Origin of the sequence: Flectobacillus roseus (assembly GCF_030056595.1) — a bacterium.
In the GTDB taxonomy this organism is placed as follows: Bacteria; Bacteroidota; Bacteroidia; order Cytophagales; family Spirosomataceae; genus Flectobacillus; species Flectobacillus roseus.
This window is the reverse complement of sequence record NZ_JASHIF010000018.1, coordinates 1-57,671: the sequence shown is the minus strand read 5'-3', so window position 1 is coordinate 57,671 and position 57,671 is coordinate 1. Positions and strand designations below refer to the sequence as shown.

Below are 57,671 nucleotides of genomic sequence, written 5' to 3'. Positions count from 1 at the left end.
TCTTGGTGCTGTTTGCGGGGCTCTTTGCCTATATGGGCGGTCTCAAAGCTATTGCAAAGGTGAATGTTTTTCAAATGATTCTTTTGATTGGAGTCTCTACTACGCTCACTATCTTAGGATTACAAAAAGTTGGAGGTATCTCAAATATGTATCACCAAGTGCCAGCAGATTTCTGGACATTAATTCACCCTGCCAACGATACCAAATACCCTTGGCCTGCTATTTTGTTGGGTTATCCTGTATCAGCTATTGCATTTTTCTGTACTGATCAAGCTATGGTGCAATCAGTTTTAGGAGCAAGAACCCTCGAACAAGGTCAATTGGGTGTAAACTTTATCGCTTGGTTAAAAATCTTATCTCTACCGCTATTTATCCTAACAGGTGTTATTTGCCATATTCTTTTCCCTAACCTTACTAACCCCTCAATGGCATATATGACCATGGTAACCAATTTGTTTCCTGCGGGATTAAATGGGTTGGTCATTGTTGTGTTGATTGCGGTATTGGTCGGAACGATTGGTTCGTCGCTCAACTCACTGAGTACTGTTTTTACGATGGATGTTTATGTCAAAAAAATTAATCCAACGGCCAGCAACGAACAAATTATCAAAGTCGGTCGCTTAACGGTACTAGCAGGTTGCGTATTTGCCGTATTGATGGCATTGGCCATTGATTCCATTAAAGGGCTCAATCTGTTTGATGTATTTCAGTCGGTTTTGGGCTTTATTGCACCGCCACTTTCTGTCGTATTCTTACTAACCGTTTTCTGGAAAGCCATGACACAAAAAGCCGTAAACGCCATTTTATCTTATGGTTCTGCTTTTAGTCTTGGCGTTGGTGTATTGTATTTATGGGTTTTTACGCCTGACAAATACAGTTTTTGGCCGCATTATCTCTTATTATCCTTTTTCATTTTTGCCTTTTTAGCATTTGCTGCCGTGATTATTTCTATCACTGACAAAAATCCTATAATCTATCTTTCTGAAAAAGAAGAATCTAGTCAAGAATTTAAACCAAGCACCAGAGTAATCACCCTTTGGACAGCCTTAGTGGTCGTGATGGTTTCATTATATCTGTTTTTTAGTTAAAACAACCATTTCAAAAGCGAGAATTTTCGCCCCAAACCTCAATACGTACATGAAACGTTTTTTCTACAAAAGCCTTTTACAGTCCCAGCTCATTTTGGGACTTTGGTTGTTTAGTGCAGGGCTAAGTCTTGCGCAACAAGCTACTTGGATTTGGTATCCGGGAGATTTCGAAATTTGGCTGGGTAACAAAATGCAAAACCGCCGTACCGAACGTGGTGTGTTTTTCCCACCTTTCTGGAAATTAGATAGTCATTATAACTTGATTGATTTTCATAAATCATTCACGCTCAATGCCCCAGAAGAAGTCTCGATTTTTGTAGAAGGACAATACAATGTTAAGATTGATGGAAAAGCCATTACTGGTTATCCCAAAAAAATCACAATGCCCGCAGGAAAACACAAGTTGAGCCTGAAAGTATTTTGCCAAGACCGTGTTCCTGCTATTTTTATTCAAGGAAAAAATGTCGTTTCTGACAACTCTTGGCTAGTAACTTTTGAAGACAAGGAATGGATTGACGAAACAGGAAAAGCTTCTGACCAATCTGGTACAACATGGCTCAATGCTGGTTCTTGGAATTTTAATACGCCAGCACAAGCGCCTTCCAAATTTAGCTTGGCTACCAAAACACAAAAACCTGTGAAAGTGGAAACGCTAAAAGAGGGAATGATTATAGATTTTGGCAAAGAAACATTTGGCTTTGTTCAACTCAAAGGATTGAAAGGAATAGGGAAAGTTGAGATTTTCTATGGAGAATCCAAAGAAGAAGCATTGGATACAGAGCACTGTGAAACACTCGACCAACTCACTATCAATCAAGACATTGCAAAAGATTCGACGATGGAGTTGACGAAGGCTTTTCGATATATTTTTATCAAAAAATCGCCAGCCGTATCCTTCAAGGAAGTATCCATGTTGTATGAGTATATGCCTGAGAAAGAGCGTGGTAGCTTTCGCTGTTCAGACGAGCAAATTAATCAGATTTATGACGTAGCCAAATACACGTTTCAGCTCAATACGCGTGAGTTTTTCATAGATGGTATCAAACGTGACCGCTGGATTTGGTCGGGTGATGCCTACCAGAGTTATTTGATGAACTACTATTCATTCTTTGATTCGCCTGCCGTTACGCGTACGCTTTTGGCTTTGCGAGGAAAAGACCCTGTGACTAGCCATATCAACACCATTATGGATTATACATTCTATTGGTTTTTAGGCATTTACGACTACTATCTTTATACAGGAGATAAGACTTTTATCCAGCAGTTTTACCCTCGTATGCAAACCTTGATGGAGTATTGTCTAAGTCGTCGTAACAAAGATGGTATGATGGAAGGGCTTTCGGGTGATTGGGTATTTATCGACTGGGCAGAAGGTTTGAGCAAAAAAGGAGCTGTAAGTTTTGAGCAGCTACTGCTTACTCGTAGTCTCGAAACCATGACTCTCTGCGCCAATATTGCTGATGATACAAAAGGGGCAACTCGCTACAAACAAATAGGCGAAGAGCTAAAAGCGAAGTTTTTTAACACCTATTGGAATGAAAACAAACACGCTTTTGTGCATAGCCAAGTAGATGGAAAACAAACCGATAACGTAACCAGATATAGCAATATGTTTGCGATTTTCTTCAATTATTTGGATGATGCCAAAAAACAAGGAATCAAAAATCATGTTTTGTTAAATGATAACATTCAAAAAATCACCACGCCGTATATGCGTTTTTACGAACTAGAAGCGTTGTGTGCTTTAGGTGAACAAAAATTCGTTTTAGACGAAATGAAATCCTATTGGGGTGGTATGCTCAAACTTGGAGCGACCTCTTTCTGGGAAGAATATAATCCAGCAAAATCAGGAGCTGAGCATTACGCCATGTATGGTCGTCCGTTCGGAAAAAGTCTTTGTCATGCTTGGGGAGCAAGTCCTATTTATTTACTAGGAAAATACTATTTAGGTGTAAAACCAACAAGTCCAGCTTATGAGCAATATGAGATTACTCCTGAGCTAGGTGGTTTGGCTTGGATGGAAGGAAGCGTTCCAACCCCCAAAGGAGATGTCAAATTGTATTGTAGCAAAGAATCTATCAAAATAACTGGTACAAATGATGGCGTTGGAAAACTTAAATTTAAAAGTCAAACTACCCCAACTTGCGCTCAAGGATCGATTCAATCCGTTGGAAATCAATGGTATGAATTAAGTATTCCCAAAGGACAAACCATCGAAGTGAAGTATCAGCAGTAGAAAAGTGACAAAGGGAACAGGCACAAAGGCACATAGTATTTTCAGATTCAATTTACACTTTGCGCCTTTGTGCCTGTTCCCTCTATAACTTCAGATTCAATTTTTATGAAAAACCCTAAATTAAACTACAAAACTCTAAAATTCTTCCTTTTATGCTTACTTCAAATTTTGTGCTTGAGCTTTCGGAGCAATGCACAAAATTTGTCGCTTTATGACTTGCGTTGTGAATATCTCCAAAACCCTATCGGCATTGATATTCGCAAACCACGCTTGAGTTGGAAAATTCAGTCGGGTGGGTATAACGTCAAGCAAACGTCCTATCAAATTTTAGTAGCCGATTCGCCTGAGTTATTACAACCCAACAAAGCCAATATTTGGGATTCTGGCAAAATCTCTTCAGACCAGTCTATCCAAGTTGAATTTGATGGTAAAACGCTGGAAGCTACACAAGTATATTACTGGAAAGTAAAGGTTTGGGATAATCAGGGTCGCTCCTCAGCTTGGAGTGAAGTCGCTACTTGGCAAATGGGACTTTTCACCGCAGGCGATTGGCGAAATGCCCAATGGATTGCCTACGAGCGTTTGGCAGATAGTTTGGTAAATATTTTACCAACCGACGGACAAAAAGATAAGATTCTCAAAAACAATATCTTACCAATGTTTCGTAAAGATTTTACGGTAAAGAAAAAGGTTAAACGAGCAACCATGTTCATCTCAGGATTAGGACATTTTGAGTTGAGTTTAAATGGTAAAAAAGTAGGTGACAACTTTCTGGATGCAGGATGGACCAAGTACGACAAGCAAGTGCTGTATGTAGGATTTGACTTAACAAAATCATTACAAGAAGGGAAAAACACCGTTGGGGTAATGCTCGGAAATGGCTTTTATTATATTCCACCAGTTAAAAGCCGCTATCGCAAACTCAAAGGTATGTTTGGTTTACCAAAAATGATTTGTCGTTTGAAAGTAGAATTTCAGGATGGTTCTGAACAAAATTTGTACACGGATAATTCGTGGAAAACCGCTCCAAGTCCGATCACCTTTTCGAGTATTTACGGAGGCGAAGACTATAATGCCAATCTGGAACAAAAAGGCTGGGATATGCCCAACTTTGATGAGAGTTTATGGCGAAATGCCATTGTGGTAGAAGGTTTGCCAAGGCTAAGTCCACAATTGACCGAACCAGTCAAAATCATGGAATCTTTTCAACCTATTCAACAAAAACAAGTTGGCTCAGGCGATTGGGTATTTGATTTAGGGCAAAATGCTTCTGGTATTATCGAACTAAAAGTCAAAGGGAACAAGGGTGATACAGTTTGGGTACGACCTTCAGAATTACTCAATGCTGATGGCACTGTCAACCAAAAAGCTTCTGGAAGTCCCTATATTTTTAGTTATGTACTTAAAGGCGAAGGCATCGAAACATGGCAACCACGCTTTAGTTATTATGGTTTTCGATATTTGCAAGTAAAAGGTGCAAAGCCAGAATCTAACGCTAAAACACAGGTAATCAGCATAAAAGGATTGCATATTCGTAATTCTGCCTCGACTATCGGGCAGTTTGCTAGCTCAGATACACTTTTCAACCAAACGCATCAGCTTATTGATTGGGCGATTAAAAGCAATATGACGTCGGTATTTACCGATTGTCCACATCGTGAAAAACTGGGTTGGCTAGAACAAGTGCATTTGATGGGTTCTTCGGTTCGCTATCGCTATGATGTAGCTCCGATGTTCAAAAAGGCGGTAAAAGATATGCAGTTATCACAACTTCCGAATGGCTTAATTCCTGAGATTGCACCCGAATATGTCAAGTTTGAATGGGGTGGCGATATGTTCCGTGACTCGCCAGAATGGGGCAGTAGCAGCATTATTGTTCCCTACTATATGTACCTCTGGTATGGCGATACCCGTGTGCTGGACGAAGCGTATCCTATGATACAACGCTATTTGAAATACCTCGCCAGCAAAGCTCAAAATCATATCCTCTCACAAGGCTTGGGCGACTGGTATGATTTGGGGCCAAATCCTCCGGGGGTATCCCAACTCACTCCCATTGGTGTAACAGGTACAGCGATTTACTATTATGATTTACAAATTGCTGAAAAAATTGCTAAAATCTTAGGTCATGGCGACGATGCGCAGGAATATGCAGATATGGCCGAAGAAGTCAAAAAAGCCTTTAATCAAACTTTTTACCAATCAGAAACACAGCAATATGCCTCAGGAAGCCAGACGGCAAATGCCATGGCTTTGTTTATGAATTTGGTTGAGCCGGAAAATCGTAAAGCCGTTTTGCAACATTTGATTGATGACATTCAAACACGTAACTATGCCCTGACAGCTGGTGATATTGGCTACCGATATGTTTTGCGAGTATTAGAATCAGAAGGACGCTCCGACATTATTTATGCCATGAATAATCGCTCTGATGTGCCAGGCTATGGCTATCAGCTCAAAAAAGGGGCTACCGCCCTTACAGAATCTTGGCAAGCTGGTGGTAATTCTCATAACCATTTTATGCTTGGGCATTTGATGGAATGGTTGTATAGTGGTTTGGCTGGTATTCGTCAAAGCGAAAGAGATGTTGCCTTCAAAGAAACAATTATCGCCCCAGAAGTCGTAGGAGAGCTCACACAAGCAGAAGGAAGTTATGAATCACCTTATGGAAAAATAAGTACCCTTTGGAAAAAAACCAGCAAACGCTTTACTCTAAACGTAAGCGTTCCTGTCAACACAAATGCTAAAATTTTAGTAGATCAACATTTAGGAAAAACCATTAAACAAAATGGTAAAATCATCCCAGCCGAAAAGCAAGGCAATAAATATTTGATATCAGTAGGTTCAGGAAATTACCTTTTTGAATTGTATTAGTCCTTTTTATCCGTAGAGATGCTAGGCTTGTATCTTTTGTAAAGAATGTTTTAGCCGTAAAATATTACATCTGATTCATGTCAAATACAGGAGACGCAAGCATTGCGTCTCTACAGAATATTATCTTTTTATTTTTGAAAAACATGAAAAAAAATATCAGTCTTACACTTCTCTTGTTGGCGCTAGGTATCAGCGTGCAAGCGCAGGTATATTTGAATGTATTGAAATTTGGCGTCAAAAATGATAGCTCCAAACTCGCTACAGAAGGAATCAAAAAAGCCATTGCTTCTGCTGTCAAGCAAGGGGGAGGAACCATCTATTTCCCCGCTGGCAAATATAAAACAGGTCCTATCGAACTCAAAAGTAATATTACCATCTTCATCGATGCTGGTGCAGAGCTACATTTTACTGATAATTTTGACGCCTATCTTCCAATGGTTCCTTCTCGCTGGGAAGGGACAGATGTCGTTAATTTTTCACCGCTATTTTATGCCTACAAAGCCGAAAATATTGCCATTAAGGGAAGAGGCTTGGTTGACGGGCATGGCAAAAAATGGTGGGCTTACTCAGAAGTTCATGTCAAAAACATTCCCACTTCTAAATGGCAAGAGGAGTTCAAACGACTCAACAAAGATGTATTGGCACCAGACCTTCCAGGTTGGATAGAGAAAGGTTTTTTGCGTCCTCCTTTTATTCAACCCATGTTTTGTAAAAATGTACAAATTGAAGGAATCACGATAAAAAATTCTCCTTTCTGGACAGTCAACCCTGAGTTTTGTGACAATGTAACCATTCATGGTGTGACCATCGAAAACCCACATTCTCCCAATACAGACGGCATCAACCCCGAATCTTGTAGCAACGTGCATATTTCCAACTGCCATATTAGCGTTGGAGATGACTGCATTACCATCAAATCTGGAAAAGATCGTTCGGGGCGCAAAAGAAATATTCCTGCCGAAAATTATACCATTACTAACTGTACGATGCTGTCGGGACATGGAGGTGTTGTAATTGGCAGTGAAATGTCGGGTGGTGTGAAAAAGATTGTGATTTCGAACTGCATTTTCGATGGTACAGACAGAGGAATTCGTATCAAAACTGCACGCGGTCGTGGTGGCGTGGTTGAGGATATTCGTGTAGACAATATCGTGATGAAAAACATCAAAGAACAGGCTATTGTACTCGATATGCAATATGCCAAAACGACGGTTGAGCCCATTTCTGAACGCACTCCTATTTTCCGCAATATTCATTTTAGCAATATCACCGCACAAGGAAATCAAGCAGGCTATCTAAATGGACTTGAAGAACTGCCTATTGAAGACATCAGTTTTCAAGACCTCAATTTTGATACTCAATCAGGTTTTGTCATTAAAAACTCCAAAAATATCCAGTTCGACAACGTGCGTGTCAATACCGAAAGAGGGGCTGTCATCAAAGCCGAAAACAGTCAGCTAATCAGCATCAAACAAGTATTGACGAATAAGCCACATGTGGGAGTTCCTATCTTGGATTTCAACAACTTACAACAAGTTTCTATCCAAGGAAATATCCCTTTAGTATCGTCTGATATATATTTGAAAGTCTCAGGAGAAAAGTCATCGAATTATTTGATGGGAGATAACAATTTCAAAAATGTCAAAACACCCATACAAACAAGCCCAGAAGTTCCTGCGGGGTTTAATCAGTAAAAATTCGCTAGCTGGTGCTGGATTCCTATCCAGCACCCATTTTTTCCAAGGATTCCAATCCTTGCCGTAGAGACGTAACTTGTTACGTCTACAAATGATTATCTACATAGAAACATAATAGATTAGACTTAGCAGTGCTACGTCTCTACGATATTTTCTGGTGCTGGATTCACACCCAGCACCTATTTTTTCCAAGGATTCCAATCCTTGCTGTAGAGACGTAACATCTTACGTCTCCAGATGATTGTCAAAATAGAAACCTGATTGATAGACGTAGCGGTGCTACGTCTCTACGATACTGGTGCTGGCAGCACTTGAAACTGAATATTAGCCAATCGTTTTTCAATGCTGGGATGTGTCATACTCCCTTGGTCTACAATATGTTCTGTCAGTTCAGAGAGTTTTAGAAGAGCATTTCCCATCGCCTGATTTGAAGTATGCTGTGCTCCATATTGATCAGCCTGATATTCTGCATAATGACTTATTTTGGAGAATATAATTGCATAAACCAAGCCTATTAAACCTCCGTACCAAAAGACAAGATTTCCATCATTGAATGAAGGATAAAATTGATGCACTAAATCGAAGAAAGGTTGTCTGAAACATCCCAAAAGAATACATTGTAAAACCACCAAAAAATAAAACTTTATTAAATCGTAGTGTTTATGATGCCCTACCTCATGATACAAGATTGCCTCTCGTTCTTCTTGTGTCAGCTTTTCCATCAAACCTCGTCCCATCACTATCACTCTATTTTGTGACAAAAAGCCTGTAGCAAAGGCATTGATAGTATCATTATTGGTGATATATACCGAGACTTTTTTCTGTAAATTCTCAGATAACGTTGCTGAATATTCGGGGCTAAATGTTAGCCTACGCTTATCGTATTTAAGAACGAATGGATGAACTAGAAAAAAGTACCCATTAATAATAAGTAAGCCAATGATAAATAGAGGCGCATTTTGAATAGTCCAATCTCCCTCAAACCAGTCAAATAGTTTTGCTAAATAAGTGAATACAAATAGATAAATTGTTGCAAATAAATAATCTCGAAAAGTAAAAAATAGCAATTTTCGAATAATGTTTAATTGCTTCTTGCGATAGAAAAGATAAGGAAATAGGAGAACAAACAACTGAATGAGGGATAAACCAAGTGTGAGCTCTAGGGCAGAAAGTAGTGTTTTCATTTGTAATAAGTGTTTAAATAATTTTGTCTGGAAATGTATAAATTATTTCTGAAAACCCTTCTATTTAATCTCCAATAAATTTTATTTCTCGCTGGTGCTGGATTCCAATCCCTACCGTAGAGACGTAACATGTTACGTCTACAAATGATTGTCAAGGTATAAACTTACTTAGTAGACGTAGCGGTGCTACGTCTCTACGATGGATATATAGATAATTATCTTATTTTTAGGAACAAAGAAACTTTTTACTATAGCATATTTGTTGTACATTAGTAATAAATATGTTATAACTATGGAAAAGTCAAGCATAAAAACAGGACGTTTTGACCCAAAACTCAGCATTAAACGTGCTCGTGAACGGAAAAAAGTCACCCTTGGGTCAACATTGGTAACCCCCACGCATACCTACACATGGAGTTCAAGCATGGAACGCTTAAACATTCTTCGTGAAGGAATTCCTTATGAGTCAATCGAAGTATTGAGTCAGCGCATCAATACCTCTGTCAAAGATATTTTGCAGTTGATTGATATGCCTCAAACTACCTACAATAAGAAAAAACGAGAGCAAGCGCTCCTAACAGGTCGCGATAGCGAAATTGTTTTGTTATCTATCGAACTGCTCGATTATGGTATTGAAGTATTTAATCAAGAAGAGGACAAGTTTCAGCGTTGGCTTAAAAAAAGTAACATTGCGCTTGGCGGTGTTACCCCCGAAAGTTTACTAGACTCTACCACAGGTATTCAAGAAGTGATGAATTGCCTCAACCGACTTGAATACGGAAATTTAGCTTAATGAAAGTTTATAGAATCGAACGAGAAAAGTATCTGTCCACCACGCTACAGGGAATTGGGGCAGCGCTTAGTAAAGGTTTTCGTTGGAATAGTCAAAATACCTATTTGGTTTATACCGCCGCTACTCGCGCATTGGCAATGCTCGAAGTAGCCGTTCACCTCGATTTGAGTGAGGATTTACCCAATGATCGGTATTATGTAGAAATAGACATTCCTGACGATATAACTATTTTAGAATTAGCCAATGAAGATTTACCCGAACAATGGGATGCAAAACCTCCATTGTTAGAAACCCAGTACATAGGCGACGATTTTGTTAGAAGCAATAGTGCCGCTGTACTCAAAGTACCAAGTAGCATTGTGCCACCAGAATATAATTACCTTATCAATCCCAATCATCCTGAAGCTGCCAAAATCAAAGTAATGTCAACGCAGAAACTCGCTTTTGATAAACGACTTAGAGGAATGTAGAAGGTGCAACTATTGGGGGTTTGGGATTTCTGATTTCGGAGTTCCTGAAAAACGCCTTAATTTTTTATAAAATATGATTCAACAATAGGCTATCCTTCCTATATCCTATGAGCTTTATCATTAAAATACAATTGGTGTAGGGGCAACCCTTGCGGTTGCCACATTCCGAATGTCAACCGCAAGGGTTGCCCCTACACTCAAAAATGCGAATAATGAGAACACTTTTGAACAAAATACAATCCTTCGTACAGTACTATTTAAAAATTCACAATTCATCACAATATCAAATCACCTCCCAAAACTCCGTAACCCACCATCATCCACCCATCTCGCCAGTCATCATTTTCTTTGTTATTGCTGGATAAAAATCGAACAATTTACCTACCTCAATCATTTATTAATCCCTCTTTAAAAATGAAAAAAATCTTTTTTTACCTATTTATTCTTGTAAGTAATACCTCCATCGCACAAGTCAGTCGAGATACTGAACTTTACAAAAGCATTATGAAACAAGACAGTCTATTGTTTAATGTAGGCTTTAATACTTGCGATATTTCACAATTTGAGCGTTTGTTGAGTGACAAATTTGAGTTTTTCCATGATGTCGACAGTATTTCGTATAAGCCTCAATTTTTACAAAATATCAAAAAAGGATTATGCAAAACTCCCGATACCTATCAATCTCGTCGAGCATTGGTAGAAGAAAGTACTGAGGTTTACCCATTGTATAAAAACAAAGTTTTGTATGGCGCTATCCAACATGGTGTGCATAAGTTTTATGAAAAAATAGCTGGAAAAGAAGAGCGATTTGCCAGTACTGCCAAGTTTACGCATGTTTGGCTACTCGAAAATGGCGCATGGAAATTAGCTCGTGGACTCAGCTTTGACCATCAGCAAAAAGATATTCCTTTTCAATCTGCATCTACTTTTGACAATATTCCTGATATAGAAAAATGGTTACAAGAAAACAACGTTCCCACGCTGGGAATCGGCGTGATAAATGCTGGCAAAATTCAAGATATTAAAGTTTATGGAACTCTGAAAAAAGGCGTTACAGCTCCCTACAATACCATTTTCAATGTTGCCTCTTTGACTAAACCTGTCACAGCAATGGTAACGCTCAAACTCGTAAGCCAAGGAAAATGGAATTTGGACGAACCCATTTATAAATACTGGACAGACCCCGATGTTGCCAAAGACCCTAATAGCAAAATTTTGACCACAAGACATTTACTGAGTCATCAAAGCGGATTTAAAAATTGGCGTTTTATTAATCCTGACAACAAACTTCATTTTGATTTTACGCCTGGAACCAAATATCATTATTCGGGTGAAGGATTTGAGTACTTGAAAAAAGCCTTGGAACATAAATTTCATAAAAGCTTAGAACAACTAGCGCAAGAACTCATTTTTACGCCTTTACAAATGACCCAAACCCAACTAGTTTGGAATAACAAAATTGATATTTCAAGATATGCAATCGGCTACAACAAAGAAGGCGAAGCTTATCCCATTGAAAAAAATACTAAAGCCAGTGCTGCCGATAACCTGCTTACGACGATTGAAGACTATAGCAAATTTATGCTAAGTATCATGAAAGGAGAGGGGCTGAGTCAGACCGTATTCGAGGATATGATTAAAACGCAGGTAGTCACCAAAAAAGGAAAACATTTTGGTTTGGGCATGGAAATCTATGAACTCGATAAGGGAGAATACGCCATTTCGCACGGAGGAGCCGACAAAGGTTGTCAAACGATTATGTTTATTCTTCCCAAAACCCAACAAGGTCTAGTCATTTTTACGAATGTAGATGATGGCTATAAAGTTTATGAGAAAATTCTTTTTCACTATTTAGGAGAAAAAGGTAGAAAAATCTTCGAGATAGAAACGAAATAAACCTTCACCTCGTAGAGATACTAAAACAGGTATCTCTACGAGGATAAAATCATATTTTTCTGTAAAAATCAGGAATATCCCACCTATAGCCCCAAAGCTAAAAGCCCCCAAAACAACACCTGAGCACTTTTGTACAAAGTTGACCAAACATTTCAAATAAGTAAATAAAAGCACCTATATCTACGGCAAAATTGTATAATACATTGAGAAAATGATACAAATAAGACCCTACACTGTAGGCTATCTTTGTGATTCAATCATTCTCATTTTTTCAATTACCTCAGCGTACTAATTGCCAATGAAAAATAGCACTGGTAAGATATTTTTGCTCCTTTGTTGTACTTTTTTTGTACTTTGTTCAAATTGTTTTGGACAAATATCCGAAGTATGGGTATCTTCCACGGGTTCGGACAGTAACATTGGTACCAAAGAACAGCCCCTTGCTAGCCCTTCAATGGCACTAAGAAAGGTGCGTGAGCTGAGAAGATTGCATCAAACCGACCCTTCAAAATCTGTACATATTTATCTTAGCTCAGGTAAATACTTTTTGGAAGAACCTATCAATATTAGACCCGAAGATTCAGGTATATCTAATAACCCCACCATCCTCGAAGCAGCACCACAAGCACAAGTTTCTATTAGCGGTGGCAAAGCTATTATCAACTGGAAATTGCTAAAAGAGAATCTTCTTTTTTTACCACAAAAAGCAAAAGGAAAAATTTGGGTGGCCGATCTGCCTGAAGGCATGCAATTGGGCGTCCGTCAACTGTGGGTCAACGGGAAAAAGGCGACTCGTGCCAAAAATACAACTGGCATTGAGATGCACCGTATCCTTTCTTGGAATAAAAAAGAACAAACTTGTTGGATTCCTGCACCCAAAGAAGCGCATTTGGAACAAGCAAAAGGATTGGAATTCTTTATCCATCAGTGGTGGGAAATTGCACAATTGCGAGTAAAAAAAATAGATGTGCAAGGAGATAGCGCCAAACTTACTTTCTTCCATCCCGAAAGTCGTATTCAATCAGAACACCCTTGGCCAGCGCCTTGGATTTCGAAAGAGACAGGCAATTCTGCTTTTTATTTATGCAATGCTTTACAGTTTTTGGATGAGGCTGGCGAGTATTATTGTGATCCTGTTGCACAGAGAATCTACTATTTCCCTTTCGCCAATGAGAATATGCTTCAATCAGAAGTAATTGCTTCTCATTTGGAAACTTTAGTTCGTATAGAAGGAACACCCGAAAAACCTGTACAACATTTTCATATTCAAAATATTAACTTCGAGCATACCGCCTACTGGCGACCAGCTACGCACGGACACGTGGCGCACCAAACGGGTATGCCTATGACCGATGCTTACAAATTAAAAATTGCAGGAACGCCAGAAAAGCAAACGCTCGAAAATCAGGCTTGGATTATTCGTCCGATGGCAGCGGTTAGTATCAACCATAGTCAAAATATTCATATTCAAAACTGTCAATTTACCCATACTGCCTCTACAGGCTTGGATTTGTACAAAGGAGTTAGCCAAAGTTCAGTGACTGGTAATGTGTTCAAAGACCTTGGGGGCAATGGTATTTTGGTGGGCAATTTTTCTGATGAAGCTACCGAAATACATTTACCTTATAATCCTACAGACCTACGAGAAGTTAGTCATCATATCCAAATTTCAAATAATCTTATTACCGATGCTACCAACGAAGATTGGGGAAGCGTTGGAATAGGTGTGGGCTTTGCGCATGATATCCAAATTACACATAATGACATTTCAAATGTACACTATTCTGGTATCAGTGTAGGTTGGGGATGGACACGTCATGTTACTGTTTTAAAAAATAATCTTGTAAAGGCTAATAAAATTCGCCTTTATGGTAAAAATATGTACGATGTCGCTGGTATCTATACGCTTTCGGCACAGCCCAACACGCAAATCATTGAGAATGTAATAGATAGCATTTATCGTGCTCCGTATGCGCATATTCCTAGTCACTGGTTTTACCTCTATACCGACGAAGGTTCCTCATTTATGACTATTCGAGAAAACTGGACGGCTTCGACCAAATACTTACAAAATGCGAATGGTCCAGCCAATACATGGGAAAATAACGGTCCTAGCGTAGCAGATAGTATTTATCAAAAAGCTGGTTTAGAGCCACAATTCCAATCTCTTTTACGTTTCGCCAATCCCTATGATGCTCGCTACGACATCAATATCGAAAAGCCTGTGATAGTCGAATTGGTCTCAGCTCAAGGAAAAACGCTTGACAGAGAAAAACTAAAAATCATTCTGGGGAAAAGTAAAATCAGTACTTCGTCCGTCTATCAATGGCAAAATCATACGGTCATTTTTGATAAAGTGCAAGATGTGTATTTACTCCAAGATCGCCTCAAAAATGCTTTTCCTGAGGTAAAAATCAAGACCTATCATGATTTATTCTATGAGTTTAATCGTGAAAAATGTGGAGAAAAGAAAAAAGAAGGAGCTTGGAAACATATTTTGCTAACTGCTAATATGGTGGCTGACCCAAGCAAACAAAAAGCGTATTTAGACGCTCACGCTACACAGTTCGAAAAGTGGCCTGAAGTGTCAAAAGGCTTTTGTAAGGCTGATTTTCAACAACTTTTATTATTCAAAAATGGTCGCCAGCTCATGCTTGTAATTAGCATTCCTGCTGAAGCTGATTTTGAAAAACTCAATCCACGCACTACCCTCGACAATCCAAGGGTAAATGATTGGAACAAAGCCATGAAAGATTATCAAGAAGGTTTGGAAGATGCACCCAAAGACGATACTTGGGAGTTTTTGAAACCTCTCGAATTTTAAGAAATAAAGTCATTTAACAATATTTAGTCAAAACCATGTTAAGAATCGGCATTTTAGGACTGGGAGAAGGACGAAGCACTATGTCTGCTGCGCTTGCGAGTTCAAAGTTAGAATTAGTAAAAATATGTGATTTACGCTTAGAGCTTTGCCAGCAACGTGCCAAAGAGTTTGATTTTCAGTCTTATACGACCAATTTTCAAGAATTACTCGACGACGAAAGTATCGATATTATTGCCATTTATACCCCTGACAAATGGCATGCTACGCACGTAAAGCAAGCGCTCTTACACGGCAAGCATGTAGTATGTACAAAGCCATTTATCGACAATTTGGCCGATGCCAAAGAGCTTATAGAATTATCCGAAAAAACAGGGAAAAAGGTATTTGTTGGTCAAAGTTCACGCTTTTTTGAACCTATGAAAAAGCAAAGAGCAGACTACGAAAAAGGTCTGATCGGTGACCTTATTACCATCGAAGGCTATTATCATGCTGATCACCGTTGGTTTTTAGAAAAAGGCTGGTCATTGGAATCTGCATTCAAATGGTTATATGGCGGTTTGAGTCACCCTGTAGATTTTATTCGTTGGTATTTGCCAAATATCGAAGAGGTGATGGGTTATGGTATGTTGAGTGCTAATGGCTTGAAAGGCGGACTCAAAAACCCTGATACTATGCACTTTATTTTTAAAGCGACCGACGGACGTATTGCTCGGGTAAGTGGCTGTTATACAGGTCCTGTGCAACCAGTAGTGCGCGATAGCGAAATGAGTTGTATTCTGCGTGGAACAGAAGGCTGTAGCCAAGCCGATTACATGGATTTGAGATATGCTGTGACGACCAATACAGGCGAAGAAATCGTACAAACTTGGGAACATAAACTAAAGCATTATTTCAGATTTGAAGGTAAAAGTCACCACGCTGGCGAATATCAAAACTATCTAGAATACTTTGTTGATTGCCTAGAAAACGGACAAATAGCCTATCCAGATGTGAGAGAAGGTATCGGCACAGTAGCGCTATTACAAGCAATGGATCGTTCATTATCGACTGGTCAGCCCGTAAAAGTTGCTGACCTTTTGGCAGAATTTAACTTGTAGGGTACCAGCCGTTATTAGTTAATAGTGTATCTGTTAATGGATATGATCCTCAATTGGAAGGAAGCTATCAACATATCTCACAGGTATCTTATCTATCTAATATTTCCTCTACTGATGTTTGATAAAATAGTAAAACCATGAAACACTATTTCTTACTACTGGCTTTATTGGGATTGCTTTTTTCTAGCTTTAGAAAAGACGAAAAGGTGATTACTGTTGAAAAAGTCCGTTGTGAATTTTTACAAAATCCTGAAGGTATCGATGTCGTACAACCACGTTTGAGTTGGCAAATCAATACCAACCAAAGAGCAGTCAATCAGACAGCTTATCAAATCTTGGTGGCTTCTAGTCAAGAGTTATTGGCGCAAAACCAAGGTGATTTATGGGATTCTGGAAAAATCAATTCAGACGAAACGATTCAGGTACGCTATGCAGGAAAAGCCCTCAAAAGTCGTAGTAAGTGTTTTTGGAAAGTAAAAGTTTGGACCAATAAAGGAGAGTCAAATTGGTCTGAAACAGCATCTTTTAGTATTGGTTTAATCAATTATGTAGATTGGAAAGGACGTTGGATTGGCTTAGACCGCTCATTCGCATGGGATAACGAAGGGCAGTTTTCACGCTTGTCGGCTCGCTATTTCAGAAAAGATTTTACAGTAAAGAAAAAACTTAAAAGTGCTACTGTCTATATCATCGGCTTGGGTCTTTATGAGTTATATCTCAATGGTCAAAAAGTTGGTAATCAGGTATTAGCACCTGTTCCGACGGATTACAACAAAGGAGTCAAATACAATACTTTTGATGTAACAAATTTGTTGCAACAAGGTGCCAATGCAGTGGGGTCAATTTTGGGAAATGGTCGTTATTACACGATGCGCCAAGATTACAAACCTTATAAAATCAAAACATTCGGTTATCCTAAAATGCTTTTCAACCTCGACTTGGTTTATGAAGATGGCAGTCGCGAAACTATCGTCAGCGATGATACGTGGAAAGTAACTGCCGATGGACCAATTCGTTGCAATAATGAATATGACGGAGAAGAATACGATGCTACCAAAGAGTTAGGCAAATGGAGCCAATCTGGCTACGTAGATACTTCATGGCTCAAGGCGCAATTGGTACAAGAACCAGGCGGCGACCACGAAGCACAAATGACTGCAAACATGAAGGTTATGCAGACCATCAAACCTGTTTCACTCAAAAAACTCAATGCTCAAACCTATATTTTGGATATGGGTCAAAACATGGCAGGCTGGTTACGCCTAAGTGTTCAGGGAAAAAAAGGTCAAAAAGTTACCCTTCGTTTTGCCGAAAGTCTGCAAGCAGATGGAAGTTTATATGTGCGAAATCTTCGTGATGCCAAAGTAACCGATATCTACACGCTCAAAGGAGAAGGTACAGAAACTTGGGAGCCTCGTTTTGTCTATCATGGTTTTAGATATGTTGAGATTACAGGTTTTCCAACAGAACCAAAGCTTGAGCAATTTGATGGAAGAGTGGTATACGACGACATGAGTGATGCGGGTAAATTCCAAAGTTCGAATACTACGCTCAATCAAATCTTTACCAACGCTTATTGGGGAATTCGTAGCAATTACAAAGGTATGCCAGTGGATTGCCCACAACGCAACGAGCGCCAGCCATGGCTGGGAGACCGTACAACAGGGGCTTATGGAGAAAGCTATTTGTTTGATAATCATACCCTTTATGCCAAATGGCTAGATGATATAGAGCAAAGCCAAAAAGCCGATGGAAGTATCCCCGACGTAGCCCCTAGTTTTTGGAGATACTATGGCGACAATGTTACGTGGCCAGCTACCTATATCACGATTGCAGATATGCTCTACCAGCAATTTGGAGATGCTGAACCTATCAAAAAGCATTACCCATCTATGAAAAAATGGGCAATGTATATGGCTGAAAAGTATACCGAAAACGGACTAATCACCAAAGATAAATACGGAGATTGGTGTGTGCCACCCGAATCAAAAGAGTTGATTCATGCCAAAGATGAAAGTAGATTGACTGATGGCAAATTGTTAGCTACAGCCACTTACATTCGTGTGTTGCAACTCATGCAAAAATTTGCTCAAACTACTGATAATCTGAAAGATGTAGCATCTTTTTCAAAGATGGAAACAGATTATAAAAATGCCTTTAACCAAGCATTTTTGAAGGCCTCAAACTACAGCAATGGAACTGTAACTGCCAATTTGTTGCCCTTGGTTTACGACATAGTTTCAGCGGAAGAAAAAACTAAGGTTGCAGAGAATTTAATCCAAACTATTGTACAAAAAAACAACAGCCATATCAGCACAGGCGTCATTGGTACACAATGGCTCATGCGAGGATTAAGTAATCTCGAAAAAGGAGATTTGGCATATACGATAGCGACGCAAAAAGATTACCCAAGTTGGGGTTATATGGTCGAAAATGGCGCCACAACGATTTGGGAATTATGGAATGGCAATACCGCCAACCCCGAAATGAACTCAGCCAATCATGTGATGTTATTAGGTGATTTGTTGATTTGGTATTACCAGCATTTGGCAGGTATTAAATCTAGAGAAACCGCATACAAATACATTGAGTTAAAATCAGATTTTCCAAAAGGATTGAATCAAGTACAAGCAAGTTATCAGTCAATACGAGGAACGATTGAATCCCAATGGAAAAAAGAAGGTAACACCACCACTTGGCAAGTCAGAGTACCTGCCAATAGCAAAGCCATTATTTATATTCCTTCCCCTGATTATCAAAACATTACAGAGGGAGGGAAGGCAATTTCTCAATATAAAGAAATCAAAATTATGGGATTGAGCCGAGCATATACGATACTAGAAATTGGTTCTGGCTCTTACTCATTCGAATTTAAAATATAGGAATAGAGTACAAGGCCAGAGACTCAGTTTTATACTTTTCACTTTGTGCCTATGTGCCTTGGTCACTGTTTCAAAGTAAAAAAGCATTTATGAAAAAATTACTCATAGGATTTATCTCATGCACACTGGCATTGCCCTTCACATCGGAAGCTCAAGTTTGGAAAAAGGGGCTTCTTGTGGATGAATTTGTAGTGGAAAATCCACCTTTCCCAGAAAGTCATGCCGCTACACTTGCTGAAACACCCACAGGATTAGTTTCGGCATGGTTTGGTGGTACCAAAGAACGCAATCCAGATGTTTGTATTTGGGTAAGTCGCCAAGAGAATGGCAAATGGCAAGCACCACAAAATGTTGCTAATGGCATCGTCAACGACACTTTGCGTTATGCTTGTTGGAATCCAGTTTTGTACCAAATTCCTAATGGTGAACTTTTACTGTTTTATAAAATAGGCCCTAGTCCTGCCAAATGGAAAGGTTGGTTAAAAACCTCTGCCGATGGCGGAAAAACTTGGTCAGAGGCAAGAGCTTTACCAGAAGGATATATCGGTCCTGTGAAAAACAAGCCTGTATTACTATCCAATGGCAACTTATTTTGCCCAAGTAGTACCGAAGGTTCATTAGGCTGGCGCTTGCATTTTGAAGTGACCAAAGACGGTGGCAAAACATGGAGACAAGTAGGACCTATCCAAGGAGATAAAGATACGCAAGGAATCCAACCAAGCATTTTAGATCATGGAAAAGGCAAATTGCAAATTTTAGCACGAAGCAGAAATAGAGCCATTTTGACCTCTTGGTCGTATGACAATGGAGAAACTTGGACTCCTTTAGCAAAAAGTAATTTGCCCAATAACAACTCAGGTACAGATGCCCTAACAGCCTCAAATGGAAAACATTATTTGATTTATAATCACGTATTGCCTCCTGGAGATTTGGCAAAAGGGCCAAGAACTCCCCTGAATTTATCGATTTCAAATGATGGGATCAATTGGTCTGCCGCTTTGATTGTAGAAGATTCTCCTATTAGTCAATATTCCTATCCATCTATTATTCAAACCAAAGATGGATTGTTGCATGTGATTTACACATGGCGTAGACAAAAAATTAAACATGCTGTTATAAACCCCAAAAAACTTAAAATCGTAAAAATTACTGATGGAAAATGGCCTTTTGTAAAAGGTTATACTGCTCCGCAAGGAGGCGAAATTACCAAAGACTAATCCTCAGAAATACCTTAATTAATATGAATACGCTTCAAAATGTAAGTATTTATTTTCCGAATAAATTGGTATTTGGTAGCGGTGTTATCAACCAAATCGCCGAAGAATTAAGCGGATATAATGCCCAAAAAGTTTTATTAGTTACAATAGAACCTATCCTAAAAGCCTTAGAACCGCTTTTAGCAGATATAAAAGCTCGACAAATCGAAGTACAGATTGATACCAGTATTGTTCAAGAACCTTCTTTCGAAGATTTTTTTACATTGATGAAAAAAGTAGAGCCATTCAATCCCGACGTAGTACTTGGTATTGGCGGTGGAAGTGTGCTCGATATAGCCAAATTGGTAGCAGCTCAGCTTGGCAATCCTCAAGAACTAAGAGAATATGTTGGCATTGGGTTGTTAAAACAAAGAGCCAAAAAGTTGATTTGTGCACCAGCCACCGCAGGAACAGGAAGTGAGGTTTCACCTAATGCTATTTTGGTAGATAATCTTGACAATCAGAAAAAAGGCATTATTAGTCCTTATCTAGTTCCAGATGCCGTATATGCCGACCCTTTGTTAACGGTAAGTGTGCCAGCAAGTATCACAGCAGCCACAGGGCTTGACGCCCTTACCCATTGTTTGGAAGCCTACACCAACAAGTTTGCCAATTTGTTTATCGATATGTATGCTTATGAAGGAATGAAGTTGATTGGAGCGCATATTGTCGAAGCGGTACAAAATGGCAATAACGAGCACGCCAGAGTACAGGTAGCTATGGGCAGTTTACTTGGAGGTTTTTGTTTAGGACCTGTCAACACGGCTGGGGTACATGCCTTGTCTTATCCTTTGGGAAGTTTATATCACTTACCACATGGTTTGTCAAATGCACTTTTGCTACCCTATATAATGGAATACAATCTTGTGGCAGCACCCGAACGATATGCCAAAGTAGCGGAAGCACTTGGTTGCGAACCCGTGGCGAATTCGCTCGAAATGGCAAAGTCTGGCGTAGCCAAAGTGCGAGAACTTATCAAGGCTTGTGGTATTCCTGCTACTTTACGTGAGGTAGGCGTGGCACGTGAAAAAATTCCACAAATGGCGAAGGATGCCCTAAAAATTCAACGGTTATTGAAAAATAATCCAAGACCAATTGAGGAGTCTGACGCTATTCAAATTTTTGAAGCTGCCTTCTAAACTCCTATTTAGGACTGTACGAAGGAATATAATACCTATCCATTTCGGATATCGGATGTTGGATTTCGGAAGTGTAATCTACTATTTTTTGTAAAAAATAAAGGTATTTTATTTCCGAAATCATAAATCCCAAGTCTGAAATAGTTTGAAAATCTCCCAATCATAAATCCTTAAATCAACTGTTCTCCATGAACACGATATAAACTACCCCATGAGTATTCAAAAAAAATATAGCGGAATAGTGGTACCAGCGGTAACGCCTCTGACTGAAAGCTTTCAGTTGGACCACGGTGCAGTCGAAAGCATGTTCGATAATTTTTACCGTAACCATGTTTTACCTTTTATTCTTGGAACTACTGGCGAATCAGCATCTTTACCTTTTGAATTAAAGACGGACTATGTCAGACAAGCAGGGAAAAATAAACAAAAAGGAACCATATTATATGCTGGTATTGCCTCGAATTGCCTCGAAGAATCGATAGAACTAACCAAAATTAGCGAACAAGCAGGAGTAGATGTGGTAGCAGCCACTTTGCCCTCTTATTACGCACTGACTGAAAGTCAGATGAAACGATATTTTGAACAATTAGCCGACGCTATTCCTTTGCCATTAATCATTTATAATATTCCTGCAACAACCCATAGTTCTGTTCCTCTACAAATCATTGACGAATTGAGCTATCACAGCAATATTATTGGTTTAAAGGACTCTGAAAGAAATGTAGAACGCCTTCATAAATCCCTTCATTTGTGGAAAGATAGACCAGACTTCAGTCATTTTATGGGTTGGGCAGCCAAATCAGCAGAAGCGATGTTGTTAGGCAGTGATGGTATTATTCCAAGTACTGGAAACTTTATTCCTAGCATTTATCATGAAATGCAAGAAGCTGTCCGTCAGAATGATTCAACCAAAGCGCTGCGCATGCAAGAGCTTTCGGATTTGTATGGAAGTCTGTACCAAAAAGGTCGTACACTTGGCGAATCGCTTTGGGCTTTAAAAGCATTGATGTCAACGCACCAGCTTTGCCAGCCAATTGTAATGCCTCCATTACAAGGTTCTTCGCAAGAAGATCTATTGCAATTAAAAGAGGCTTACGCACAAGCGCTAGAGAGTTTAGCATTGTCGGAGTAGCACTAGGCACAAGGCAACAGGCACAAGGCAAAGAGTGTTAAAAAGTTTTTAACGACCACGCACATGCATTTTTCCCATAGCCCACCGCCGAAAGCCGATACCTGAAAGCTTAAAGCACAATCTTAAACTTTATCTGGTGTACTAACTTAAATCACAATTCAACATTAAAAATTCTGCATTAGTACTTATGTCAGCATTACCAATTATCGGAATCACCATGGGGGATCCAGCCAGTATTGGACCCGAAATCGCTATAAAAGCCTTATTAGATCAGAGTATTTATCAAACTTGTCGCCCATTGTTGGTAGGTAGCGCCAATGTTTTTAGTCATATCATCAATTTATTAGGTCTCGAAGCTACGATTAATCCTATTAAATCAGTAAAAGAGGCGCAGTTCCAATTTGGACAAATTGATGTTTATGACTTGGACAATGTGGATATGGAAACTTTACGTTTTGGCGAAATATCAGCCATGTGCGGAGAGGCCTCTTTTCAAGCGGTAAAAACCGTTATTGAACTAGCCTTAGCCAATGAAATCGACGCAACCGTAACTGGACCTATCAACAAAAAGTCTATCAACGAGGCAGGTCATCATTTTGCGGGACATACCGAAATTTATGCGCATTACACCAATACCAAAAAATATGCCATGCTTTTGGTAGAAGATAAACTAAAAGTAATTCATGTATCCACACACGTATCCTTGCGCCAAGCTTGTGATTTAGTAAAAAAAGAACGCATTCTACAAGTAACAGAATTGCTTCATACAGGTATGAAACGTTTGGGTGAAACCAATATGCGAATCGGTATTGCAGGGCTAAATCCGCATGCTGGCGACTCAGGATTGTTCGGAACAGAAGAAGCTGAAGACATTGCGCCAGCAGTAGAAGAAGCTTTGCGTTTGGGCTATGAAGTAGAGGGTCCTGTTCCGCCAGATACCTTATTTACCAAAGCAGCAACTGGATATTATGGTGGAGTAGTAGCGATGTATCACGACCAAGGACATATTCCTTTCAAACTTACTGGTTTTACATGGAATGCCGAAAAAGGTCAAATGGATAGCGTAAAAGGCGTAAACATCACGCTAGGTTTACCTATTATCCGTACATCGGTAGACCATGGAACGGCTTTCGAAATTGCAGGAAACGGCATCGCCAGTCCTGACGCTATGACTTTGGCTATCGAAAGTGCTATTCAATTGAGTAAGAATAAGTAAAAAATAAGGGACAAAGGCACAAAGTTCTTTCCTCTATCCCTTTAACACTTTTAATCATTTTCTAAGAGTATTTATTGTACGAAAGATTGTAAGAACTATCTATTTCGGAAGTAAAGTAAAAAATAAAGGTATTTTACTTCCGAAATCAGAAATCCCAAATCTGAAATAGTAAAAAATCCTTCATACCGTTCTAATTTTCTAACTATGATTCTTGTCATTGCTGACGACCTCACTGGAGCTGCCGAAATAGCTGGAATTGGATTGAGATATGGGCTCAAAGTAAGAGTTTGTACAGAAATTATTCAAGAAGTAACAGAGGATTTACTGGTCATTTCGGCAGACACACGTTCTCTGACTGAAAATCAAGCAGTTACCAAAGTTGAGTATCTGATTAAAAGCAGTCAACAGTATAAGCCAAGTTTGATTTATAAAAAGATTGATTCTGTACTACGCGGTCATGTTTTGGCTGAAATTAAGGCGATTCAAGATTTTCTTGTTCAAAAAAACTGCCTGATTGTGCCTACAAATCCATCGATGGGACGTAGAATACAGGATGGAAAATATTATGTAGGTGATAAATTAGCGCATGAAACCGCTTTTGCTCATGACCCTGAGTTTCCGATTCAGAGCAGTGAGGTAATTAATATGCTTCGTGCCAAACCTACTGATCAGGTTCGTATATTGGCACAACCAATTTTACCATTACAAGGAATAACGGTCGCTGAAGTTACACAGAAAGAAGATTTGACAAAATGGGCCTCACAATGGGCAAAAATTGACCTATTGGTCGGCGGAGCAGAGTTCTTTGCCTCAATTTTGTCAAATTTAGGGTATAATCCTGTTGAAAAAATCTTTTCTCCTCAACAAACAGCGCTTAATTGTCTGTACGTTAGTGGAACGACTTTTAGTGATAGTGTAGAAAAAATACAAAACCATGCCAGTCATACGGGGGGCGTTTGCTATTTACCTCAGGAATTAGTCAGTCAGCCCATTGACTCAGAAGAATTTAACCAATCATTAAATCGTTGGGCAAGCGAAATCATTCAATGCTTCAAACAACATCAGGTAGTCATTATTGCTATTGAAAAACAGTTGGATACGACCAAAATAACGCCCGCTGAATTAGCTAAATTAATAGCTAAAGTTGTCAAAAAAGTATGGAATCAAGTACATTTAGCAGAAATACTCATCGAAGGAGGTGCTACGTCAGCCGCTATTTTGGCAGAAATTCCTTTACAAAACTTTCTTCCTACCGAAGAATTTGCTCAAGGAGTAATTCGTATGCAAAGCCTCGAGCGTCCGAGTACCTATTTAACACTCAAACCAGGAAGTTACGCATGGCCACAAGCCGTAACGTATGCTCAACTGTAGAAAACATTACCACCAACCAATGAACCATACATTACATGCCATTGACTATGGCATTATTTTGTTTTTTTTAGGATTGACGTTATACTTCGGTTTTATTTTCGCCAACAAACAAAAAACAACTCAAAATTATTTTCTTGCTAAAGGTAAAGTACCTTCTTGGGCGATTGGTATGTCCTTGCTGGCTACTCTTATCAGTAGTGTAACTTTTTTGGGATACCCAGGCGAAGGTTATTCTTCCAACTGGATTTTATTGGTACAAGGCTTGATGGTTCCCATTGTTTTATTAGGAACAATATGGTTTATCGTGCCTATTTTCAGAAAAGTCATAGGACTCAGTACCTACGAATATTTCGAGAAACGCTTCGGACGTTTTGCTCGTTACTATAGCTCTTCTTCATTTATCCTTCGTCAATTTTCGGGTATGGGAACAGTATTGTTCCTGATGGCAATTGCTTTGGGTAATCTTACTGGACAATCGCCTTTGTTAATCATGTTGGTGATTGGGGGGATTATCATTTTGGTTAATCTCAAAGGTGGTATCGAGGCCGTTATTTGGCTCGATGTATTCCAAGGTTTTATGTTGTTGGCTAGTGGTATTACTTGTCTGGTCGTTTTACTATATTCTATCAAAGGTGGTTTTTCGGAAGCATGGCAAATTGCCTCTAGCAAAGGTCATACAGGCTTTGGACCTTATGAATTAGATTTAAGCAAATTGACTTTTATCGTGATGGTCATCAATGGTAGTTTTTATGCTATTCAAAAATATGGAACAGACCAAACTGTTGTTCAGCGATATCTAACCGCCAAAACTGACCGCCAAGCTATCAGAGCTTCACTTATGGGTATTTTCTTAACCGTACCTGTTTGGATGATGTTTATGTTTATCGGAACGCTACTTTTTGTATTTTACCAACAAAATCCACTTCCTGAAAAGGTACAAGCTGACGCTGTATTTCCTTATTTCATGATGACTCAATTACCAACTGGTGTAGTAGGTTTTATACTTTCTGCCCTAATATCAGCGGCTATTTGTAGCTTAAGTGCCGACCTCAATTCATTGGCTGCAGTAGGCGTGGAAGATTATTATAAAGTATTGCGTCCCAACCAAAGCGATGAAAGTTATCTGAAAGCCAGTAAATGGATTGTTGTTCTTTCTGGAGTCATTACCCTTCTTATTGGCGCCCTATATCTGAGCACTGGAAGCGAAGGTGTACTTGGAATAGTGTTCACATTATACGCAATATTTTCAGGGGGAATTGTTGGTATTTTCTTGTTAGGTTTACTCAGTAGTCGTGCCAATACACAAGGCGTAAATATTGGTATTTTTGTCTGTATTCTTTTTACTGCCTATGCTTTTTTGACATCTACTCAAATTGGATTAGGAGACCAAAAATCATTATTATTAGACCTAGGAGCGTATAATTTCCCACACCATAAACTCATGTTGGGCGTTTATAGTCACCTGATTGTGATTGTAGTAGGATATGTGGCAAGTCTATTTTTTCCAGCACCTAACTGCGATAGAAATTTATTGCTAAAAGGTTGGTTTGAGGATAGAAAGAAAAAGTAATACTATAATCAATTCTCTGAACTTAAAGCTTATGAAAAAGCTATCTTTCTTGCTTTTGGGTGTATTTTTTGCCCATATTCTTAGTGCTCAAAATTATCAATTATGGTACGATAAACCTGCTCAGAAATGGACAGATGCTTTACCATTAGGCAATGGACGCATTGGTGCAATGGTTTTTGGAAATCCTTCCCAAGAACATATTCAATTCAATGAAGAAACGCTTTGGACTGGAGAGCCTCGTGAGTATAATCGAAAAGATGCCTATCAATATTTGGGGCAAATTCGCCAGTTATTGCAAGAAGGAAAGCAAAAAGAAGCAGAAGCTTTAGCAGAAAAGCAGTTTATGGGACTCAAAAGCCATGAAAGCAAACGAGAAACTTGGATTGCAGATATGTTGGCATTGAAAGGAATATCTGGAAATCCTTCACAAATAAACTTTGATGACTCTTCATGGAAAACGATGACTGTGCCATCCTATGAAGGCTGGGAAGCTATTGGATATGAGGGCTTAGACGGAGCCGTATGGTTTAGAACAACCATAGATATTCCAGTAGGTTGGGAAAATCAATCCTTGATTTTGGATTTGAATCGCATCAGAGATTATGATTATACCTATATCAACGGAAAACTGCTTGGAAGTTCTCAACATACAGAAGGGCGCAAATATCCAATTCCTGCCAATACTTTACACGTAGGGAAAAACTTGATAGCCATTCAGGTATTGAACTTTTCTGATAAAGGCGGTATTGCTGGCTACAAAGATACCTCTCGACATATCGGCATATATCCTGTGGGTCAAGAGGACAAAAAAATCTCTTTGAATGGTCAATGGAAATACTTTATCCAAAGCGATGAAGCTCCAGTCGTTGGCAAATATCAAGCAGATTACCAACCATTTGGTGATTTATATATCAATCTTCTGCATGGAAAAGAATATCAAAACTATCGTCGCTCTCTTAATTTAGCAACTGCCGAAACTCAAACAGAATATACGGTTGATAATGTGGTTTTCAAAAGAGAATATCTGGTAAGTCAACCTCATCAGGTGCTAGCAGTGAGACTATCTGCAAACAAAACTCATCAAATCAACTTAGAGAGTTTTTTAACAAGTCCACACAAAAACTATAGCTTTAAATCTCTCGGAAATAATACGTGGGAGTTGTCGGTAAAAGTTCGAAATGGCGGATTGTTTGGAAAAGCCTATTTACAAATCCAACAAAAAAATGGCTCTGTAGAAGAGAATGCTGGGAAAATCGAGATTAAAGGAGCCGATGAAGTAATTTTTTACCTGACCGCCGCTACTAATTTTATCAATTATCAAAATATTTCAGGAAACCCTCAAAAACGTTGCGAGGAAGTTTTTAGCAAACTAAAAGGAATATCTTACGAGCAAATTCGAAAGGCACATCAAGCTGAGTATCAAAAATATTACAACCGTTTTGCCATCGAGTTAGGTCAGGATGCCAAAAGTCATTTACCAACGGATGTTCGTTTGGCGAATTTTGGTAAAGACAATGACCCATCTTTCGCAGCATTATATGTACAATACGGACGCTATTTATTGATTTCGGCTTCACGTGCAGGAACACAACCTTCTAATTTACAAGGTATTTGGAATGATTTGTTGGCTCCACCTTGGGGAAGTAAGTACACTACCAATATCAATGCCGAAATGAACTATTGGCCTGCGGGTGTTTTGAATCTTATTCCTACTCAACAACCTCTGATACAAATGATTACAGATTTGTATAAAGCTGGTCAAACTACCGCAAAAAATTATTATAATGCTCGTGGTTGGGTGGTTCATCACAATACAGATTTATGGCGAGGAACAGCCCCAATCAATGCCTCAAACCACGGTATTTGGGTGAGTGGTGCAGGATGGTTGAGTCAGCATTTGTGGGAACATTATCAGTACACACAGGATAAAGAGTTTTTAAGAAAAACGGCTTATCCAATCATGAAATCAGCTTCAGAATTTTTTGTAGATTTTTTGGTAAAAGATCCTAAAACAGGTTGGCTTATCAGTACGCCTTCTAATTCACCAGAACAAGGCGGATTGGTAGCTGGACCAAGTATGGATCATCAGATTATCAGAGAGTTATATAAGAATACGATTAAAGCCTCGCAAATTTTAGGGCTAGACAATGCCTTTGCTGATACACTAAGCCAACAATACAAACAAATAGCGCCCAATCAAATTGGCAAGCATGGGCAATTGCAGGAATGGCTACAAGATTTGGACGATCCCAAAAATAATCACCGCCATGTTTCACACCTTTGGGGCGTACACCCAGGACATGATATTGGTTGGGACATCGACTCGACGATGATGAAAGCCGCTCGACAATCACTTATTTATCGTGGTGACGAAGGTACAGGTTGGAGTTTGGCTTGGAAAATTAATTTCTGGGCTAGATTTCATGATGGCGAGCACGCTTTACAATTAGTCAAAATGTTGCTCAGACCTGCCACAAGTGCAGGCGGTTCATACCTAAACCTATTCGATGCTCATCCGCCATTTCAAATAGATGGCAATTTTGGAGGTGCAGCGGGTATTGCCGAAATGCTTATCCAAAGTCAAACAGATATTATTGAACTATTACCTGCTTTACCCAAAGACTGGTCAGAGGGGAAAGTAAAAGGAATTCAGGCTAGGGGAGGGTATATCTTGAGCTATGCTTGGAAAAATGGCAAAATCACAGAATTGAACATTACAAGTAAAGAGGCTACTACCTGCAAAATAAGAATTAATCAGGTTGTACATACCCTCAAGCTACAGTCTAATAAGCCCTACCATATCGAATTTTAATCCTTTCTAGTCAATAAGTAGGAAAACGTTATTAGTTAATAGTATATTGGTTATTTGAAGATATTCATAATCAAAAGGTTATAGTCAAATTTTGCCTCATATTTACTATTAATTTAATCTTTCCTACCACTTAAGTATTAGTGCTGAATTATGAGTTGTGAATTGTGAGTGTAAAATTTTAATTATCAACGCTTTACATCTTTGATAAATTGAATATTATTTTGCACGGTTACTTACTTCTGAAACTTACTGTTAACACGAGATATTTCCATAAAAGTATCTCGTGTTAATTTTCTACAATACTTTGAAAAAATCTTACCGAAAACACCACTTTCAGCTCCCTATTTTTGTACAATAATTCTGATAAAATTCATTTTACCGATATTTACCTATGTTCACCAGAAGAAGGTATTGTACAATCTTGATATTCTTTCTAGGATTCTTCTTTTCTGCAAAAGCACAAAGACAAGATATTTCCCTCAATGACAACTGGCTTACCACCGTTCATGAATCCAATATTCATGCGTATGATGGCTTTGAAAAAAGTACGTTTTCGACCCAATCATGGAAATCTGTACAAGTACCTCACAACTGGGATCAATATGAAGGTTATCGCCGTTTGACACATGGCAACAAACATGGGTATGCATGGTATCGGAAAAGTTTTACTGTCAACTCTACTAATAAAAACAAGCGCTATTTCCTTTATTTTGAGGGTGTTGGTTCCTATGCGACTATTTGGCTCAACGGCAAGCTATTGGGTACTCATGCAGGCGGACGTACTACTTTTCAACTAGATGCCTCGAATTATATTTTACTCAATAATCAAGAAAATACTTTGGCAGTACGTGCCGACCATCCTGCTGAAATTCAAGATTTGCCTTGGGTTTGTGGTGGATGCAGCACCGAACGAGGTTTTTCAGAAGGCTCACAACCCATGGGAATTTTTCGACCAGTACATTTATTGATTACTGAGCCTATTCGCATCGCTCCTTTTGGCATTCATATTTGGAATGATACCACAGTTTCTGCTCAAAAAGCTCAACTTTATGGCTCGGTAGAAATACAAAATCTCAGCAATAAGCAAGCATCTATAAAAGTCCTTCAAGAATTAAGAAATCAAGATAACCAACTGATTATCAGCAACAATAATACGATTTATCTTTCAGAAAAAACTACACAGATCATTCCTATTGCCTTCCCAAGTATTACCAATCCTAAACTTTGGTCGCCAGAACAGCCCTATTTGTATCAAATGGTGACGAAAATTTATGAAAATGGAAAACTACTAGATATCCAACAGACCTCTTATGGTATCCGATTTATCAAATGGTTAAAAAAGCCGAATGGACAAAAGCAATTATTAGTAAACGGTAAACCATTCTTTATCAATGGTATAGCAGAATACGAGCATTTATTGGGTAACAGTCATGCTTTCAGTCCAGAGCAAATCAAGACTAGAGTTGAAATGGTGAAAGCGGCTGGTTTCAACGCCTTTCGTGACGCACATCAGCCACATAATTTGCGCTACCAAGAATATTGGGATAAAGATGGGATTCTATGGTGGCCACAAATGGCAGCACATATTTGGTATGACACGCCAGCTTTTCGAGAAAATTTTAAGACACTTTTAAAAGACTGGATAAAAGAGCGCAGAAACAGTCCATCCGTTATACTTTGGGGACTCGAAAATGAAAGTACCCTTCCCGAAGATTTTGCCAAAGAATGTACCCAAATTATTCGTGAACTCGATCCAACGGCTTCTACACAGCGCTTGGTAACCACCTGCAACGGAGGAAAAGGCACCGATTGGGATGTGCCTCAAAACTGGACAGGAACTTATGGTGGAGATCCCGCAAAATATGCAGAAGATCTTGAAAGACAGGTTCTTGTTGGAGAATATGGCGCTTGGAGAACGGTAGATTTGCACCAAGAAAAACCTATGGCAGGAACATTCAGCGAAGAAGCGATTGGCGAATTAATGCAACTAAAACTTCGCTTAGCTGAAGCCGCCAAACAAAATTCCGTAGGACATTTCTTCTGGTTATTGACCTCTCACGATAACCCAGGACGGGTTCAAAGTGGCGAAGCATTGCGTGAATTAGACAGAATCGGACCTGTCAATTACAAAGGCTTATTAACCCCATGGGAAGAGCCCGCCGATATATTCTATTTATTTAGAGCAACTTATGCCCCAGCCAAAACCCAACCGATGGTCTATATCGTTTCTCACACTTGGCCTGATCGTTGGACTCAAACGGGCATAAAATCAGGGATAAAAGTCTATTCCAATTGTGAGGAAGTCGAATTATTTAATGACCTAAATATTTCTCTAGGAAAACAAAAAAGAGGAAAAGAAGGCGTATTCATCTGGAATAATGTCCCGATTCAATATAACATGTTGATTGCCAAAGGCTTTGTCAATGGGAAGTCTGTGGCAGAAGATATGGTGCAATTGCATCATTTGCCAATGGCACCTGCTTGGTCTGCCCAAAAACAACAAACGAAAAATCTTGTAGTCAATAGCCCACAAAAACACTACGTCTACCGTGTCAATTGTGGGGGAGATTCCTATACAGACAAAAACAAATCTTTATGGCTAGCAGACCAAGCAAAAACACCTCAAAATCAATGGGGATATATTTCGTGGGCAAATGATTTTGAGGGTATTCCTAAAGCTTATGCAAGTCAAAGGAGAACCTTTGACCCGATCACAAATACCACCGACGATGAACTGTTTCAGAGTTTTAGATATGGGCGAGATAAACTTTCCTATCAATTTACCCTACCAGATGGTCAATACGAAGTGGAATTATATTTTATCGAGCCTTGGCATGGCACAGGCGGGGGCGACTATTCGGGGTGGCGTTTGTTTGATGTGGCATTTAATGGAAATACCGTCCTCAAAAATTTGGATATCTGGAAAGAAGTAGGGCATGATGCAGTGTTGAAAAAAACAATTCCATTTCAAGTAAAAGGAGGAAAACTGAACATTTCTTTCCCTCAAATAGCCTCGGGACAAGCCATTATTTCGGCTATTGCTATTGCTAGTACTGAGAAGAAAAATACATTTACAGCAAATTCAAACACCCTGATTACATCAACAAAAACCATTAAAACTTGGCTAGATACTGGCAAACCACTTTTTAAAGATTCACATGAAAACTATGTGAGCTTGCCAGCCGTATTATACGGAGCAGAATATCTATTTTCTGAAAAAAATGAAAAATTGTACAAACTTGCTCTGAATGAAATAGGAGATATTTATGTCGGAATAGATTCTTCGAAGGCCTTACCAAAGACTTTAGAGGCATTTGAAAATACCCAAAGTTATATTCAAAGTACCCAAAAAGTATATCGAGTTTTTAAGAAAAGAGTTCAAGCCAACACAGAAGTGGCGTTAGATTTCAACACGTTTGAGGCAGAAGCACTTGTTTTTGCCTTGCCAGCAAGTAGTTTGCAACCACCTTTTGATTTAAAAACTACGACAACCTACAAGGCTGCAGAAGCCAAAGGAATAGGAGAGGGGATTCAAAAAATGGCTTTTTTAGGCAAAGAACGCATGAGTATTGTCAAAAAAGGGCAAAATGCAATTCAATGGACTATCTCTACGGGAGTCGCAGATACGTATTCATTAACCATCAAATATCATAATCCCAGCTCGGAAACAGTCTATGGTAAACTAAGCATTAGTCTGGTAGATGGCACCATCATCAAGAACAAAGAAACGATTGCATTAGTACCAACCAAAGCAGGCAAATGGAACTATGTAAGTACCACAACAGGCACGATGATTAATGCAGGAAAATATCATGTAGTACTAGAATTAGATCAAGTTGGAGAACTGCACTTAGACACCTTGGACGTCCAATAGTATTTATGATAATATTGTACAATTTAATATAAAAATACTATAAATTTTACTAGATAAAGTACTATAATTTTGTATCAGCCTCCAAGGGAAGTTTGAGAAAAAGAAGCGCGGAGCGTTAGTGACATAGTGAGACCTTTTAACTTTATGAAAATAATCTCAATACACTATGAACCACCAAAGCTTACCGCTTGTGGATATCTCTCTGATTATCATCTATTTATTAGGAATGATAGCAGTAGGATATCATTTTTCGAAAAAGAATCAGAATACAGAACAATTTACTAAGGCATCGGGTAGTATACCGGGCTGGGCAATAGGCGCCTCAATCTATGCCACTTTTTTAAGTAGTAATACTTTTCTGGGTGTTCCGGGTAAGGCTTATTCAGGCAATTGGAATGCTTTTGTATTTAGTTTGTCTATGCCTTTGGCGGCTTGGGTAGCTTCCAAATATTTTATACCATTTTATCGAGGAACAGGTGAGATTTCAGCCTATACCAATCTCGAAAAAAGATTTGGAGCTTGGGCAAGAACATACGCTGTCATTTGCTTTTTGCTAACACAACTAGCCCGAATGGGGTCTATTTTTTTCGGTATAGCACTCAGTCTACAAGCACTAACTGGCTATTCGATGGAAACGATTATGTGGGTGATGGGTATTTGTATCATCGTATATACCGTCTTGGGAGGCATAGAGGCTGTGATTTGGACAGAAGTAGCACAGGCATTTATCAAAACTTTTGGTGCTTTACTGATTTTATTTCTCATCGTAAAGGATATGCCTGAGGGCTCAAAACAAGTTATCGAAATAGGTAACTTAAAAAATAAATTTAGCCTAGGCTCCATGAATTGGGATTTTACCAGTTCAACTTTTTGGGTGGTTTTGTTTTATGGCTTTTTGATAAATCTGAATAACTTCGGCATGGACCAAAATTATATTCAGCGCTATCACACCACAACCTCTGAAACTGAAGCTCGAAAATCATTATGGATGTGCGTTTGGATGTATATTCCAGCATCCTTACTTTTTTTTATTATTGGTTCGAGCTTGTATGCCTACTATGAGGTTCATCCTGAATTATTGAATCAGCTCAAATTGGAAGTTGTCAAAGCCAAATTTCCCAATCTGAGTTCTTCTGAGTTAATAGCTCAAGCGGCTCAACTCAAAGTAGAAGATTATGGCGATAAGGTAATGCCACATTTTATGGTTCACAAAATCCCAGTTGGATTGATGGGACTCATTATCTCGGCATTGTTGTCTGCAGCTATGAGTACCATTAGCTCTGGTATGAATGCCTCAGCCACAGTGTTTTCAATAGACATTTACCAACGATATTTTGTCAAAGATATAAGCGACAAAAGTAGCTTACGTATATTACATACGTCAACGGTTATTTTTGGCTTTTTAGGACTAGCTTCGGGTATGGCTATGATTGGTGTCAAAAGCATTTTAGATATATGGTGGCAACTATCGGGTCTATTTGCCGCAGGTATGTTAGGTTTATTTTTACTAGGATTATTTAGTAAAAAGGCAACTAATCAGGCAGCCATTATTGCTACACTAATAGGATTAGTGGTTATTTGTTGGGTTACATTCTCTGACATCTTACCAGCGGAATATGATGGATTAAAAAGTCATTTACATAAAAATATGAGCATTGTACTTGGTACAGTTACCCTATTCATCTCAGGAGTGATTGTCACTAAATTAATGGCTAAAAACGACTCATAATCAAGACATTAGCTTTTCAATTCCTCTACAGTTATGATTACTACCAAAAAAGGATTTATTCCAGTAATGTTAACGCCATTCCATGAAAATGGCGAGATAGATTTCGAAGGTCTTGGTCGACTGACAGAGTTTTATGTAGAAGCTGGAGCAAGTGGTCTATTTGCCAATTGTTTGTCTAGTGAAATGTTTGAACTTACTGAAAATGAACGCCTTCAAGTAATCAAACAAACTATAAAAAGTGCATCAGGATTACCTGTAGTAGCCACAGGAAGTTTTGGCAATAGCTTACAAGAGCAAGCAGATTTTGTCAAAAAAGTATATGATACTGGCGCTGATTCAGTGATTATCTTGGCAAACGCCATTGCCGAAAGTCATGAGTCTGACGAAGTTTTTGAAGACAAAATGATGCAATTGTTGTCATTAACGGAAAACATTCCCCTAGGGCTTTACGAATGTCCTGTACCTTATAAGCGTTTGGTTTCAGCGGATATATTGTCGAGGCTAAGTCGCACAGGAAGAGTTATTTATCATAAAGATACCTGCTTGGATATTGAGCAAATCAAGGCTAAAATCAAAGCTACAGAAGGGCAAAATTTTGGACTTTATGATGCTTATATGGTTCATGCTGTGGATTCACTAAAAGCAGGAAGTGCAGGATTATCCTGTATTCAAGGCAATTATTTTCCCGAGCTAATAGTCTGGTTATGTGACAACTACAACAAAGAGGAGCTTTTGGAGGAAATCCAAAAAGTACAGGACTTTTTAGTAAAACAAATGGATGTGATGCACCATGTTTATCCAACTGTTTCTAAGTTCTTTTTACAGAAAAGAAAATTTCCAATTTCGACATTCACACGACGTAACGTAGGGAAGATAAGCCCTTCCGTCGCCAGCGATATTGAGACTTTGTATCTGGCATACAAGGACTTACAGGATACTATACCTTTACAGGAGATAGTTTGTTAATTAATTTGGGATGGAATCCCCCGCAATAGTTTTACTAGCGGGGGATTTTTTTGGGCTATGAGGATTGAATAATTGTGAGTTAGTGCTGCACGAAGGATTCTAAAACTGTCTATTTCGGATGTATAATCTTCTATATTTTATGAAAAACAAAGGTATTTTGTTTTATTTCCGAAATCAGAAATCCCAAATCTGAAATAGTTCGAAAGTCATCTGCTATTTCTTATGATATTTCCGCTTGTACTCCAGCGGAGTGATACCCATTACTTTTTTGAAATGTCTGTAAAAGTTCGACACATTGTTGAATCCACAATCAAAGCATATGACTTCGGTAGGTAGTTTATCCTCGACCAAAGCCCTACAAGCGTGTGAAATACGGATTTCAATCAAGAAATCATAGTAGGTCTTTTTAGTCATGAGCTTAAAGTAACGACAAAACGAAGTGACGCTCAAGTTACTAATCGCAGCAATTTCTTCGAGGGTAATATCCTTTTTATAGTTCATTAAAGTGTAATTACATACCTTATTCAATCGCAACGTATCCGACTCGTTCGATTGGTAAAAAGCTTGTCCACCAGCAATAGTCTCAAACTCATCACTTTCGGCCAAAAGATGTAGTATTGAAATAAGCAAAGAGATACGCTCTAAGTTTTTAGCTTGTGCAATTTTGATCATTAGCTCTGTCAGCCTCTCACGAGTTTCCCCAATAATTACCATACCGCTTTTGGCCTTCTCATACAATTTTGGGAGTAAATATGCTTCTGGTAAACCCAGCAAATATTTACCTAAACAATCAGGCAAAAATTGTATAACCACCGCCTCAACATCGAGATCATTATCTGGATAAAAATACTCTTCTTTACAACGCCAAGTATGGGGTAAGTTTTCGCCTACCAACACAATCTCACCATGCGAAAAGTTGCTGATATTATCACCAATAAAACGAACCCCTTCGCCTCTGATAATGTAATGCAGCTCTAGTTCAGGGTGGTAATGCCAGATACCTCCAAAGTTAGGTCTAACGTCGTGTCGGACACTAAAGGAGCTTTCTAGCTTAACAGGAACTTTCTGGAAAAGTGGTTTCATAACTCAATATTATCAAAAAAATAGGACTATTCTTTTATTTCTACTTTCTCTAAAAAACGTTCTACTATCAAAAATTTTGTACAATATATTCAAATATGATGATTCCAATTTATTATATGACAATATTCTACACTAAGTTGGTAAAAAAATGCATAAAAATAGGACTTTATATAGTGAAATTTGAATCGTAGAAACAACACAATTTTACTTGTATAAAAGAATATTACCAAATTATATAACTAACGTAATATAAAAAAAGTATAAAGTTGTCATTCTTTGCCTTGTCGATAAAACACAAATCACTAAAAATCAGCATATTACAAACAAAAAAACTTAGAAAATCAATTACACTATGTGTCATAATAACACTAATAGGAGTTCGCAAAATATAGGTTTTGAACAAGTTGAAAAGAATTCCATGATATTATGATAAAAGACTATAATAGATTGTCCTAAAAAACTTGAAAATCGTAATATTTTACCAAAAAGTATTGCTAATAAATCATAATCACTCTGGAGGCAGAAAAGTGTAAAAGAAAAATTTCAATACCAACATAACAGATAAATGTACCTTATAATGTTCCAATTCCGATTACTCTCGATCACCGCTTTATTACTAGGATTTGTGTTATTGGGAAATGCACAAAATGCTCAAGATATATCTGCAAAAGAAGCTGCTTACACCAAGACTATTACAGATAGAGCTGATAAGATTGTACAGAAGCTTGAAGTAAAGAAAGAAAAGAAAGCACTCAAGGTAAGAGACTTAATTGCCAATCAATATCGTAATCTCAACGACATCCACGAGCAAAAAAAGAATAGCATCTTAGCGCTCAAAGGTAATACCTCATTGAATAAGGAACAGCTTGCAGCAGAAATTCAGAAGGTAGAACAAAAAACAGAAGTTGATCAAACTACCTTACACGAAAAGTTTATCAAATCTCTTTCGAAAGAATTGTCTGACACACAAGTTGAAGCAGTAAAAGATGGCATGACTTACAATGTATTACCTAACACTTACAAAGCTTATCAAGAAATGCTTCCTGATTTGACAAAGGAGCAAAAGAAGCAAATTTTGGATTATTTAACTGAAGCAAGAGAACATGCTATGGATGCCGAAACCTCTGAAAAGAAACATGCTTGGTTTGGCAAATACAAAGGTAAAATCAACAATTATCTTTCAGCGCAAGGAGTAGATATGAAAAAAGCAGGGCAGGAGTGGGAGAAAAAAATTAAGGCAGCCGAGTCATCTAAAAAAGAACCAAACAAAACCTCTGGACAATAATAATTAGGAAAACTCAAAGTAACTCGAACGAAAGTCGAAAACGTACAAACACTATTTAGTACTCAATTTAATGTAAGGAAAAATATGACATTTCATTTACAACCACAATTTGGCAAACGTAAAGGCACTAAACTTACCTGTACTTTGCTATTAGCAGCCCAGTTCATTGCGGGAGCTCCTTTTTTGGAGGCAGCTCAAGCTTCAAATCCTGCGTTGGGTTCTGCCGTTAAGACAAGTAAAGCCGACCACACAGTGACAGGTTCTGTAAAGGACAGTGAGGGTGCACCTTTGGCAGGTGTAACAATTCGTATCAAAAACAGCAAAACTGGTACAACCACTAAGGCTGATGGTACATTTACACTTAATGCGCCAACGGGTAAAGAAACGCTAATTATTAGCTCAATTGGTTATAAAACACAGGAAGTTACCCTTGCAGATCGTAAAATCGTTAATGTCATTTTAGTTAGCGAAACTTCTTCTTTGGATGAAGTAGTAGTGGTGGGATATGGTCAGCAGAAGAAAATTCACTTGACTGGTGCTGTTGCTCAAATCGATATGAAGTCAATTGAAGACCTCCCTGTAGGTAGCTTGTCAGCGGCTTTGACAGCCCAACAACCTGGGGTTGGTGTTTCTGGTGGTTTTGCTCGTCCTGGCGATCCAGCTTCTATCACTATTCGTAACCCTACCTTACTATCAAAAGATGGAGGTACTCTTCGACCGTTGTATGTAATTGATAATATAATCCGCTCTGAAGATGATTTCAACACGTTAGATCAATCAGAAGTTGAAAATATCTCTATCTTAAAAGATGCTGCTGCTGCTGTATATGGTGCTAGAGGAGCTTACGGGGTAATTGTAGTCACAACAAAACGTGGTAAAACAGGTGCTCCAAAAATTTCTTACAGTACTTCAATTGGTCGTTCGGATGCACAACTACCAACCATGATGAATGGCTATCAATTGGCAACTTACATCAATGATTATAACATGAATACTGCTGACAAGTCAGTGTTATATTCACAAGACGAATTAGACTACTACAAAACTAATAGTCAATCTTGGTTAGAGCAGGCTTGGAAAGCATCTTATGTAACAAGACATACTTTGAATGTAAGTGGTGGTAATGATAAAGCAACATACTTTGCAGGTATTACTTACAACCAACAAAATGGTAATTTCGACAAAATTAATTTTGACCGTTGGACATTCCGTGCTAGTGCTGATGTAAAAGTTTCGAAAAATGTAAAAGCAGGTTTAGGTTTATCAGGTGACTTATCGACCAAAGATCGTTACTTGCTGAAACAAGGTGGTTCTGACAACGAAAAAGATTACAAATCTTTGTTGTATGCAGCTCCTTTCAAACCAGCCTACTACAATGGCTATCCAGTAAACTTAAGTGGTACAGGTAGTACATCTGAAAACTTCCACTTCTTTGAAGCACAAAAATCAAATAACTATTTGTTGTCAAAAAACAACGGTTTGAACCTTAATGTGTATTTGGAATACGAAGCGCCATTTTTGAAAGGTTTGAAAGCAAAAGTTACTTACAACCGTAACCTAGAAAATAACTGGGGTAAAGAATTTGGTACAAAATACAACCTGTACAACTTCAGTATGTTGGGAACAAACAAGCATATTGTAGGTGGTACTGTTCTTCCAACTCCTGTTACAGTAAGCAATAGTAACCGTATTTATTATTCTCCAAGTTACTCAGACGTTTATCAACTCAACGGGTATCTGACTTTTGACCGCACTTTTGGAAAACATAGCATTTCAGCATTAGCATTAGTAGAGCAATCAGAAACTTACTCAGATGGTGTTACCTCTTACCTTGACAACTTGGTTGATGGAGCACTAGACAATGCTGGTTATGCTTTGGGTGGTACAGCATCAGGTGCTGGTGTTGGTACTATTTCGGAAGCAGAAGCAGAAACTGGTCGTCTGTCTTATGTAGGTCGTTTAAACTATGCTTATGCTAACAAATACTTGGTTGAATTTACGGTTCGCCGTGATGCTTCTACCAACTTTGCTCCTGAAAATCGCTGGGGAACGTTCCCTTCATTGTCGCTGGGTTGGGTTATTTCAGAAGAACCATTCTTCAAAAACAATGTACGTTGGGTAGACCAATTAAAAGTTAGAGTATCGGGTGGTTTGACAGGTATGGATAACACCAGAGCCTATAACTGGTTGAAAAGTTACAACTTGATTCAAACAGGTAATGGTCCTGTATTTGGAGGAAACCTTGACCGTGCAGGTATCTTGCGTTTGAAAAACGCCATGCCAAACAGAGATGTATCATGGGATGATGACACCAAATTGAACGGAGGTATCGATGCTTCATTCTTGAGAAACCGTTTGAACTTAACGATTGATGGATTCTACGATCACCGTTACAATATGTTGACATCACTTACTTCGTCGGTTCCTTTAACTGTAGGTGCTGCATTGCCATCTGAAAACTTTGCTACAGTAGATGGTTTCGGTACAGAGATTTCATTAGGTTGGACAAATAAAATCAACCAAGATTGGTCATACAAAGTACGTGGATTCATGTCTTGGAGTGATAACAAACAAGTAAAAGTTGACTTCGATAAAGGTTTGACTGGTACATTTAGAGACCCATCAGGAAGATCTACAGATATGGGTGTATTAGGATTGAAAAGTATGGGTATGTTACGTACCCAAGCTGATGTAGATGCGTTGTTAGCTAAATACCCTAACTACACCATCTATGGTACCAAGCCAGCAGTGGGTATGTTGTATTATGATGATATCAGAGGTGCAAAAAGTACTACTCCTGATGCCAGTGGAAACTACACTTACGCAGCGCCAGATGGTAAAATCGATGATAACGATTTACAATATTTGACAAATAAAAAAGACAACCACTACGGTTTTGGGTTCAATTTCTCAACAACATACAAAAGATTATCATTCTCTTTTGCATTAGGTGGTTCGTTTGGTGGACAAGATTTGCTAGAATCAGGTGCAAGAAGTTGGGGTACATCTGCACAGGTTACAGCTAAAACAAACTTGCCAATCAACTTAGTAGATCACTGGACAGTAGATAATCCAAATGCGATGTATCCTGCGCCTGCCTATCGTGCACAAAATGGATACGATTCTGACTTCTGGTTTGTAAGTTCGTTTAACATGTCTGTTCGTACTTTAAATATCTCTTATGATATTCCAAAAACTGTTACAGAAAAATTGAATATCAATGGAGCTAGAATCTATGTGACAGCGACAAACCCACTTAACCTTTATAACCCATACAGTTACAAGCAATATTCAGGGGCATTTGATGTGTATCCTACACTTCGTACATTCTCAGCTGGTATTAACTTGAATTTGTAATCGTTTCAGACGTTGGACAGGTCAGCTTCGGCTGACCATTTCAAAAAAAACTAAGAATAATGAAAAAGAAATATATTTTATGGACGGCACTTTGCTCAATGTTCGCATTAGCTAGTTGTGAAAGTGTTCTTGATAAAACTGACTTAGGAGCGGCAGATCCAGATTTAGTATCAGGTGACTCAGTATTAGCCAATCTTTCATTGAACTATATCTACAACCAAAACCTTCCTGATTGGGGTGGATATACAGCTGTAAGTGGTTTGGGAAGTAGTACTTACACTGAGGAATCTTATAACCAAGGTTCTTCACAAAACAAGTATCTTGAAGGAGCTATTGCCGAAAATGATGTAACAGATTTTGGTACAGCGTTGAATGCCACCAACAACTACGGTAAAATTCGTACTATCAACTCATTCATTTCGGATTTGCAACAAAATCCTAAAATGGATGCTGGCGCCAAAAACCGTTTATTAGCACAGGCGTATTTCTTCAGAGCTTGGCGTTATTTTGAATTGGTAAAACTTTATGGCGGTGTGCCATTAGTATTAACTCCTCAAAATGCTGTTGGTATTGAAAATCGTGAGGCTACATTTTTACCAAGAAATACGACTTCACAGTGTATCAAGCAAATCTCTGCTGATTTAGATTCTGCGGCAAAATATCTTCCTGCTACATGGGCGAGCCCAGCAGCAAACTGGGGACGTATCACAAAAGGTGGCGCTATGGCCTTGAAAGGGCGTTTGTTGTTGTATGCTGCATCACCACAGTTTAACCCAACTGATGTAAATACTAAATGGCAGGCGGCTTATGATGCCAACAAAGCGGCTTATGATGCATTGACTGCCAACGGTTCTAAGTTGATTGCTGATTATGCAAAAATTTGGTTTACTGAATCAGGAAATACTGAAGCTGTTTTTGTAACTGGATATAACACCTCTGTAGGTGACCAACAAAAAAGAAACAGCGGTTGGGAATCTTCAAACCGTCCTAAATACTCAACTGTATCTGGTGGTGGTTCAAATCTTCCTTCTTGGGATATGGTAAAAGCTTATCCAATGAAGGATGGTAAAAAACCTGGTGAGTCAAAATACACTTATTCTGACTTATTGTTCTTCAAAGATCGTGATCCTCGTTTTGAGAAAACTATCGCTTATAATGGTTGTACTTGGCCAATGAGCAATGTACCAAACAACAGACTTTGGACATATTATGCAGCAGGTAAGAGTGTTGAAAATGGTGGCGTAAACTTTAGTTTTACAGGTTTCTATTGTAAAAAAGCTTTACAAACATCAGATGTAGCTGGTTCAACCCTTGATCAATCAAATACGATTTACTCAGGAACTGACTGGCAAGAAATCCGCTTTGCAGAGGTAATGTTGAACTATGCAGAATCTGCTGCTGGTGTTGGCAAATTGGATGAAGCCTATACTCAACTTATCAACGTACGCAAACGTGCAGGTATAGAAGCTGGCTCAGATAACCTTTATGGTTTGAAAGCCAATATGTCTCGTGCCGAAATGTTCAAAGCAATTTTAGATGAAAGACAGATAGAATTTGCGTTTGAAGGAAAACGTTTCTGGGATTTACGTCGTTGGAGATTATTAGAATCGACTTTGAATGGTTCTAAAGGAACAAAAGTGCAAATCAACTTGAAAACTACAGGTGTTCCTGCTGACTTTGCAACTACTCGTGATGGTATGAAATTGGAAGATGTTTATACTAACTATTTTACCATTGCATTAACACCAAATGGTTTGATGAGTCGCACGGCTATCAACTATTTACCAAAATATTATTTCTTCGCTATTCCAACTTCTGCCATTGATAATAACCCATTATTGAAGCAGAATGACGGTTGGACAAACGGCGCCTTTAACCCATTAGAATAAAATTATCAGTGATTTGATCACCAATAATACAAATTATTACTTTAGCATAATCGTCTGAAATTAGTAAAAGCTGTTCTCATTTGAGGACAGCTTTTTTTCGTTAGTGTAAATTAGGACAGGACGAAGGATTCTATTTTGTACAAATGTGTTTTTTCAAAGTTCTTGAAATTTAAGGTAGCGTCAATGCGGTTACCCAACTCAGCATGGCAACTGCAAGGGTTGCAGCTATATCAGTGCTATTTTATTGATAAGGCTCAATCTATGTACAATTCTTATACAATTAACTTTCTTCCTAGTCCAAAATATAGCCTTCCAATTGTGGTGGCGAAGGAACAGGCTCTCCTATCATTTCAGACAATGTTGTTTCAATGGTAAGACACATCGCATTGATTGGTAAATCGTTAGGCTCTGTTCCAAATGGTTCCTCTAATTCGTCGGCAATAGTTTCAAAAGCTACGAAAGTATAAGCAATAAAAACAGTGATAATAGGTGTAAGCCAACCCAAACTATCCACCAAACCAAATGGCAAAAAGAAACAATACAAATAGACAGTTCTATGCAATAACACACCATATGTGTAAGGTAGGGGTGTAGAGTGAATGCGTTCGCAACCACCAACAATAGCTGACAATTGATTCAAATTTGCATCCATCGCCATTTGTCCAATGGCATCAATTTTGCCTTCTAATTTGGCTTTTTTGACCCAATTCGCTAATTCATATTGCAGAAAGGTAGGTTTAAAACCTATACTTTTACTTCTTTCAAAAACCTCAGAAGGTAACCTTTTTTCTAAATCAATATCTGCATTTGTATGACGAAGTTGGTGTTTTAAAGCATAAGCAAAGGCTATAAGAATGGAAGTAAACTCTCTAATTTGTGGGCTTTTGCTATCGTAAGTAGTCAAACTCAAAGCTTGTCTGAGCAATGAGCGAGAGTCAATAACTAGTGCTCCCCAAAGTTTACGACCTTCCCAATAACGATCATAACTGGCATTATTTCGAAAACCTAGAAAAAGAGCAATCGCCAAACCAAACAAAGTAAATGGCGCAGGATTTAGAGGAATTTTATAGTCATAAAATGTACCATTAAAATGAACGACAATCATTGAGAAAACTAGTAATAAACTCAATCGTGGCAATAATTGTGGCAAAACCGAACCATGCCATATAAATAACATATAAAACCAGTTCTTTTTCTTTCGCTGTATCATAAACTTTAAAAGTTAACATTTTGTGTGTAAATCGCACTAAAGTTATGATAATTCAAAAAGAGAAGCAATGAAAAAGACAGCATGAAAACAAGTTGCATAAATTACCTTATGTTAAATAGAGAATTATTAGAACAAAAAGGCATACAAGAATTCTTGTATGCCTTACATATTCAACCTTAAGAAACTCATTTATGGCTTTTTAAGCTCCACGAATTTTACTTTACTTTTTCCAAAATCTTTAGATGTCGCAACGGCAATACCTCTTTGGTCGCCTTTGTTTACTCCACAATAAAAGTGATATACCACACCTTTATACTTTAATACAAAAGATTTATGTGCATATAATTCATCATAGGCTTCAGACGATTGAACAAGGCTTTCACCATCCCAATCCGTCCAATGCAATAAATCTTTGGAGACGGCAAAGCGATTAAAAGCACCTTTTCTATCTTTCCAAAATGCCCCAAAATAGAACATCACGTAGTTATCTCCTATCTTTTGAATTTGTGGATCGCCTGTAATTCCTTGAGAATGATAGACTAAAGGTTCTTCCTGTATTCTTTTCCATGAAACCATGTCATCCGAAACGGCCATACCAATGCGTTCATACCAACGAGTTTTTTTATTATTCACTGCCGAATCACCATTAGCATTGTAATACATCACAAACTCATGTCCCAAGTGTTTTTGTGAATCTTGAATCACAGTACTTTTGAATAGTTTCCGATTTTCCCACCAACGAGTATTTTTATCTGTTGCGGTCAAAACAGGTTTTTCTAACCTTTGCCATTCATGTGCCTTACTTGGGTCATCACTTGTGTATGCCATACTAATCGACAAATCGCCAGCTTCATATCCAGCAGCATTTCCGCCAAAATACGACATCCAATATTTTCCTTTATAGGGTTTTAGTTCATAACTACCACCCCAAGTCATATCTTGGAGCGCCATATAACCCGCTTTTTGGTTGGCATCCCAAACTTTTACTTTGGTCGTATCCGAAAATGACATCAATCTTCCTTTAGAAATCCAATTCAACAAATCTTTACTCTCGGCCAACCAAGTCTCATAGCCGCGACCATTGTAAATCAAGTAGGACATATACCATTTTTTCCCCTTTCGAAATACGGTCGGACAGTCCATTTTATGCTCTGTATCTTCGGGAACAAGCACCAAACCATATTTATAAGGCGTTTTTACTTCTTCATAAACAGCTTTCATTTCTTGAGAAGAAATCGTTTTTTGCCCAAATGAAGCACAGCAAACAGAAAAGAACAGTAAGGCTAATAAGCTCTTTTTCATACTATTATACATTAAAATGTTATTCATCAACCGCTCTTTTTCGCCAAAAATTAGCAAGAATAGAACCCGAAATATTCATCCAAGGACTAAATACTGCCGCTGGCAAGCCAACGGTTCCGAGCTTACCCATTGTTCCCGCAAGTCCAGAAGCCATACCTCCATTTTGTAAGCCAACTTCAAAAGCAATCGTGCGAGCGTCGGTTTTGCTCATACCAAAAAGGCGAGCCAACCAATATCCAAAGAAATACCCACTGGCATTATGAATTACCGACACCACAAAAAGTAAACCGCCCACTTTCAATAAGTTATCACGACCCGCCGCAGTAGTAACGGTGGTAAAATAAATAATGCCCATCATCGAAATGTATGGCATCCACGTATCCAGACGTGGCTCAAGCGTAGTAAGGAAGTGGTACACAACACCCATCACTATCGCCGCTAATATGAAGCCAAGTATTCCTAAAAATTCTCTTGGAGCGCCTTCTATGGCACTTTGTTTTAGGAAAAAAGCAATGCACAAAATCACTATCAGTGAAATCAACGCTACTATTCGAGCCTTTTTTAGAACCAATTTGTCCAAGTTTTTCAAAAAATCATATAACAATGCTGCGCCAATTGGAATCAGCACAATTTTGATTATTTCCATCATCATGCCTACAAAAGCTACCTCAATCAACGTTCCTGCCAATAGTTTCATAAGTAATGGCGTCAAAAATGGGGCAGCCAACGTTGCCATAGCCGTTACTACAACCGATAGAACTAGGTTTCCTTTTGCCAAATAAACCATTACATTCGATGCCAAACCAGAAGAACACGAGCCAATCAAAATGATGCCAGCGGCAATTTCTGGTTCAAAATGAAAAATTCTTGTCAACAAGAAACCCATCAAAGGCATTACCGAAAAATGGCAAAATAAGCCAACCAATACGCCTTTTCCTGTTGAACCAATACCTGCAAAATCTTTCACTTTGATATGCGCTCCCATACCAAACATCACAAACTGAATGATAATCAATATCAAAGTTTTATCTCTTAGATTAACACCTCCCCAAGACTTAAAAGCCTCAGGATAGAGCATTCCTGACAAAACAGCCGTCATAATCCAAGCCGTATATTGATAGTTTTTAAGAGATTCTACTTCTTTGATTCCTAAAGCAAAACACACAATACTAGCAATAGCCAAAGGAGATAACATTTCATTAGTTCCTGAAAACCAAAGAAGTACACACGCGATTAGCAATAGGAAGGAAAGAATTAAACAGGTTTTAAAGACAACTTTCATAGCTACAGGTTAGGATAAAGCTTGTTGAGAAGCCAAATATTCAATCGCAATTTGAGGACTTGAAAGAATAGGAACTTTCTTTTCGCTTGGATTCAAACTAGCAACCACTCGTGCCATAGAAGCCTGAGCCAGTACGATTACATCTACTTTTGATGCTAATTGTTTCAATACCTCTGTTACTTTCTGATCATGGGTCGTGGCATCGCCACGCATCAAGGCATCGAAAGCACCTTCACACAGTACAGCCTCCAATTGAATTTCCTTACTAGCCACTTCGGCACGACGAGAAATCAAATCAGCTGTTGGTTCAAGCGTAGATGATAAAGTCGCAATCACACCAATACGAGTGCCCATAGCAACAGCCTTGTCGGCCATTGGCTGGTCAACTCTCAGCACTGGAATATCTACCAAATGCTCTGAAAGTTCTACCGCTGGACCAATCGACGAACAAGTTACCAAAACCTGATCGGCCCCACCCATTTGTGCAGACTCTACGTAGCCAACCACTTGCTTGGCGATAGTAGGAGTGAGCGAACCCGAAGCAATAATATTCTTCACTAAAAAGTCATCTACAATATTGAACACTTGTACGCCAGGTAAAAAAGCTTGACAAAGCTCCTGAAATACAGGAATTAAGGTCGCAGATGTATGAACTAAGGCTAATTTTTTCATTGAGTAATAAGGTTATTTTGTGAGTTAAAAATTGGTAAGTAGGAAAAGGTTATTAGTTAACAGTATATTGGTTATTTGAAGATATTCATAATCAAAAGGTTATAGTCAAATTTTGCCTCACTTATACTATTAATTTAATCTTTCCCACTACTTAAGTTGGTGAGCAAAGAGCGTAAAAGTGTCTCTCACGAAATCATGAATACATTTTGCCTAATGCCTACGGCTTATGGCCTAAGTCAATTCTATTATGGTTGAGAAAGCAATTTTTTCAAGACCTTATGAGACACTTTGAAAATGGTTCCATGCTTATGACCTTCGGGAACTGACACAATTTTGGAGACATCTTCAAAAGTTTTAAAGTCTTTAGTACGCATGGCTTCGTAGGTTTTACTTTGGTACGAATCAAAATAAATGAGGTACTCCTCTCCTACCCTAACCACCGACGGTCCTTCGGTAAATTTCTTGGTAAATGGCTCAGAAACATGGCTAAATTCACCTGTAGCACTTTTCCCAAAAGCTACTTTAATATTACGATTTGGACGGGTATTGTCTTTTAATACCAATACATAATCGTCTTTTTTGCGAGGAACAATTACCGCATCAATAACGCTAAACTTAGGGTCCAAGAATAGTCTAGTTGTCGAAAATGTCTTAAAGTCCTTTGTGGTAGTCACATACATTCGATGATTGTTTTCTTCATCTTCTATTCCTTTTTCAAAACGTTTAGGAATACAAGAAGCCCAAATAATGACAAATTGTTTGGTTGCTTTATCATACAAAATCTCAGGCGCCCAAACGTTGACCGTACTTGGCTCATTTGCCATCACTGGAATAAACCGCTGCTCTGACCAATGAATCAAATCTTTGGAGGAAGCATAACCAAAGCCCAAATCGCCTTTCCAGCTACTTGTCCAAACCAAATGAAAAGTACCGTCGGGACCTTGTGCAATGGACGGGTCACGCATGACCTTTTGTTTACCAACCTTTGGGGCTAATAAAACCTTATTTAGATCTTTCCAATGATAAGCATCTTCACTATAAAGCATCCGTAATCCCTCATTAGCAGGTTCATGGAAAGAAGTAAAAAGGTAAACCTCTTTTTTACAAGAACTTGATAATAAAGCAATTAATAATAAAAATATTCCTGTTCGTTTCATAGGTTTAAAGGCTAGCAAATAGCGATAACTTTGTTATTTGACGATAAAATTTTTGATATAATAAACTGCCTCTGGTGCTTGTTCACCTGCATTTGGCACATCAAAATCTTGGTCAGTTGGCGTATCAGCATTCGGAAAACGGCGAACCTCTCCCGTACGGAAAACCACACGACGGAAAGATGCCACAGGTGCAAATTGTAGGCGAGTTCCCTTTTTCTGGCCATTGATATAAATGTCATACATACGTTTATATCTATCCAATTCAACACGAATTTCATACGACTTTCCAGCCTCATATGCCTGAACCCCTGAGTTTCGATAGCCCACTTTTGCTTTTAGCGTGCTATCCGAATCAAAAATCAAACGAGCAGCAGGCGTTCCCTTTTCATCCTGAAATTCAATATGCAACAAGCCTTTATTATTTTGCGCAGGAATAACCGTGAAAGTAATAGTAGTCTTAGTCGCTTCTGGAATAACACGTTCCGCCTTGGCAAAGTCAAAAGGATCTTTATCGTGTAAAGCCAAAGATTTTGAACCATCAGGAGCTTTTTCTATACCTACTTTTGCCCAAAGAGGACTATAAATATTCCATAACTCTAGCTCTTTGCCTTCTGGCATTTTATCAAATGTCTCATTGATAGTCCCATACACTTCACTCGCCACAGGAACAGGCACTTTACTTACCCAAATATCCTCTTTGTTCATGCTGTAGGTCAACCACATATTGCCATCGGGCGGGGTTCCGTTACCTTCAATAATACCTCGTACATATTGTGGACCATAAGATTTATAATTCCCACCATAGCGCATCGTCGAAATTTCTCCCGTTACTAATAATAAGTTCTTGTAATCCAATCCATTATCTGAAACAGAGATACCCAAAGGCCAACGAAATTCTGATGGATTATATACAGTCGCATATTGACCATTAGGCAATTTTTGACCCCAAATTTTTGCATTACTATTCACAAACCCTGGTGCGCGTAAAGGACTATATTCCCAAGTTTTACCTTCGTCTTTACTGATAGAAGTTAAAGCATGTTTCCATAAACCTACGACGTTTTTGTTTGGTAAATGATAAAAACTAAAAGCTTTTACTTCTTTCTTCAAAGGAATTAATTCGTCATCTCTATCTGCTTCTTCTACCCATTGTTGCATCATCAAAGGAGTTGCCAATAATTCGTTACACGCCTCAATAAAGCCTTTATCTTTACTTTGCGTAAACATCGTATAAGGTGATTGTTTCAAATCCCAAGTGCGATTCGGACGAATAAAATGAATAGGCCCAAAACTTCCATCTTTGTGTATTTCGCGCACCACACGACCTATTCCTTTTCCGTCGTTCGGGTCATCTTTGGCATCAAGGGCGATTCCGTAGTACGCCAAAGCCAGTAAACGGTTTTTCTTAGATACATAAAAACCCATACGTTGATGCATCACGGCATATAAATCTTTGGCTACACCTTTATATCCTTCCTTCGTCCAGCCATCAGGAATTTTATGGGGAGGAAACAAAACTACAGGGTTTGTCCAGTCCTTTCCATTCGAAGAAGTTTGTAAAAACGTTTGTCCAGGAGGAATATGCTCGCCCACAGGGTCGCTCAAAAACTCCAAGAAAAAGGTGTTATTCCAATACGCCAACATCGGAGCATGGTTATAGGTCCATGAACTCCCGCCTGCCCATTCGGGGTGTTCACGGTTGGCTCTAAACGTTTGGTAATTATGAACACCAACTGCCAAAGGCAGCTGTCCGTGATGATAATCGACATTCACTAAAGTTTTGCCAACATATCTTACGGTATCTTGGCAAATAGTTTTTTGAGAAAATAGGCTCAATAAAGCTATTCCCCAAAAATGTATGAAATTCTTTTTGTACATAAACAAAATATTTTTGGTAGAGACGTTGCGTGCAACGACTAACGCAAATGTTTTAAGTCTAAAAAGATGCCATCAGACATCTATATGAAGACGTTGCATGCAACGTCTCTACGATTTACCAAATTTCTCAACAGATTTTGCAAACTCTGGATATATTTTAGCGGCATCCTCTACAGACAAACCATCAACTGCCGCTTTCCAAGCTTGTTGCAAGGCCGTTACGCCAGCACTCGCGCCCATAGGATGTGCCATAATACCGCCACCTGCCATATACAGCAAATCAAGGGTTTGGGTACGACGATACGTTTCGGGCGCTTGGCCGCCCCATTGTCCTGACGATACTACTGGCAATACCTTATAACCTCCCAACATAGGTTTTAAACACTTTTCGATGGAAGTGACCACCGAATCATCTGATTCCCAAAATTTATTTTGAATACCATTTACATGCAATTGGTCAACCCCAGCCAAACGCCATAGTTTTTGATAGGCTGTGAATTCGATGCCTAGCAAAGGATGACGTGTCATCATTCCCCAACCATTGCGGTGGGCATGGATAGCTAAAGCACGTTGGTCACAGATTTTTTTGGTACCAGAAATACCTACACTATTGATACTCACCATAGCGCAAGTACCTCCCGCATTTACAATTTTTTCATAGCGTCGAAGCATATCATCTATATCTCCGCTGATATTAAAAGCATACATGACTTTTTTACCCGTTTTATCAGCATGACGATTAATCACATCCATAATCGCATCGACTCTTTTCTCGAATGGGGAATTGGCTGTAGAGCCCATCAATTCATCATCCTTTACAAAATCAATACCTGCTTCTGCTAATACCTTTACAGTTGCAGCAGTATCCTCTGGACTTAATCCTACACTTGGTTTAATAATCGTACCAATCAAAGGACGATCATAGACTTGTGTTAATTTGCGACATCCCTCTATGCCAAAAGCTGGTCCTTCAAAATGATTGCCGAAGGATGCTGGCACTTCGAGAGAAATCAATTTCAAACCTGTAAACTGTCGAATTTCGTACAAGTTGCCTTGCAAAGTCGAAATCATAACAGGCAAATTATAGCCAAAATTTTCGATTGACCACGATACCTCAACCATCGCACGGTGGTATTGTCCTGTTGGACTTTGGGCACCTGGGATAGCTGGCGTTGTTACTGTTTCGAGAAAAGTAACCTTTTCTACTCTCGCTGCAAAACGAGCTTTCAACTCCTCCGTTTCGCCTGGAACAGCCACAAATGTTCCAGAAGATTGTTCCCCAGCTAATACCATCGCAGCTTTTTCAGGAGCAAATGGCGTTTCGATATAATATGTTGCAAAAATTCTTTCCATGTGTAATACTTCGTAATGCTGTATGCTTTAGGCAATAAGCGCTAAGCAAAATATTTTGTTTTTCTAGCCTACAGCCTAAGGCTGACAGCTTAAAGCTATTTCTATCTACTCACTGGCAACCACACACTCATTTCGGTGTCGCCACGATTGGCCCATGCAAAATAAGGAATCAAAGAAACTTTCGTTGTTTGAGTGTTGGTTGAAACAGGACGATACAGCGAATTTTTCCATTGATTATCTATAACCAATTTCACGGAGCCTTCCAATGCTGTAACTTCGGTATTTACAATTTTCTGTTTTTTAGGAATCCACTGAGTTGTGGTCGGAATGAGGATAGAAGACAGTTTTTGGCTTGTTGGCAAATCTGCTGATTCTAAACAATATACAATTGGTCCACGCTTTACAGCCACCTGATTTCTGGTCTCTTCAACCAAGGGATTGGACTCAAGCAACTGGGTAGGCATAGCCAAACGCAATGTTAGCTTATCGCCTTTTTTCCAATTTTGTTTGATTCCAACATATTCACCAATCGCAACAGTCTGGTTCAATTTTTTACCATTTATAAAAATCTCAGCTCCTGTTGTCCAGCTTGGAATACGCAAATAAATCGTATAATTCTGACTTGGAATTTCTTTCAAATCCAAAGTAATATTGCCTTCCCAAGGATAATTGGTTTGTTGTTCAACCCACAACTTTTGTCCATTTTCTAATGTTGTTTGAAGCGTACTACCACCGTATAGGTTGATATACAGACCATCTTTTGCCAAACTATAGACATAATTATTGACCTCAGCGACCGTGCGAACAACATTGGGCGGACAGCAATTAGATTTACTGATATACGGAGAACGACCGCCATGCCAGCGCATCAAATATGGATAGTCTTTTGAAGCACTTAATGGATTGGTATAGAAGAACTTATTACCTTCCAAATTGACACCAGACAAAATACTATTATACAAAGCCAATTCCATAATATCGGCATATTTGGCCTCACCAGTCAATTGAAGCATACGCCAATTCCACAACAAATTTCCAATATTGGCACAAGTCTCATTATGAGCCGAATGGTTGGGTAACTGATAGGAACGTCCATACGCCTGATGAATTTTTTGTACAGTATCAGGTTTATAGGCCGTTCCGTCTGGAGAAACCCCATCATATAAAGCACCACAAGCACCAGTCACATACATTTTATGGTTAATTACATCATCCCAAAGGGCATTGAGAGGCGCTAGCAAAGTAGCATCCCCCGTTTCGGCATACACGTCTGCCACACCTGCAAACAAGTAGTTAGCACGCACCGCATGACCAATTACTTTCGTCATTTTGCGAAAAGGAACACGGTCAGAATTATCGTCAGTACCTTCTGATTCACCGCGAATCGTAATCAGTTTTTCTGCCAAAGCCAAGTAACGAGGCTCCTTGGTAGTTCGGTACATTTCGATAATACCCATGTAGTGAGATGGGCAAATTGCATTGCGAGCTTGTTCAGGGGAAGCGGTATTATAAAAACCAATCAAAAAATCTGTCGCCTTTTTGGCAATATTCAATAAGCTTGTTTTTCCAGTGACACGATAATGAATACAAGCCGCCGTCATCAAGTGTCCAAAATTATAAGCCTCAAAACTTAGCTTATCATCAAACATTTGTGTTTTCCCACTCGCTTTTTGTTCGATAATAGATTTGGTATAAATATAGCCATCAGGCTTTTGCGCCTTACCAATTACCTCAATCGCATGGTCGAGCCAGCCCTCCAACTGTGGGTCTTTAGTGGAAGCATACATCGCCGACACAGCTTCCAAAGTTTTATAAAAATCTCCATCATGAAATGAAGGACCTCTAAAACGTCCTTTGGCCAGACCTGCCGCTACCTCAAAATTGTGAAAGGCATGACAACTTATGGTATCGTTATAGCGATTCCAGAGGGTGGGAACCATGGTCTTTTTACAAACCTCAAATCTATCTGCCCAAAAACCCTTGGTCCAAGACACTGCTCCAATGTCAACGCTTTGGAGTTTAGCATATTTACTGCTTTGGGTATTTGTCAGCCCTTTAGTCTGTGAAAAAAGCGATTGAGTAAACAAACTCAAACACCCAATCAACAAGCCTTTTTGTAGGATATTCAACATAGTTTAGAAGATGTATATTTTCGGAATATATAAAATCTTATCATCGGTCAACAAAGGTACTAGGCTCTCAAAGTGTTTTTTTGTACCATTTTCTCCAAGTTTTATACCATATTACCTTTCATTTAGTCAACATTTTCTTGAAAGGAGCCAATATTGTATCTTGGCATAAGCTTCCGAAAAAATGCCTTCAAAATAGGCTAATTTTTAGAATGCTATGATAATATCGTACTGATTTTCGAAAAGGTTTTTCCTCTATAACAATCTGATAAAATTAAGGAAAATGAAAAAATTGCTATTCATTATAGGTTTGTGGCATTCATGTTTCACTGATATTTTGGCACAAAATACCCCAGCATCAATCGACCAATACAATGTAATTTGGAATAGTCCAAGTCAAAATGCAGGTGAATCTATGCCTTGTGGTGGTGGAGATATTGGCTTGAATGTATGGGTAGAAAAAGGCGATATCTATTTTTACATAGCTCGAAGCGGAACTTTTGATCATAACAATGCAGTCCTGAAACTCGGGAGAATGCGTTTAACGGTATCTCCAAATGTATTTGAAAACCCTAGCACTTTTACGCAAGTCCTCAGATTATCTTCGGGAGATGTTGTAATAGAAGGTAGCGACAGCAAAATCAAAACACAGGTTAAAATCTGGGTTGACATTTTTCGTCCTAATATTTACGTAGAAGTTAATAGCAATCAGGCGATTACAGCAAAAGCACAATATGAAAGCTGGCGTTATCAAGACCGTTTAATGAGTAAAGGCAAAGAAAATAATGCCAATTCCTACAAATGGGCGCCACCTCATCAGGTCGTTACGCGTAAGGATAGCATCCGCTTTGCCCCAAAAGGAATCCTATTTTATCATGAAAATGGTGACGAAATCTCAGCTTTTGATGTGGTGGTAAAACAACAAGGTTTGGATAGTTTGAAAAAACAGTTTTATAATCCTCTCAAAAATTTAGTTTTTGGTGGTATCATATCAGGCAATAACTGGCAACAAGATGGAACAGCACAAGGAAGGTACCGTGATACAGATTTTAAAGCTTGGAAAATCAAAACCATAAAATCATCTCGCCAACAACAATTGATGATTAGTTTGCATACCGCAACCACCACAAGTATCTCCGATTGGGAAAAGAGCTTATTAAAAACTCAAGCTGAGGGGCAAAAGGATATGCTAATGGCTCAAAAGGCTACACATAATTGGTGGAAAGAGTTTTGGCAAAAAAGCTTTATTCATATTACTCCCAATCAAAAAAATAGCAAAAGCTGGGAAATAGCACGCAACTATCAAGTTTTTAGATATCAATTAGCTTGTAATAACTTTGGACAATATCCTACAAAGTTTAATGGTGGTTTGTTTACGGTAGACCCTTACTTTACGGATACAACCATGAAATTTACTCCTGATTTTAGAAATTGGGGTGGTGGAACACATACTGCTCAAAATCAACGTTTGGTCTATTGGGGCTTGTTAAAAACAGGTGATTTTGAAGCGATGAAACCTCAATTTGATTTTTACAAAAGAATACTCAATAACGCCGAACTACGCACCAAATACTACTGGGGACATCAGGGAGCTAGTTTTACAGAACAAATTGAAAATTTTGGTTTACCTAATCCCGCAGAATATGGATGGAAACGACCTGCTGGATATGACAAAGGAATGGAATACAATGCTTGGCTCGAATACGAATGGGATACAGCATTGGAATTTTGTTCCATGATATTGGAAACTGAAAGATTTACAGGAAAAAATATCACTGAATATATTCCTTTGATAGAAAGTTGTCTTCGTTTCTTTGACGAGCATTATCAATATTTAGCTCAAAAACGAGGTAGTAAGGCTTTGGACGGCAACAAGCAATTAATCATTTACCCAGGTTCTGGTGCAGAAACTTACAAAATGGCCTATAATCCTAGCTCAACCATTGCAGGATTAAAAACGGTGTTGGAGCAGCTCCTCTCCTCGCCTTCCCTATTGGCTGAACAAAAAAAGCCTTGGGAAGAAATGCTCCTGAAAATTCCTCCAATGAGTTTCAGACAATTCGAAAATCATGTAACCATCGCTCCTGCCAAAACTTGGGAGCGTATCAATAATGTGGAAAGTCCACAACTTTACCCTGTATTTCCTTGGAATCGCTACGGAATTGGAAAGTCAGGTTTAGACACTGCACGCAATACCTATTTATATGATACCGATGTACTGAAATTTAGAAGCTATATTGGATGGAAACAAGATGTAATTTTTGCGGCTCGACTTGGACTAAGAGAAGAAGCGCAAAACTTGCTGGCGCTAAAACTTCAAAATGCTCCTCGCCGATTCCCTACTTTTTGGGGGCCGGGCTACGACTGGACACCCGATCATAATTGGGGTGGGTCGGGTATGATTGGTTTACAAGAAATGCTATTACAAACCACAGGTCAAAAAATATATCTGCTCCCTGCATGGCCCAAAGAATGGGATGTGCATTTCAAACTTCAAGCACCTTACCAAACAAGCGTAGAAGTAGAATGGAAAAATGGTAAGCTCGAAAAACTCATCGTCATACCCGAATCTCGACGAGCAGATATTATAGAAGCTTGGGATTTAAAATAGTTTATTTAGTGATTTGTGATTGAGTGATTGAGTGTTTATTATTTGAATTTTACGTGTAAGATTTACTAGTCCAAGACTTTGTCTTGGACTTATTTTTTATACAGTTTACAAACTGTAGCAAATACTAGTTCGAGACATGGCTTGAGACGCAAGGCATTGCGTCTCTACTAGTGAAACATAATCACTCATCCACTCAATCACAAATCACTAAATTTAAAATAACTCCCATTTTATTATAAAGTTGGTGGGCAAAATAGAATTTAATTTTTGTGCCCAAGGCATTCAGGTATCAGCTTTCGGCGGTGGGCTTTGTAAAAAAGCATGGCTGTGGTTAATAAAAACATTTTAACACTCTGT

34 protein-coding genes (1 of these 34 running past the window's edge) are annotated in these 57,671 nt (G+C 38.7%); 24 read left to right on the top strand and 10 right to left on the bottom strand.

Features of this window, described 5'->3' with window-relative positions:
• The 4 genes from QM524_RS18285 to QM524_RS18270 form a co-directional block, all read left to right on the top strand.
• A protein-coding gene (locus tag QM524_RS18285) for a sodium:solute symporter family transporter (protein ID WP_283345663.1) crosses the window boundary here: on the top strand, positions 1–1,088 show its 3' portion. The gene continues 493 nt to the left of window position 1, outside the view; the window shows 1,088 of its 1,581 coding nt (coding positions 494–1,581); the start codon falls outside the window, past its left edge; the stop codon is at positions 1,086–1,088.
• Positions 1,089–1,137: 49 nt separating this feature from the next.
• Positions 1,138–3,324: an alpha-L-rhamnosidase-related protein gene (locus QM524_RS18280; RefSeq protein ID WP_283345662.1), complete on the top strand. Its 2,187-nt coding sequence runs from the start codon at positions 1,138–1,140 to the stop codon at positions 3,322–3,324.
• Between the two features lie 105 nt (positions 3,325–3,429).
• The gene (locus tag QM524_RS18275; RefSeq protein WP_283345661.1) at positions 3,430–6,198 is read left to right on the top strand and encodes a family 78 glycoside hydrolase catalytic domain; all 2,769 of its coding nucleotides are present in this window, start codon (positions 3,430–3,432) and stop codon (positions 6,196–6,198) included.
• Between the two features lie 143 nt (positions 6,199–6,341).
• Positions 6,342–7,892, top strand: coding sequence for a glycoside hydrolase family 28 protein (locus tag QM524_RS18270; protein WP_283345660.1), 1,551 nt, complete (start codon positions 6,342–6,344; stop codon positions 7,890–7,892).
• A 290-nt stretch (positions 7,893–8,182) separates the two neighbouring features.
• On the opposite strand, the gene QM524_RS18265 is transcribed toward QM524_RS18270, so the two are convergent.
• Positions 8,183–9,079 carry a M48 family metallopeptidase gene (locus QM524_RS18265; protein WP_283345659.1) on the bottom strand — a complete coding sequence of 299 codons (897 nt, stop codon included), beginning with the start codon at positions 9,077–9,079 and terminating at the stop codon, positions 8,183–8,185.
• 292 nt (positions 9,080–9,371) lie between these two features.
• Here QM524_RS18265 and parS point away from each other — a divergent pair, with 292 nt between their 5' ends.
• The 16 genes from parS (at position 9,372) to QM524_RS18185 (ending at position 36,106) form a co-directional block, all read left to right on the top strand.
• Positions 9,372–9,872, top strand: coding sequence for a type II RES/Xre toxin-antitoxin system antitoxin (gene parS / locus QM524_RS18260; protein ID WP_283345658.1), 501 nt, complete (start codon positions 9,372–9,374; stop codon positions 9,870–9,872).
• The gene (locus tag QM524_RS18255) at positions 9,872–10,342 is read left to right on the top strand and encodes an RES family NAD+ phosphorylase (RefSeq protein ID WP_283345657.1); all 471 of its coding nucleotides are present in this window, start codon (positions 9,872–9,874) and stop codon (positions 10,340–10,342) included. Before parS ends, QM524_RS18255 begins: the two co-directional genes overlap by 1 nt.
• A 414-nt stretch (positions 10,343–10,756) precedes the next feature.
• Positions 10,757–12,238 carry a class A beta-lactamase-related serine hydrolase gene (locus QM524_RS18250; RefSeq protein ID WP_283345656.1) on the top strand — a complete coding sequence of 494 codons (1,482 nt, stop codon included), beginning with the start codon at positions 10,757–10,759 and terminating at the stop codon, positions 12,236–12,238.
• Between the two features lie 298 nt (positions 12,239–12,536).
• Entirely contained in the window at positions 12,537–15,062 is a 2,526-nt protein-coding gene (locus QM524_RS18245) for an L-rhamnose mutarotase (protein WP_283345655.1), read from the top strand.
• Positions 15,063–15,097: 35 nt separating this feature from the next.
• Positions 15,098–16,159 (top strand): Gfo/Idh/MocA family protein, encoded by a 1,062-nt coding sequence (locus tag QM524_RS18240; RefSeq protein WP_283345654.1) that lies wholly within the window; start codon positions 15,098–15,100, stop codon positions 16,157–16,159.
• A 137-nt stretch (positions 16,160–16,296) separates the two neighbouring features.
• A complete protein-coding gene (locus QM524_RS18235; RefSeq protein ID WP_283345653.1) occupies positions 16,297–19,041 on the top strand; it encodes an alpha-L-rhamnosidase in 2,745 nt (914 codons plus the stop codon).
• Between the two features lie 89 nt (positions 19,042–19,130).
• Entirely contained in the window at positions 19,131–20,258 is a 1,128-nt protein-coding gene (locus QM524_RS18230; protein ID WP_283345652.1) for a sialidase family protein, read from the top strand.
• A 23-nt stretch (positions 20,259–20,281) separates the two neighbouring features.
• Positions 20,282–21,436 carry an iron-containing alcohol dehydrogenase gene (locus tag QM524_RS18225; protein WP_283345651.1) on the top strand — a complete coding sequence of 385 codons (1,155 nt, stop codon included), beginning with the start codon at positions 20,282–20,284 and terminating at the stop codon, positions 21,434–21,436.
• A gap of 211 nt (positions 21,437–21,647) precedes the next feature.
• On the top strand, positions 21,648–22,568 hold the full coding sequence (locus tag QM524_RS18220; protein ID WP_283345650.1) for a dihydrodipicolinate synthase family protein: 921 nt from the start codon (positions 21,648–21,650) through the stop codon (positions 22,566–22,568).
• A gap of 187 nt (positions 22,569–22,755) precedes the next feature.
• The gene (pdxA, locus tag QM524_RS18215; protein WP_283345649.1) at positions 22,756–23,784 is read left to right on the top strand and encodes a 4-hydroxythreonine-4-phosphate dehydrogenase PdxA; all 1,029 of its coding nucleotides are present in this window, start codon (positions 22,756–22,758) and stop codon (positions 23,782–23,784) included.
• 204 nt (positions 23,785–23,988) lie between these two features.
• A complete protein-coding gene (locus QM524_RS18210; protein ID WP_283345648.1) occupies positions 23,989–25,155 on the top strand; it encodes a four-carbon acid sugar kinase family protein in 1,167 nt (388 codons plus the stop codon).
• Positions 25,156–25,174: 19 nt separating this feature from the next.
• Positions 25,175–26,725 carry a sodium:solute symporter gene (locus QM524_RS18205; RefSeq protein WP_166550775.1) on the top strand — a complete coding sequence of 517 codons (1,551 nt, stop codon included), beginning with the start codon at positions 25,175–25,177 and terminating at the stop codon, positions 26,723–26,725.
• A 31-nt stretch (positions 26,726–26,756) separates the two neighbouring features.
• Positions 26,757–29,537 (top strand): glycoside hydrolase family 95 protein, encoded by a 2,781-nt coding sequence (locus QM524_RS18200; protein ID WP_283345647.1) that lies wholly within the window; start codon positions 26,757–26,759, stop codon positions 29,535–29,537.
• Between the two features lie 391 nt (positions 29,538–29,928).
• The gene (locus QM524_RS18195) at positions 29,929–33,411 is read left to right on the top strand and encodes a malectin domain-containing carbohydrate-binding protein (RefSeq protein ID WP_283345646.1); all 3,483 of its coding nucleotides are present in this window, start codon (positions 29,929–29,931) and stop codon (positions 33,409–33,411) included.
• 166 nt (positions 33,412–33,577) lie between these two features.
• Positions 33,578–35,140, top strand: a complete 1,563-nt coding sequence (locus tag QM524_RS18190; RefSeq protein ID WP_283345645.1) for a sodium:solute symporter — start codon at positions 33,578–33,580, stop codon at positions 35,138–35,140.
• 33 nt (positions 35,141–35,173) lie between these two features.
• Positions 35,174–36,106: a dihydrodipicolinate synthase family protein gene (locus QM524_RS18185; protein WP_283345644.1), complete on the top strand. Its 933-nt coding sequence runs from the start codon at positions 35,174–35,176 to the stop codon at positions 36,104–36,106.
• Between the two features lie 213 nt (positions 36,107–36,319).
• On the opposite strand, the gene QM524_RS18180 is transcribed toward QM524_RS18185, so the two are convergent.
• A complete protein-coding gene (locus QM524_RS18180) occupies positions 36,320–37,189 on the bottom strand; it encodes an AraC family transcriptional regulator (protein ID WP_095164977.1) in 870 nt (289 codons plus the stop codon).
• 577 nt (positions 37,190–37,766) lie between these two features.
• Here QM524_RS18180 and QM524_RS18175 point away from each other — a divergent pair.
• The 3 genes from QM524_RS18175 (at position 37,767) to QM524_RS18165 (ending at position 43,720) form a co-directional block, all read left to right on the top strand.
• Positions 37,767–38,474, top strand: a complete 708-nt coding sequence (locus QM524_RS18175) for a DUF3826 domain-containing protein (protein ID WP_283345643.1) — start codon at positions 37,767–37,769, stop codon at positions 38,472–38,474.
• An 84-nt stretch (positions 38,475–38,558) separates the two neighbouring features.
• Positions 38,559–41,831: a SusC/RagA family TonB-linked outer membrane protein gene (locus QM524_RS18170; protein WP_283345642.1), complete on the top strand. Its 3,273-nt coding sequence runs from the start codon at positions 38,559–38,561 to the stop codon at positions 41,829–41,831.
• Positions 41,832–41,890: 59 nt separating this feature from the next.
• Positions 41,891–43,720: a RagB/SusD family nutrient uptake outer membrane protein gene (locus QM524_RS18165; protein WP_283345641.1), complete on the top strand. Its 1,830-nt coding sequence runs from the start codon at positions 41,891–41,893 to the stop codon at positions 43,718–43,720.
• A 292-nt stretch (positions 43,721–44,012) separates the two neighbouring features.
• On the opposite strand, the gene QM524_RS18160 is transcribed toward QM524_RS18165, so the two are convergent.
• From QM524_RS18160 to QM524_RS18125, 8 genes are all read right to left on the bottom strand, one after another.
• On the bottom strand, positions 44,013–44,930 hold the full coding sequence (locus tag QM524_RS18160; RefSeq protein ID WP_283345640.1) for a bestrophin family protein: 918 nt from the start codon (positions 44,928–44,930) through the stop codon (positions 44,013–44,015).
• Positions 44,931–45,119: 189 nt separating this feature from the next.
• A complete protein-coding gene (locus tag QM524_RS18155; protein ID WP_283345639.1) occupies positions 45,120–46,232 on the bottom strand; it encodes a glycoside hydrolase family protein in 1,113 nt (370 codons plus the stop codon).
• A 19-nt stretch (positions 46,233–46,251) separates the two neighbouring features.
• Positions 46,252–47,514: a bile acid:sodium symporter family protein gene (locus QM524_RS18150; RefSeq protein ID WP_283345638.1), complete on the bottom strand. Its 1,263-nt coding sequence runs from the start codon at positions 47,512–47,514 to the stop codon at positions 46,252–46,254.
• Positions 47,515–47,523: 9 nt separating this feature from the next.
• Positions 47,524–48,186, bottom strand: a complete 663-nt coding sequence (locus QM524_RS18145) for an aspartate/glutamate racemase family protein (protein ID WP_283345637.1) — start codon at positions 48,184–48,186, stop codon at positions 47,524–47,526.
• Between the two features lie 245 nt (positions 48,187–48,431).
• Positions 48,432–49,343, bottom strand: a complete 912-nt coding sequence (locus QM524_RS18140) for a glycoside hydrolase family 43 protein (protein WP_283345636.1) — start codon at positions 49,341–49,343, stop codon at positions 48,432–48,434.
• 33 nt (positions 49,344–49,376) lie between these two features.
• Positions 49,377–51,221 carry a sialidase family protein gene (locus QM524_RS18135; RefSeq protein ID WP_283345635.1) on the bottom strand — a complete coding sequence of 615 codons (1,845 nt, stop codon included), beginning with the start codon at positions 51,219–51,221 and terminating at the stop codon, positions 49,377–49,379.
• Between the two features lie 108 nt (positions 51,222–51,329).
• Entirely contained in the window at positions 51,330–52,574 is a 1,245-nt protein-coding gene (locus tag QM524_RS18130) for a ribulose-bisphosphate carboxylase large subunit family protein (RefSeq protein WP_283345634.1), read from the bottom strand.
• Between the two features lie 101 nt (positions 52,575–52,675).
• Positions 52,676–54,706, bottom strand: a complete 2,031-nt coding sequence (locus QM524_RS18125) for an aceric acid hydrolase (protein WP_283345633.1) — start codon at positions 54,704–54,706, stop codon at positions 52,676–52,678.
• A gap of 280 nt (positions 54,707–54,986) precedes the next feature.
• Between QM524_RS18125 and QM524_RS18120 the strand changes: the two genes are divergently transcribed.
• Complete coding sequence (locus tag QM524_RS18120; RefSeq protein WP_283345632.1) at positions 54,987–57,314, top strand: DUF5703 domain-containing protein; 2,328 nt, start codon at positions 54,987–54,989, stop codon at positions 57,312–57,314.
• The last annotated feature ends 357 nt before the right edge of the window (positions 57,315–57,671 follow it).

What these genes read in the sequence shown, in the direction of transcription:
- QM524_RS18280 (WP_283345662.1), top strand. Translation starts at nt 1,138, where the DNA reads ATGAAACGTTTTTTCTACAAAAGCCTTTTACAGTCCCAGCTCATTTTG.
- QM524_RS18275 (WP_283345661.1), top strand. Translation starts at nt 3,430, where the DNA reads ATGAAAAACCCTAAATTAAACTACAAAACTCTAAAATTCTTCCTTTTA.
- QM524_RS18270 (WP_283345660.1), top strand. Translation starts at nt 6,342, where the DNA reads ATGAAAAAAAATATCAGTCTTACACTTCTCTTGTTGGCGCTAGGTATC.
- QM524_RS18265 (WP_283345659.1), bottom strand. Translation starts at nt 9,079, where the DNA reads ATGAAAACACTACTTTCTGCCCTAGAGCTCACACTTGGTTTATCCCTC.
- parS (WP_283345658.1), top strand. Translation starts at nt 9,372, where the DNA reads ATGGAAAAGTCAAGCATAAAAACAGGACGTTTTGACCCAAAACTCAGC.
- QM524_RS18255 (WP_283345657.1), top strand. Translation starts at nt 9,872, where the DNA reads ATGAAAGTTTATAGAATCGAACGAGAAAAGTATCTGTCCACCACGCTA.
- QM524_RS18250 (WP_283345656.1), top strand. Translation starts at nt 10,757, where the DNA reads ATGAAAAAAATCTTTTTTTACCTATTTATTCTTGTAAGTAATACCTCC.
- QM524_RS18245 (WP_283345655.1), top strand. Translation starts at nt 12,537, where the DNA reads ATGAAAAATAGCACTGGTAAGATATTTTTGCTCCTTTGTTGTACTTTT.
- QM524_RS18240 (WP_283345654.1), top strand. Translation starts at nt 15,098, where the DNA reads ATGTTAAGAATCGGCATTTTAGGACTGGGAGAAGGACGAAGCACTATG.
- QM524_RS18235 (WP_283345653.1), top strand. Translation starts at nt 16,297, where the DNA reads ATGAAACACTATTTCTTACTACTGGCTTTATTGGGATTGCTTTTTTCT.
- QM524_RS18230 (WP_283345652.1), top strand. Translation starts at nt 19,131, where the DNA reads ATGAAAAAATTACTCATAGGATTTATCTCATGCACACTGGCATTGCCC.
- QM524_RS18225 (WP_283345651.1), top strand. Translation starts at nt 20,282, where the DNA reads ATGAATACGCTTCAAAATGTAAGTATTTATTTTCCGAATAAATTGGTA.
- QM524_RS18220 (WP_283345650.1), top strand. Translation starts at nt 21,648, where the DNA reads ATGAGTATTCAAAAAAAATATAGCGGAATAGTGGTACCAGCGGTAACG.
- pdxA (WP_283345649.1), top strand. Translation starts at nt 22,756, where the DNA reads ATGTCAGCATTACCAATTATCGGAATCACCATGGGGGATCCAGCCAGT.
- QM524_RS18210 (WP_283345648.1), top strand. Translation starts at nt 23,989, where the DNA reads ATGATTCTTGTCATTGCTGACGACCTCACTGGAGCTGCCGAAATAGCT.
- QM524_RS18205 (WP_166550775.1), top strand. Translation starts at nt 25,175, where the DNA reads ATGAACCATACATTACATGCCATTGACTATGGCATTATTTTGTTTTTT.
- QM524_RS18200 (WP_283345647.1), top strand. Translation starts at nt 26,757, where the DNA reads ATGAAAAAGCTATCTTTCTTGCTTTTGGGTGTATTTTTTGCCCATATT.
- QM524_RS18195 (WP_283345646.1), top strand. Translation starts at nt 29,929, where the DNA reads ATGTTCACCAGAAGAAGGTATTGTACAATCTTGATATTCTTTCTAGGA.
- QM524_RS18190 (WP_283345645.1), top strand. Translation starts at nt 33,578, where the DNA reads ATGAACCACCAAAGCTTACCGCTTGTGGATATCTCTCTGATTATCATC.
- QM524_RS18185 (WP_283345644.1), top strand. Translation starts at nt 35,174, where the DNA reads ATGATTACTACCAAAAAAGGATTTATTCCAGTAATGTTAACGCCATTC.
- QM524_RS18180 (WP_095164977.1), bottom strand. Translation starts at nt 37,189, where the DNA reads ATGAAACCACTTTTCCAGAAAGTTCCTGTTAAGCTAGAAAGCTCCTTT.
- QM524_RS18175 (WP_283345643.1), top strand. Translation starts at nt 37,767, where the DNA reads ATGTTCCAATTCCGATTACTCTCGATCACCGCTTTATTACTAGGATTT.
- QM524_RS18170 (WP_283345642.1), top strand. Translation starts at nt 38,559, where the DNA reads ATGACATTTCATTTACAACCACAATTTGGCAAACGTAAAGGCACTAAA.
- QM524_RS18165 (WP_283345641.1), top strand. Translation starts at nt 41,891, where the DNA reads ATGAAAAAGAAATATATTTTATGGACGGCACTTTGCTCAATGTTCGCA.
- QM524_RS18160 (WP_283345640.1), bottom strand. Translation starts at nt 44,930, where the DNA reads ATGATACAGCGAAAGAAAAAGAACTGGTTTTATATGTTATTTATATGG.
- QM524_RS18155 (WP_283345639.1), bottom strand. Translation starts at nt 46,232, where the DNA reads ATGAAAAAGAGCTTATTAGCCTTACTGTTCTTTTCTGTTTGCTGTGCT.
- QM524_RS18150 (WP_283345638.1), bottom strand. Translation starts at nt 47,514, where the DNA reads ATGAAAGTTGTCTTTAAAACCTGTTTAATTCTTTCCTTCCTATTGCTA.
- QM524_RS18145 (WP_283345637.1), bottom strand. Translation starts at nt 48,186, where the DNA reads ATGAAAAAATTAGCCTTAGTTCATACATCTGCGACCTTAATTCCTGTA.
- QM524_RS18140 (WP_283345636.1), bottom strand. Translation starts at nt 49,343, where the DNA reads ATGAAACGAACAGGAATATTTTTATTATTAATTGCTTTATTATCAAGT.
- QM524_RS18135 (WP_283345635.1), bottom strand. Translation starts at nt 51,221, where the DNA reads ATGTACAAAAAGAATTTCATACATTTTTGGGGAATAGCTTTATTGAGC.
- QM524_RS18130 (WP_283345634.1), bottom strand. Translation starts at nt 52,574, where the DNA reads ATGGAAAGAATTTTTGCAACATATTATATCGAAACGCCATTTGCTCCT.
- QM524_RS18125 (WP_283345633.1), bottom strand. Translation starts at nt 54,706, where the DNA reads ATGTTGAATATCCTACAAAAAGGCTTGTTGATTGGGTGTTTGAGTTTG.
- QM524_RS18120 (WP_283345632.1), top strand. Translation starts at nt 54,987, where the DNA reads ATGAAAAAATTGCTATTCATTATAGGTTTGTGGCATTCATGTTTCACT.